Annotated in this window: 53 protein-coding genes and 1 tRNA gene (1 of these 54 running past the window's edge); 26 read left to right on the plus strand and 28 right to left on the minus strand. The window is 73.2% G+C overall.

Annotated features, from left to right (window positions below; translation table 11 throughout):
• Positions 1-12, minus strand: partial view of a TetR/AcrR family transcriptional regulator gene (locus ACGF1Z_RS32505; protein WP_393009661.1) — the start only. 651 nt of this gene lie to the left of the window's left edge; the window shows 12 of its 663 coding nt (coding positions 1-12); it begins with the start codon at positions 10-12; the stop codon falls past the left edge of the window.
• A 37-nt stretch (positions 13-49) separates the two neighbouring features.
• Between ACGF1Z_RS32505 and ACGF1Z_RS32510 the strand changes: the two genes are divergently transcribed.
• The 3 genes from ACGF1Z_RS32510 to ACGF1Z_RS32520 all read left to right on the plus strand — a co-directional run bounded on the left by ACGF1Z_RS32510 (position 50) and on the right by ACGF1Z_RS32520 (position 2,454).
• A complete protein-coding gene (locus ACGF1Z_RS32510; protein ID WP_393009663.1) occupies positions 50-1,225 on the plus strand; it encodes an acyl-CoA dehydrogenase family protein in 1,176 nt (391 codons plus the stop codon).
• Between the two features lie 70 nt (positions 1,226-1,295).
• Entirely contained in the window at positions 1,296-1,583 is a 288-nt protein-coding gene (locus tag ACGF1Z_RS32515; protein ID WP_393009665.1) for a YiaA/YiaB family inner membrane protein, read from the plus strand.
• Between the two features lie 244 nt (positions 1,584-1,827).
• On the plus strand, positions 1,828-2,454 hold the full coding sequence (locus tag ACGF1Z_RS32520; protein ID WP_393009667.1) for a TetR/AcrR family transcriptional regulator: 627 nt from the start codon (positions 1,828-1,830) through the stop codon (positions 2,452-2,454).
• Here the strand turns inward: ACGF1Z_RS32520 and ACGF1Z_RS32525 are convergent.
• Complete coding sequence (locus ACGF1Z_RS32525) at positions 2,445-2,906, minus strand: MaoC family dehydratase (RefSeq protein WP_393009785.1); 462 nt, start codon at positions 2,904-2,906, stop codon at positions 2,445-2,447. The two genes, ACGF1Z_RS32520 and ACGF1Z_RS32525, sit on opposite strands and share 10 nt — an antisense overlap.
• Positions 2,907-3,023: 117 nt before the next feature.
• Between ACGF1Z_RS32525 and soxR the strand changes: the two genes are divergently transcribed.
• Positions 3,024-3,488 (plus strand): redox-sensitive transcriptional activator SoxR, encoded by a 465-nt coding sequence (gene soxR, locus ACGF1Z_RS32530; RefSeq protein ID WP_393009669.1) that lies wholly within the window; start codon positions 3,024-3,026, stop codon positions 3,486-3,488.
• A gap of 113 nt (positions 3,489-3,601) precedes the next feature.
• Here the strand turns inward: soxR and ACGF1Z_RS32535 are convergent, their stop codons facing one another.
• Positions 3,602-4,675 (minus strand): RNA ligase (ATP), encoded by a 1,074-nt coding sequence (locus ACGF1Z_RS32535; RefSeq protein ID WP_393009671.1) that lies wholly within the window; start codon positions 4,673-4,675, stop codon positions 3,602-3,604.
• Between the two features lie 155 nt (positions 4,676-4,830).
• Between ACGF1Z_RS32535 and ACGF1Z_RS32540 the strand changes: the two genes are divergently transcribed.
• Positions 4,831-5,574, plus strand: a complete 744-nt coding sequence (locus ACGF1Z_RS32540; protein WP_393009673.1) for a hypothetical protein — start codon at positions 4,831-4,833, stop codon at positions 5,572-5,574.
• Here ACGF1Z_RS32540 and ACGF1Z_RS32545 read toward each other — a convergent pair.
• Both ACGF1Z_RS32545 and ACGF1Z_RS32550 read right to left on the minus strand, forming a co-directional pair.
• On the minus strand, positions 5,520-6,233 hold the full coding sequence (locus ACGF1Z_RS32545) for a 3-keto-5-aminohexanoate cleavage protein (RefSeq protein WP_393009674.1): 714 nt from the start codon (positions 6,231-6,233) through the stop codon (positions 5,520-5,522). The two genes, ACGF1Z_RS32540 and ACGF1Z_RS32545, sit on opposite strands and share 55 nt — an antisense overlap.
• The gene (locus ACGF1Z_RS32550; RefSeq protein ID WP_393009676.1) at positions 6,233-6,844 is read right to left on the minus strand and encodes a hypothetical protein; all 612 of its coding nucleotides are present in this window, start codon (positions 6,842-6,844) and stop codon (positions 6,233-6,235) included. The genes ACGF1Z_RS32545 and ACGF1Z_RS32550 overlap by 1 nt, the downstream gene beginning before the upstream one ends.
• Before the next feature lie 112 nt (positions 6,845-6,956).
• On the opposite strand from ACGF1Z_RS32550, the gene ACGF1Z_RS32555 reads away from it, so the two are divergent.
• Positions 6,957-7,598, plus strand: coding sequence for a hypothetical protein (locus ACGF1Z_RS32555; RefSeq protein WP_393009678.1), 642 nt, complete (start codon positions 6,957-6,959; stop codon positions 7,596-7,598).
• Positions 7,599-7,641: 43 nt separating this feature from the next.
• Here ACGF1Z_RS32555 and ACGF1Z_RS32560 read toward each other — a convergent pair whose 3' ends face one another.
• Together ACGF1Z_RS32560 and ACGF1Z_RS32565 are read right to left on the minus strand one after the other, a co-directional pair.
• Positions 7,642-8,856, minus strand: a complete 1,215-nt coding sequence (locus ACGF1Z_RS32560; RefSeq protein ID WP_393009679.1) for a serine-threonine protein kinase — start codon at positions 8,854-8,856, stop codon at positions 7,642-7,644.
• A 372-nt stretch (positions 8,857-9,228) separates the two neighbouring features.
• The gene (locus tag ACGF1Z_RS32565; protein WP_393009681.1) at positions 9,229-10,482 is read right to left on the minus strand and encodes an exo-beta-N-acetylmuramidase NamZ domain-containing protein; all 1,254 of its coding nucleotides are present in this window, start codon (positions 10,480-10,482) and stop codon (positions 9,229-9,231) included.
• A gap of 162 nt (positions 10,483-10,644) precedes the next feature.
• On the opposite strand from ACGF1Z_RS32565, the gene ACGF1Z_RS32570 reads away from it, so the two are divergent.
• The 3 genes from ACGF1Z_RS32570 to ACGF1Z_RS32580 are packed head-to-tail and all read left to right on the plus strand — an operon-like array spanning position 10,645 to position 13,849.
• On the plus strand, positions 10,645-11,409 hold the full coding sequence (locus tag ACGF1Z_RS32570; protein WP_393009683.1) for an SDR family oxidoreductase: 765 nt from the start codon (positions 10,645-10,647) through the stop codon (positions 11,407-11,409).
• Positions 11,406-13,223 carry a class I adenylate-forming enzyme family protein gene (locus ACGF1Z_RS32575; RefSeq protein ID WP_393009685.1) on the plus strand — a complete coding sequence of 606 codons (1,818 nt, stop codon included), beginning with the start codon at positions 11,406-11,408 and terminating at the stop codon, positions 13,221-13,223. Before ACGF1Z_RS32570 ends, ACGF1Z_RS32575 begins: the two co-directional genes overlap by 4 nt.
• A gap of 32 nt (positions 13,224-13,255) precedes the next feature.
• Positions 13,256-13,849: a TetR/AcrR family transcriptional regulator gene (locus ACGF1Z_RS32580; RefSeq protein ID WP_393009687.1), complete on the plus strand. Its 594-nt coding sequence runs from the start codon at positions 13,256-13,258 to the stop codon at positions 13,847-13,849.
• 262 nt (positions 13,850-14,111) lie between these two features.
• Here the strand turns inward: ACGF1Z_RS32580 and ACGF1Z_RS32585 are convergent, their stop codons facing one another.
• Positions 14,112-15,326, minus strand: a complete 1,215-nt coding sequence (locus tag ACGF1Z_RS32585; RefSeq protein WP_393009689.1) for an acyl-CoA dehydrogenase family protein — start codon at positions 15,324-15,326, stop codon at positions 14,112-14,114.
• Between the two features lie 6 nt (positions 15,327-15,332).
• Positions 15,333-16,370 (minus strand): phosphotransferase family protein, encoded by a 1,038-nt coding sequence (locus ACGF1Z_RS32590; RefSeq protein WP_393009691.1) that lies wholly within the window; start codon positions 16,368-16,370, stop codon positions 15,333-15,335.
• Positions 16,371-16,596: 226 nt separating this feature from the next.
• Between ACGF1Z_RS32590 and ACGF1Z_RS32595 the strand changes: the two genes are divergently transcribed.
• Positions 16,597-17,880, plus strand: a complete 1,284-nt coding sequence (locus ACGF1Z_RS32595) for an enolase C-terminal domain-like protein (protein ID WP_393009693.1) — start codon at positions 16,597-16,599, stop codon at positions 17,878-17,880.
• 45 nt (positions 17,881-17,925) lie between these two features.
• Here ACGF1Z_RS32595 and ACGF1Z_RS32600 read toward each other — a convergent pair whose 3' ends face one another.
• The 7 genes from ACGF1Z_RS32600 to ACGF1Z_RS32630 form a co-directional block, all read right to left on the minus strand.
• Positions 17,926-18,837 (minus strand): MBL fold metallo-hydrolase, encoded by a 912-nt coding sequence (locus tag ACGF1Z_RS32600; RefSeq protein WP_393009695.1) that lies wholly within the window; start codon positions 18,835-18,837, stop codon positions 17,926-17,928.
• 97 nt (positions 18,838-18,934) lie between these two features.
• Positions 18,935-19,231, minus strand: a complete 297-nt coding sequence (locus tag ACGF1Z_RS32605; RefSeq protein WP_393009697.1) for a hypothetical protein — start codon at positions 19,229-19,231, stop codon at positions 18,935-18,937.
• A 121-nt stretch (positions 19,232-19,352) separates the two neighbouring features.
• Complete coding sequence (locus ACGF1Z_RS32610; protein ID WP_393009699.1) at positions 19,353-19,670, minus strand: DUF202 domain-containing protein; 318 nt, start codon at positions 19,668-19,670, stop codon at positions 19,353-19,355.
• Positions 19,667-20,062, minus strand: a complete 396-nt coding sequence (locus tag ACGF1Z_RS32615; RefSeq protein ID WP_393009701.1) for a YidH family protein — start codon at positions 20,060-20,062, stop codon at positions 19,667-19,669. Before ACGF1Z_RS32615 ends, ACGF1Z_RS32610 begins: the two co-directional genes overlap by 4 nt.
• A 9-nt stretch (positions 20,063-20,071) precedes the next feature.
• Complete coding sequence (locus ACGF1Z_RS32620) at positions 20,072-20,587, minus strand: NUDIX hydrolase (RefSeq protein WP_393009703.1); 516 nt, start codon at positions 20,585-20,587, stop codon at positions 20,072-20,074.
• A gap of 163 nt (positions 20,588-20,750) precedes the next feature.
• The gene (locus ACGF1Z_RS32625) at positions 20,751-21,515 is read right to left on the minus strand and encodes a glucose 1-dehydrogenase (protein ID WP_393009704.1); all 765 of its coding nucleotides are present in this window, start codon (positions 21,513-21,515) and stop codon (positions 20,751-20,753) included.
• A gap of 29 nt (positions 21,516-21,544) precedes the next feature.
• Positions 21,545-22,174: a TetR/AcrR family transcriptional regulator gene (locus ACGF1Z_RS32630; RefSeq protein ID WP_393009706.1), complete on the minus strand. Its 630-nt coding sequence runs from the start codon at positions 22,172-22,174 to the stop codon at positions 21,545-21,547.
• Between the two features lie 85 nt (positions 22,175-22,259).
• Between ACGF1Z_RS32630 and ACGF1Z_RS32635 the strand changes: the two genes are divergently transcribed.
• Positions 22,260-23,936, plus strand: coding sequence for an FAD-binding dehydrogenase (locus ACGF1Z_RS32635; RefSeq protein WP_393009708.1), 1,677 nt, complete (start codon positions 22,260-22,262; stop codon positions 23,934-23,936).
• 67 nt (positions 23,937-24,003) lie between these two features.
• On the opposite strand, the gene ACGF1Z_RS32640 is transcribed toward ACGF1Z_RS32635, so the two are convergent.
• Positions 24,004-25,401 (minus strand): gluconate:H+ symporter, encoded by a 1,398-nt coding sequence (locus ACGF1Z_RS32640; RefSeq protein WP_393009710.1) that lies wholly within the window; start codon positions 25,399-25,401, stop codon positions 24,004-24,006.
• A 140-nt stretch (positions 25,402-25,541) separates the two neighbouring features.
• Positions 25,542-26,078, minus strand: a complete 537-nt coding sequence (locus ACGF1Z_RS32645; RefSeq protein WP_393009712.1) for a gluconokinase — start codon at positions 26,076-26,078, stop codon at positions 25,542-25,544.
• 147 nt (positions 26,079-26,225) lie between these two features.
• On the opposite strand from ACGF1Z_RS32645, the gene ACGF1Z_RS32650 reads away from it, so the two are divergent.
• The 4 genes from ACGF1Z_RS32650 to ACGF1Z_RS32665 all read left to right on the plus strand — a co-directional run bounded on the left by ACGF1Z_RS32650 (position 26,226) and on the right by ACGF1Z_RS32665 (position 30,684).
• Positions 26,226-26,927, plus strand: coding sequence for a FadR/GntR family transcriptional regulator (locus tag ACGF1Z_RS32650; protein WP_393009714.1), 702 nt, complete (start codon positions 26,226-26,228; stop codon positions 26,925-26,927).
• Between the two features lie 211 nt (positions 26,928-27,138).
• Positions 27,139-28,623, plus strand: coding sequence for an amino acid permease (locus ACGF1Z_RS32655; RefSeq protein ID WP_393009716.1), 1,485 nt, complete (start codon positions 27,139-27,141; stop codon positions 28,621-28,623).
• A 346-nt stretch (positions 28,624-28,969) separates the two neighbouring features.
• Complete coding sequence (locus tag ACGF1Z_RS32660) at positions 28,970-30,055, plus strand: S-(hydroxymethyl)mycothiol dehydrogenase (protein ID WP_393009718.1); 1,086 nt, start codon at positions 28,970-28,972, stop codon at positions 30,053-30,055.
• On the plus strand, positions 30,055-30,684 hold the full coding sequence (locus tag ACGF1Z_RS32665) for an MBL fold metallo-hydrolase (protein WP_393009720.1): 630 nt from the start codon (positions 30,055-30,057) through the stop codon (positions 30,682-30,684). The genes ACGF1Z_RS32660 and ACGF1Z_RS32665 overlap by 1 nt, the downstream gene beginning before the upstream one ends.
• Here the strand turns inward: ACGF1Z_RS32665 and ACGF1Z_RS32670 are convergent.
• Together ACGF1Z_RS32670 and ACGF1Z_RS32675 are read right to left on the minus strand one after the other, a co-directional pair.
• Positions 30,668-31,600: a pseudouridine synthase gene (locus ACGF1Z_RS32670; protein WP_393009722.1), complete on the minus strand. Its 933-nt coding sequence runs from the start codon at positions 31,598-31,600 to the stop codon at positions 30,668-30,670. The genes ACGF1Z_RS32665 and ACGF1Z_RS32670 overlap by 17 nt on opposite strands.
• A gap of 63 nt (positions 31,601-31,663) precedes the next feature.
• Positions 31,664-31,751, minus strand: a tRNA-Leu gene (locus ACGF1Z_RS32675).
• Positions 31,752-31,960: 209 nt separating this feature from the next.
• Between ACGF1Z_RS32675 and ACGF1Z_RS32680 the strand changes: the two genes are divergently transcribed.
• The 3 genes from ACGF1Z_RS32680 to ACGF1Z_RS32690 all read left to right on the plus strand — a co-directional run bounded on the left by ACGF1Z_RS32680 (position 31,961) and on the right by ACGF1Z_RS32690 (position 34,665).
• Positions 31,961-33,286, plus strand: a complete 1,326-nt coding sequence (locus ACGF1Z_RS32680) for a M20/M25/M40 family metallo-hydrolase (protein ID WP_393009724.1) — start codon at positions 31,961-31,963, stop codon at positions 33,284-33,286.
• 168 nt (positions 33,287-33,454) lie between these two features.
• On the plus strand, positions 33,455-33,688 hold the full coding sequence (chpH, locus tag ACGF1Z_RS32685) for a chaplin ChpH (RefSeq protein WP_123450641.1): 234 nt from the start codon (positions 33,455-33,457) through the stop codon (positions 33,686-33,688).
• A 119-nt stretch (positions 33,689-33,807) separates the two neighbouring features.
• Positions 33,808-34,665, plus strand: coding sequence for a chaplin (locus ACGF1Z_RS32690; RefSeq protein WP_393009726.1), 858 nt, complete (start codon positions 33,808-33,810; stop codon positions 34,663-34,665).
• Positions 34,666-34,720: 55 nt separating this feature from the next.
• Here ACGF1Z_RS32690 and ACGF1Z_RS32695 read toward each other — a convergent pair whose 3' ends face one another.
• Positions 34,721-34,909: a DUF5703 family protein gene (locus ACGF1Z_RS32695; protein ID WP_125749393.1), complete on the minus strand. Its 189-nt coding sequence runs from the start codon at positions 34,907-34,909 to the stop codon at positions 34,721-34,723.
• A 47-nt stretch (positions 34,910-34,956) separates the two neighbouring features.
• On the opposite strand from ACGF1Z_RS32695, the gene ACGF1Z_RS32700 reads away from it, so the two are divergent.
• Positions 34,957-35,592 (plus strand): hypothetical protein, encoded by a 636-nt coding sequence (locus tag ACGF1Z_RS32700; RefSeq protein WP_393009728.1) that lies wholly within the window; start codon positions 34,957-34,959, stop codon positions 35,590-35,592.
• A 105-nt stretch (positions 35,593-35,697) separates the two neighbouring features.
• Here ACGF1Z_RS32700 and ACGF1Z_RS32705 read toward each other — a convergent pair whose 3' ends face one another.
• Positions 35,698-37,920: a helix-hairpin-helix domain-containing protein gene (locus ACGF1Z_RS32705; protein WP_393009730.1), complete on the minus strand. Its 2,223-nt coding sequence runs from the start codon at positions 37,918-37,920 to the stop codon at positions 35,698-35,700.
• Complete coding sequence (locus tag ACGF1Z_RS32710) at positions 37,917-38,900, minus strand: aldo/keto reductase (protein ID WP_393009732.1); 984 nt, start codon at positions 38,898-38,900, stop codon at positions 37,917-37,919. Before ACGF1Z_RS32710 ends, ACGF1Z_RS32705 begins: the two co-directional genes overlap by 4 nt.
• 163 nt (positions 38,901-39,063) lie before the next feature.
• Between ACGF1Z_RS32710 and ACGF1Z_RS32715 the strand changes: the two genes are divergently transcribed.
• Together ACGF1Z_RS32715 and ACGF1Z_RS32720 are read left to right on the plus strand one after the other, a co-directional pair.
• A complete protein-coding gene (locus tag ACGF1Z_RS32715; RefSeq protein ID WP_393009734.1) occupies positions 39,064-40,113 on the plus strand; it encodes an LLM class F420-dependent oxidoreductase in 1,050 nt (349 codons plus the stop codon).
• Positions 40,114-40,331: 218 nt separating this feature from the next.
• A complete protein-coding gene (locus ACGF1Z_RS32720; RefSeq protein WP_393009736.1) occupies positions 40,332-41,117 on the plus strand; it encodes a ferritin-like domain-containing protein in 786 nt (261 codons plus the stop codon).
• Between the two features lie 30 nt (positions 41,118-41,147).
• On the opposite strand, the gene ACGF1Z_RS32725 is transcribed toward ACGF1Z_RS32720, so the two are convergent.
• Complete coding sequence (locus ACGF1Z_RS32725; protein ID WP_393009787.1) at positions 41,148-42,140, minus strand: magnesium and cobalt transport protein CorA; 993 nt, start codon at positions 42,138-42,140, stop codon at positions 41,148-41,150.
• A 142-nt stretch (positions 42,141-42,282) separates the two neighbouring features.
• Between ACGF1Z_RS32725 and ACGF1Z_RS32730 the strand changes: the two genes are divergently transcribed.
• The 5 genes from ACGF1Z_RS32730 to ACGF1Z_RS32750 all read left to right on the plus strand — a co-directional run bounded on the left by ACGF1Z_RS32730 (position 42,283) and on the right by ACGF1Z_RS32750 (position 49,024).
• On the plus strand, positions 42,283-42,972 hold the full coding sequence (locus ACGF1Z_RS32730; RefSeq protein WP_393009738.1) for a histidine phosphatase family protein: 690 nt from the start codon (positions 42,283-42,285) through the stop codon (positions 42,970-42,972).
• An 82-nt stretch (positions 42,973-43,054) separates the two neighbouring features.
• Complete coding sequence (locus tag ACGF1Z_RS32735; RefSeq protein WP_393009740.1) at positions 43,055-43,645, plus strand: DUF3090 domain-containing protein; 591 nt, start codon at positions 43,055-43,057, stop codon at positions 43,643-43,645.
• Entirely contained in the window at positions 43,609-44,457 is an 849-nt protein-coding gene (locus ACGF1Z_RS32740; protein WP_393009789.1) for an SCO1664 family protein, read from the plus strand. The genes ACGF1Z_RS32735 and ACGF1Z_RS32740 overlap by 37 nt, the downstream gene beginning before the upstream one ends.
• 179 nt (positions 44,458-44,636) lie before the next feature.
• Entirely contained in the window at positions 44,637-45,866 is a 1,230-nt protein-coding gene (gene mshC, locus ACGF1Z_RS32745) for a cysteine--1-D-myo-inosityl 2-amino-2-deoxy-alpha-D-glucopyranoside ligase (protein ID WP_393009742.1), read from the plus strand.
• A 101-nt stretch (positions 45,867-45,967) separates the two neighbouring features.
• Positions 45,968-49,024, plus strand: coding sequence for an NPCBM/NEW2 domain-containing protein (locus ACGF1Z_RS32750; RefSeq protein ID WP_393009744.1), 3,057 nt, complete (start codon positions 45,968-45,970; stop codon positions 49,022-49,024).
• Between the two features lie 83 nt (positions 49,025-49,107).
• On the opposite strand, the gene ACGF1Z_RS32755 is transcribed toward ACGF1Z_RS32750, so the two are convergent.
• The 4 genes from ACGF1Z_RS32755 to glpK all read right to left on the minus strand — a co-directional run bounded on the left by ACGF1Z_RS32755 (position 49,108) and on the right by glpK (position 54,859).
• Positions 49,108-50,316: a PAC2 family protein gene (locus tag ACGF1Z_RS32755; protein ID WP_393009746.1), complete on the minus strand. Its 1,209-nt coding sequence runs from the start codon at positions 50,314-50,316 to the stop codon at positions 49,108-49,110.
• 167 nt (positions 50,317-50,483) lie between these two features.
• On the minus strand, positions 50,484-51,545 hold the full coding sequence (locus ACGF1Z_RS32760; protein ID WP_393009749.1) for an LLM class flavin-dependent oxidoreductase: 1,062 nt from the start codon (positions 51,543-51,545) through the stop codon (positions 50,484-50,486).
• Positions 51,546-51,690: 145 nt separating this feature from the next.
• Positions 51,691-53,295, minus strand: coding sequence for an FAD-dependent oxidoreductase (locus tag ACGF1Z_RS32765; protein ID WP_393009751.1), 1,605 nt, complete (start codon positions 53,293-53,295; stop codon positions 51,691-51,693).
• Between the two features lie 16 nt (positions 53,296-53,311).
• Positions 53,312-54,859, minus strand: a complete 1,548-nt coding sequence (gene glpK, locus ACGF1Z_RS32770; RefSeq protein ID WP_393009753.1) for a glycerol kinase GlpK — start codon at positions 54,857-54,859, stop codon at positions 53,312-53,314.
• Positions 54,860-54,869: the final 10 nt, after the last annotated feature.

The following is a 54,869-nucleotide window of genomic DNA, read 5'->3' on the forward strand; positions in this document are numbered from 1 at the left end:
CATGGCGCACATAGTAGGCGTGGCCAGAAAAACTAGCAGTGGTAATTAAATGGGACCGGGACGAGGTGGCGCGGTGAATCTGGAGCTCAGCGAGGAGCAGCAGGCCGTACGGGAGCTCGCCGAGGACTTCGTCGCCCGCGAGGTCGCCCCGCATGTCGTCGAGTGGGACCGCGCCGAGGACGTCGACCGCGCGATCGTGAAGAAGCTCGGCGCCGTCGGCTTCCTCGGCCTGACGATCCCCGAGGAGTACGGCGGCTCCGGCGGCGACCACCTCTCCTACTGCCTCGTCACCGAGGAGCTGGGCCGCGGTGACTCCTCGGTCCGCGGCATCGTCTCCGTCTCGCTCGGCCTGGTCGCCAAGACCATCGCCTCCTGGGGGGACGAGGAGCAGAAGCGGACCTGGCTGCCCCGGCTCGCCTCCGGCGACGCCCTCGGCTGCTTCGGCCTCACCGAGCCGGGGACCGGCTCCGACGCCGGGAACCTGTCCACCCGCGCGGTCCGGGACGGCGACGCGTACGTGATCGACGGCAGCAAGATGTTCATCACCAACGGCACCTGGGCCGACGTGGTGCTGCTGTTCGCCCGCACCAACGACACCCCTGGCCACAGGGGCGTCTCCGCCTTCCTCGTCCCCACCGACACCCCCGGCCTCAGCCGTCGCGCCATCCACGGCAAGCTCGGTCTGCGCGGCCAGGCCACCGCCGAACTCGTCCTCCAGGACGTCCGCGTCCCGGCGAGCGCGATGCTCGGCCCGGAGGGCAAGGGCTTCTCCCTCGCCATGTCCGCCCTGGCCAAGGGGCGCATGTCGGTCGCGGCCGGCTGCGTCGGCATCGCCCAGGCCGCCCTCGACGCGGCGGTGCGCTACGCGGGGGAGCGCGAGCAGTTCGGCAAACCGATCGCCTCCTATCAGCTGGTCCAGGAGCTCATCAGCGACATCGCCGTCGACGTGGACGCGGCCCGGCTGCTGACCTGGCGGGTCGCCGACCTGATCGACCGCGGTGAGGAGTTCGCCACGGCCGCGTCGAAGGCCAAGCTGTACGCCTCCGAGGCCGCCGTCCGCTCGGCGAACAACGCCCTCCAGGTCTTCGGCGGCTACGGCTACATCGACGAGTACCCGGTCGGCAAGCTGCTCCGGGACGCCCGGGTGATGACCCTCTACGAGGGCACCAGCCAGATCCAGAAGCTCATCATCGGGCGGGCGCTGACGGGCGTCTCGGCCTTCTGAGTACCCGCCGCACGCCCCTGAGTACCCGGGCGGATGCGGCCGCTGCCGGCGCCGCCCGATGCTGTCCGTCATGAGCGACACACCGGTCAAGCAGCAGAACACAGCCGCCTACTACGCGCAGGCCGTCATCTCCTTCGGCCTCGCGCTCCTCGCCGTCGGCATCGGCGTGTACAAGCTGGACGCGAGCGCCTGGGTGCGCGCCTTCCTCGCCATCTCCGTCCTCTACCTCACCACGTCCGCCTTCACCCTCTCCAAGGTCGTCCGCGACCGGCAGGAGGCGGGGCAGATCGTCAGCCGGGTCGACCAGGCCCGCCTGGAGAAGCTGCTCGCCGAGCACGACCCGTTCCAGAACCACTGACCCCGGACGCCCGGACCCCGGACGCCCGGACCCACCGGCGCCCGGCGCCGGCGGCTCCCCACCCGGGGCCCGCGCCGGAAGCGGCGCCGCGGGCCCCGCGCCGGGGGTCCGGCACCGGAGGGCCGGCACCCGAGCCCCGACGGCGGAAGCCCGGTACCGGAATCCGTGCCGCCGCGAGACCCTAAGCGCTTGCTCAGCTTCGTTGTATGGTGTTCGTCCTGGGACGGCCGAGAAGGAGAGTGCGATGAGCGCGGCGGAGGAGACCCCCGGCGGCGAGGAGATGCCGTGGGGCGAGGTCACGCCCGAGGCCGCCCGGCGCCTGCTGGTCGCGGCGGTCGAGGCGTTCGCCGAGCGCGGCTACCACGCCACCACGACCCGGGACATCGCGGGACGGGCCGGCATGAGCCCGGCCGCGCTCTACATCCACTACAAGACCAAGGAAGAGCTGCTCCACCGGATCAGCCGGATCGGCCACGACAAGGCGCTGGAGATCCTGCGGGCGGCCGCCGACGGCGACGGTACGGCCGCCGAGCGGCTCGCCGACGCCGTACGGTCCTTCGTCCGCTGGCACGCCGAGCGGCACACCACCGCCCGGGTCGTGCAGTACGAACTCGACGCCCTCGGTCCCGAGCACCGTGACGAGATCGTGGCGCTGCGCCGCGAGTCCGACGCCACCGTGCGGCGGATCATCGAAGAGGGCGTGGAGTCAGGGGAGTTCGACGTCCCCGATGTGGCCGGCACGACGGTCGCGGTGCTGTCCCTCTGCATCGACGTCTCGCGCTGGTTCAACACCCAGGGCCGCCGGACGCCCGACGAGGTCGGCGCGCTGTACGCCGACCTCGTCCTGCGGATGGCGGGCGTTCAGAAGTAGTACCGGGAGACCGACTCGGCGACGCACACCGGCTTGTCGCCGCCCTCGCACTCCACGGTCACCGTCGCGGTGACCTGCACCCCGCCGCCGGCCTCCGTCACCTCGGTCAGGACGGCGGTGGCGCGCAGCCGCGAGCCGACCGGCACGGGGGCGGGGAAGCGGACCTTGTTGGTGCCGTAGTTGATGCCCATCTTCATGCCCTCGACGCGCAGGATCTGCGGGACGAAGGTCGGCAGCAGCGACAGCGTGAGGTAGCCGTGCGCGATGGTCTTCCCGAACGGGCCGGTCGCGGCGCGCTCCGGGTCGACGTGAATCCACTGGTGATCCCCCGTGGCCTCGGCGAACTGGTCGATCCGCTTCTGCTCGATCTCCAGCCACTCGCTGTGTCCCAGCTGCTCACCGACCCCGGCGCGCAGCTCCTCGGCGGAGGTGAAGATCCTCGGCTCGGCCATGTTCCTCGTCCCGTCTCTCGGCAGTCTCACAGGTGATGTCTAAGCGCTTGCTCAGGATGTGTGGGAAGGGCTCGCCTTGTCAACGGAACCGTACGGTCCTGACGTAGGGTCGACCGGGTGCCGCAGATTCCCGAGAAGATCCACGAGCTCACCGTCGGCCAGCTCTCCGCGCGCAGCGGGGCGGCCGTCTCGGCCCTCCACTTCTACGAGTCGAAGGGCCTGATCAGCAGCCGGCGCACCAGCGGCAACCAGCGCCGCTACGGCCGCGACATCCTGCGCCGGGTCGCCTTCATCCGCGCCGCCCAGCGGGTCGGCATCCCCCTCGCCACCGTCCGCGCCGCCCTCGCGCAGCTGCCCGAGGAGCGCACGCCCACGCACGAGGACTGGGCCCGGCTCTCGGCGACCTGGCGGACGGAACTCGACGAGCGGATCGAGCAGCTCGGCCGGCTGCGCGACCACCTGAGCGACTGCATCGGCTGCGGCTGCCTGTCGCTGGAGAACTGCGTCCTCTCCAACCCCGACGACGTCTTCGGCGAGCGCCTGACCGGCTCGCGCCTGCTGCCCGAGGGCAAGCAGGACTGAGGGGGCGGCGGGCCGCCGCGCTGCGTGCGGGAGCGTGCGGGCAGGGCCGGGGCAGCGGAACGGGGGCCCACCACCCCCGTGGGTGGGCCCCCGTCCGGTTCAGGGCACGGGCGTCACTCGTACTCGGTGCCGCCCTTGCGGGTCAGATAGGCCGGGCTGACCGCCTTCGCCATCGCGCGCCCGCCGACGACCGGGCTGTAGCGCTCGGTCACCGCACGCACCACGACGCCCTCGCGCAGATGCAGCTCACGTCCGGACACCGTCTCCCGGCCGCTCGCCAGCGCCAGGACGGTGTCCAGGTCGTACGGTCCGGTGTGCAGGCGCGGTACGAGCGGCAGCTCGCCCGGCGCGAGCACCTCGGCCGGGTCCAGCCAGCGGACCTGCCCGTCGATCTCGGCGGACACGTCGAACACCGCGAACCCGATTCCGTCCTCGGCGCGGGCGTTCGCCCCGTACGCCAGATCCTGCACGCCCGCCCCGTAGACCTCGCCGAACAGGCCGACCCGGGTCGCCCCCAGCCGCTCGGCGAGCCGGGCCGCGACGGCGGGCACGCCGTGGCCGTGGACGGCCCGCCAGTAGAGATTGCGCGGGTCCTCCTTCAGCGCGAGCCCCTTGGCGCCGAAGCCCTTGGAGGACACCAGGGTCCGGCCCTCCGCGGCGAGATGCGTCACGAGGCAGGCCGTGCCGTGCAGCTTCTCCGTGAGGACCACCGGCTCGCCCGGCTCGAAGACGTCCGGGAAACGGTGCAGGTTCTCGACCTCCACCCACGGCAGCAGCTCCGGCGCCGCCTCCACGTCCCCGCTCATGGCCGGCGGGATCGGCGGCGCCCACTTCGTGATCCCGAGCAGCTCCGCGAAGTCCGTCCCGTCCTTCGCCGCCCGCGCGAGATCCACTCCGTCGAGCGCCTTCGGCAGGCACACCAGCCCCTGCGACAACTCCCCGCGCAGCCGCACCGCCTTGACCCGGTCGCTCGCCTTCCCGGCGAGCCGCCCGGTGAGCCCCAGCTCGTCGACGAGCGCCGTCGGCAGCACCGCCTGCTCCGGGATGTAGAGCGCGATGTCCCCCGTCCGGTAGAGGCCCTTGGCGACGACGGCCCGGAACAGGCCGACCTGCGCGAGTTCCAGCGCGTCGGCGTTCGGATGGGCGTGGACGGTCAGGGTCTCGGCGGTGACGCGCAGCGTCGACATGTCAGAACTCCGGTCGTTCCAGGGGTTTCCCGTGTGTGGTCATCGCCGCCTACTCTGCCGACCCCGAATTCCCCTGGGCGAACGAATTGCCGGCTGATAGCGTCGATCTCTTCGCCGGGCGACGCCCCGCGCGGAGTCCCGTCAGGAACGCCTCCGTGACCGACAAGCGCGCTCCCCTGTCCCCGCCCCTCGCCGCCGCCCTGCGCCGCGTCGAACAGGTCTTCCGGGGAATGACCGCGAGCTCCCGGGGCTGCCTCCACTGCTTCGGGGCCGGGGAACTGGCACTCCTCGCGGCGCCCGGGACGCGTCTCGACGACGACCTGCTGATCAGGTTCTTCCACAAGGTCCCCGACCACTTCGAGGATCATCCGGCCGTGGTGCGACGCCTGTTGCCGCAGTTCCTCGCGTACGCGGCGAGCGGGGAATTCACCGGGGCGGGATTCGCGCCGACCGGCCTCGGCCGCACCGCCTGGCAGGAGTGGCCGCGCGAGCAGGCCGAGGCGATCGACGCCTTCCTCTCCGTCTGGTGGGCGGAGACGCTGGCCGTGCCCGGCCCCGTCCCCGGCGTGCAGGCGGTCTTCGAGCTCTGCCACGACATGCGCCGGTCCGTCACGCCCCTGCTCGACCACTGGGCGGGCCGAGACGCCGGAGGCGCGGCGGAACGGCATCTGGCCACGTGGGTGGGGCAGTGGAACGAGGACCTGCTCCGTGACGACGCGTCATCGCTCTCCTGGTGGGCTCCCGATCCGACGGAAGAGCTCCAGACCTGGCTCGTCCGGCACGCCGCCCACCTCGACCGGAGAGTCCCGCTGCTCGCGCTGCCGCCCGAGGCGCGGTGGGTCGCCTACGCCGAGATGGTCGCGGAGGGCGTGCCCTTCACGGCGGCCGACACCAGCTGAGCGTTCGAGCCCGCCGGGGTCCCGTCCGGGAGCACGGTCGTGTCCTCCAGGCCGGTGCGTGCGCCGAGGCCGAGCCGGCGGGCGAGCCGGAAGAGCGGCCAGGCCGCGGCGTCGCGGCCGTACAGCAGGACCGGGCGGGTGTGCGGCGAGCGGGCGAGGGTCGCGAGGAGGGCGAGGGCCGCCTCCTCCGACGCGGCCTCGGCGAGGACGCGCGGCACCCGCGGTGCCAGGGACGAGCGCAGGAAACGGGCCGGGCCGTCGGTGCCCTGGCGCAGGACCGCGTCGACGGCGACACCCCGGTCGATCAGGGCCCCCGCGAGGGCCTCGGCACCCGGTTCGTGCCAGGCGACCGTGGCGCGGTCCGGCGGCACCGTCCAGGAGCGCACCCGGGCGAGCCGGCGGACCGGGTCGGGCTCCGCCGACGCGCCGGTGGTCACACCGACGGGCACCGTCACCGCGGCACGGAGCGCGGCGAGCGTGTCGGCGAGCACCCGCGGCGAGAGCGTGTCGCCGCCACAGCGGGTCCGGGGGTGGACGTGCACCTCGTCCGCGCCCGCGGCCACCGCCGCCGCGGCCGCCTCGGCCATCGCGACCGGGGACATCGGCACCGACGCCGTACCGCCGGGCCCACGGCTCCCGTTGAGACACACCTGGAGCATCAGGCCACCGACGCCAGCCGCGGTGCGTCCTCACCGCGCGTCCGGGCGAGCGCCCGGGGCGTCAGCACGGCCCGGGGTATCAGCACCCCGCAGTCCGCGCACACCGGCCCGTACCACGGCTCGTTCCGCAGTCCGGCCCGCCATTCGATGTGCGGCCCCGAGCACACCGGGCACCGCTCGCCCGGGCCGCGCCGCAGCGCGTCCACGAGCCGGCCCACGACCTCCGGCAGCGGCGCCGACGGATGGTGGGCGGGGTCGTCGCACCGGGCCACCCCGTTGCCGCCCCATATCCTGCGGTGCCACTCGTCGAGCGCGCCCGGCCGGCGCAGACCCCCGTGTTTCTCGCGCCGCCGCCGCTCGGCGAACTCGCTCTCGTACGTGAGCCACACGGCCCGCGCCGCCTCCAGCTCGTCGAGCGCCGCCACGAGCCGTCTCGGGTCGGCTTCCCGGTCCTCGGGCCCGAAACCGTGCCTCCGGCACAGATGGTCCCAGGTCGCCCTGTGCCCGTACGGAGCGAACCGCTCCAGGCACTTGCGCAGCGAGTAGCGCCGCAGCGCCGTGTCGCTCCCAGGATCTCGGACCTGTCTCGCAAGACTCCGGAACCCGGCCATCGTCTGCCACCTCCGTCGCTAGCACCGGCGATATGAGATGGACGAACGAGCACGCCGTCCTGTTCCATCGAATTGGCGATGGCAGCCATCAGACGGGTCCGGGGGAGGCGCGGTGCGGGAGGCGAAGCGGGGACTCGCGGAGAATCCGGCCCTGCCGCCGTCCCTGTTCGAACGCCTCGTCGCGGACCGGGACGAGGAACTGCCGCACCGGCTCGCGGCCCGTGCGGATCTGACGCCCGCCCAGGTCACAAGCCTGCTGGACGCCGGTGACGACGAGGTCACCCGGTACCTCGTACGGAGCGGTCGGGTGGCCGCCGCCGACCTCGCGGACGCCCCCGCGGCGCTTCCGCTCGACGCCGTCATCGGCGGCGTCGCCCGGCCGGCCGTCTGGTGGGAGGCCGCCCTCGATCCCGATCCGGAGGTGCGGGGCGAGGTCGCCCACGAGCCGGAGGCGCCGGCCGACGTCATGGCCGCCCTCGCCCGCGACCCGGATCCGGCGGTCGTCGCGAGCGCCGCCGCGAACCCCCGGCTCCCGCCCGCCCTGCTCGCCGAGCTCGCCCGCCACCCCAGTACCGCCGTACGGGAGAACGTCGCCGCCCACACGAGTGCGCCGCCCGCGCTGCTCGCCGCCCTGCTCGCCGACGGCGGACGGCCGCTGCCGACCCGCTGCGGCTCCTGGAGGGGCTGCTCGGTGACGCCGATCCGGCGGTCGCGGAAGCCGCCGGGGCGAATCCGGCGCTGCCCGTGGCGCTGATGGAGCGGCTGGTGGCGCACGCCTGCCGTTGAGGCGGGCGGTCTCACCTCCCGAAGCGGCCCGCCCGTGCCACCACGCGGGCCAGCTCCTCGTGGCATATGTCGCTGTGTTCGGACACCACCGGGGCCGCGTCCACGCTGACGCATCCCGTGGCCGGGAGGCCGTCGCGCAGGGCCGCGGCCAGGGTGCGGGTGGTGGTGCCCGGGACGGCCTGGATGCCGTCGAAGCCGATCGCCCACCAGCGGCGGTCCTCCTCGCCGAGGACCGACCGGTCGTCGCGGGACAGGCGCGAGGCCAGCGGGTAGAAGACGCGCAGCGCCGTGTCGTGGTGCGAGTGGCAGGCCACCAGAGGCCCGTCGACGCGCGACTGGAGGTCCCGCAGGGAGCCGCCCCGGTCCTGTGCGTGCGGCAGGCGGGCGGCGAAGGCGTAGTGGGAGAAGGCGCCCTGGAGGAGCGTCACCGACTTCACGTTGCGCGCCCCGGCGGGCAGACCGCGCAGGGCGTGGGCGACGAGCCGGCCGCCGAAGCTGTGCCCGACGAGATGGACGCGCAACCCCGGCGCCACAGCGCCCAGTTCACCCAGCAGGGGGCCCAGGCCGCGCTCGCCGACCACACCGGCCCGGCGCTTCATCGTGTAGTACGTGGCCTGGCGCAGCGCCTCCCGCGCACCCTTCCACAGGTGCTTCGCCCGGTCGACGCCGAAGAGGGGTTCCCCCGCCGGCGCGTCGGAGGTGTCCCGCCCGCCCGCCGTGGCCTGCGGCGCGTCGGCGAACATCCCGTACACCGCCCGCGGATCACCGACCAGGAAGCCCGGCGCCCCGGTGGACACCAGGCCTTCCCGGTCGAGGTCCGTCAGCTCCCGCAGCAGTGCGGCGAACTCGGCGAACGCGGCCTCCTCCGGCGGCTCCTCCGCGACCAGCTCCGCGAGCCGTCCTATCGCGGCCGTCCGCTCCGGCAGGACCGCGGCCAGGGCGGGGAAGTCGGGGACCGGCTCGTCGGAGAACATCATCGAGGGCCACACCAGGCCCGCGTAGCCCAGGCGCACGCCCGGGTCGGTCACCCCGGGGAAGGGCCGGAAGAAGCGGTCGAAGAGGCCGGTCGCGACCGACGGCGAGTTGTTCCAGCCGTGCGTGAAGAGCAGCAGGTCCGTGCAGCCCCGCCGGGCCAGGGCCGCCAGCGCGCCCGCCTGGCCGGCCGGCCCGTCGCCGTCCTTGTCGAACGCCACCTCGTCGTACGGCTCGACACTCGTCACCGTCATGGCCCCGTCCCTCCGCGTCGAAGGCGCGCCGCCGCCCGGGCGTCACCCGACTTTCTTCCCGTGCGGAGGGACGGCCAGTCGTCGGCGCGGCAGTCGCGCCGCCGGGACGACCGGGAAGTGGACGACCGCGTCGCACGAGGTGCCGCGCCTCGGTCAACGGGCCCGTGGTGATGCCGAGTTCACGGGCGGGGGCGTCCCCGGCGCCTCGCCCGCGACCGCGGCGACCGCCGGAAGGCCCACGCACAGAAGGGCCGGCGGTGCGGCGAGGGGCGGCGGCGGGGTCGTAGGGAAGTGTTCACGGACTCGGCCGCCGTGCCCGGGGGCGGACGGGGACATCCCGCCCGCCCCCGGAAGCGCACGGGGGACAGCCCCTCAGTGGTAGATCAGGTACTCCCGGCGCACCGCCCGGAACGCCGCCAGGTCAGCTTCCCAGGCGCCCGCCACCTCGTCCGCCGGCGCACCCGCGTCGATCATCGTGCGCACCCGCGTCGAGCCGGTCAGCCGGTCGATCCACTGGTCCGCCCGCCACGCGAAGCCGCTCCAGGTGCGCCGGGCGGTGACCAGGAGCGCGATCCCGGTCCGTACCGGATCGAAGACCTCCCGGTCGTGCACCATCAGCTGCACCCCGCCGACCGTCCTGCCCTGGAACTTGGAGAAGGTCGGTGCGAAGTACGCCTCCCGGAAGCGGACGCCGGGCAGGCCGACCGCGTTCGCGGCCTCTGCCCACCGCCCGTCGATCCCCTCCGCGCCGAGCAGTTCGAAGGGGCGGGTGGTGCCGCGTCCCTCGGAGAGGTTGGTGCCCTCGAAGAGGCAGGTGCCGGAGTAGACGAGCGCGGTGTCGGCCGTCGGCATGTTGGGGCTGGGCGGCACCCACGGCAGCCCGGTCGCGTCGAAGAAGTCGCCCCGCCGCCAGCCGCTCACCGCCACCGTCTCCAGCGGTACCGGCCGCTCCAGGAACTCGCCGTTGAACAGCCGCGCGAGCTCCGCCACGGTCATCCCGTGCGCCTGCGCGATCGGCTCGCGGCCCACGAAGGTCGCGAACGCCCGGTCCAGGACCGGCCCCAGCGCGGCCCGTCCGGTCACCGGGTTCGGCCGGTCCAGGACGACGAACCGCTTGCCCGCGAGCGCGGCCGCCGCCATGCAGTCGTAGAGCGTCCAGATGTACGTGTAGAAGCGGGCGCCGACGTCCTGGATGTCGAAGACGACGGTGTCCACGCCCGAGGCCGTGAACACGTCCGCGAGCGGCTGACCGCTCTTCAGGTACGTGTCGTAGACGGGCAGTCCGGTCGCCGGGTCGTCGTAGCGGCCCTCCGAGCCGCCCGCCTGGGCGGTGCCGCGGAAGCCGTGCTCGGGGCCGAAGACGGCCACCAGGTCCACCCGGTCGTCGGCGTGCATGACGTCGACGACGTGCCGGGCCTCGGCCGTGATCCCCGTCGGGTTGGTGACCACGCCGACCCGCTGACCGGCGAGCGCGGCGTATCCGCCGGCGGCCAGCCGTTCGAAGCCCGTGCGCACGCGCCGGCCCCGGCCGGCCGGCGCGTCGGCGGCCGCGGGAGCGGCTCCCGCGGCCGACCCCGCCGCCAGTGCGCCGCCCGCGGCCAGCAGGCCCCGTCTGGACAGGCTCATGGAAACCTCCTTGATCGCCTTCCCTGACATGGCCACGCACGCTAGCGCCCACCACGGCCGCGCGGAACGAGGCGTGCGGGAGGAGCCTTGCCGCCGACCCCTTCCCCCGCTCCATACCGACTGGTTAGTCTGCTCGTAGATCCGCAACGGAAGGTGGGCCGCATGAGCACGGTGCAGGGCGCGGGAGTCGTCGTCACGGGAGCGGGAGGCGGCATCGGCGCCGCGCTCGCCCGCCGGTTCGCCGCCGAGGGGGCCCGCGTCGTCGTCAACGACCTCGACCCCGACCGCACCAAGGCCGTCGCCGAGGAGATCGGCGGCCTCGCCGTGCCCGGTGACGCCTCCGCGGTCGTCGAGGAGGCCCGTGCCGCGCTCGGCGGCACCGTGGACGTCTGGTGCGCCAACGCCGGACTCCCCTCGCCCGGTGACGCGTTCGCCCACGAGGAGGTCTGGGCCGCCGCCTGGGACGTCAACGTGATGGCCCACGTCCGGGCAGCCCGCGCCCTGCTGCCCGACTGGCTGGAACGCGGCAGCGGCCGCTTCGTCTCCACCGTCTCGGCCGCCGGACTGCTCACCATGGTCGGCGCGGCCCCGTACAGCGTCTCCAAGCACGGCGCCTACGCCTTCGCCGAATGGCTCTCGCTCACCTACCGCCACCGGGGCCTCAAGGTCCACGCCATCTGCCCGCAGGGCGTGCGCACCGACATGCTGACCGCCTCCGGATCGGCCGGCGAGCTCGTGCTCGCCCCCACCGCGATCGAGCCCGAGACCGTCGCGGACGCGCTCCTCGACGCCATCGACGCCGACCGCTTCCTCGTCCTGCCGCACCCCGAGGTCGCCGGCTACTACCGGGCGAGGGCCACCGATCCCGAGCGGTGGATCGGAAACATGAACCACATCCAGCAGAAGTGGGAAGGGGCGGGCGCATGACCCAGGACACGCAGGGAGCACGCGAGGGCCAGGCGGCGGCGCCCTCGGAGGCCTCGGCCCCGGCCCCGGCCCCGGCCTCGGGCCCGGCCCCGGCCGCCGGCGCCCCCGCCCCGGCCCCGGCCCCCGCTCCGGGAACGGCCTCGGCCCCGGCCGCCGGCGGCCCGGCCCGCACGGACTCGGTCTACGCCGCCAAGCCCTGGCTCGGCCTGCTCACCGACGCCCAGCGCGCCCCCGTCACCCCGCCGCCCACCGCCCTGCACGCCTTCCGGGCCGCCGTCGCCCGCACCCCCGACCACCCGGCGCTCGTCTACTTCGACGGGCGGCTGTCCTACCGCGAGACCGACGCCCTCTCCGACTCCGTCGCCGGACACCTCGCCGCCCGCGGCGTGGAGCGCGGCGACCGGGTCGCGGTCATGCTCCAGAACAGCCCGCACTTCGTCCTCGCCCTGCTCGGCGCCTGGAAGGCGGGCGCGACCGTCGTCCCGCTCAACCCCATGTACAAGGCCGGCGAGGTCGCCCACGCGCTGCGCGACTCCGGCGCCCGCGCCGTGATCTGTTCCGACCGCGCCTGGGACGGCTACGTCCGCGACACCGCCGCCGAGACCGGGGTGGACGTCGCCCTCACCGCCGACGAGCGCCAGCTGCAGACCCGGGACGACGCCCGCGTCCTCGGCTTCGCTCCGGTCCCCACCGAGGTCGACGACCTCCTCGCGGCCGCCCGCGCCGGGCACCCGGCCCCCGAAGGGCGCGAGCTCGGCACCGACGACGTCGCGCTGATCAGCTACACGTCGGGCACCAGCGGCACCCCCAAGGGCGCGCTCAATCTGCACCGGGGCATCGTGCACAACGCCGAACGCCAGCGCGTCGGCCACCCGATCCCCCCGGGCGGCGTCTACTTCGTGCTCGCGCCGCTCTTCCACATCACCGGACTCGTCTGCGAACTCGCCACCTCCTTCGCCAACGGCGGCACCCTCGCCCTCGCCTACCGCTTCGAGCCGGGGGTCGTCCTCGACGCCTTCCTGGAGCACCGGCCCGCCTACACCGTGGGCCCCTCCACCGCCTTCATGGCGCTCGCCGCGCACCCGGCCGCCACCCCGGACCACTTCTCGTCCTTCCTCGTGATCTCCTCCGGCGGCGCCCCGGTGCCCCCCGCCCTGGTCGAGAAGTTCCGCGCGGGCTTCGGCCCGTACCTGCACAACGGCTACGGCCTCACCGAGTGCACCGCTCCCTGCGCCGCCGTACCGCCCCAGCGCGAGGCGCCCGTCGACCCCGCCTCCGGCACCCTCTCGGTCGGCGTCCCCGGCCCCGACGGCCTCGTCCGCATCGTCGACGAGGACGGCGCCGACGTCCCCTTCGGCACCCACGGCGAGATCGCCGTCAGCGGCCCCCAGGTCGTGCCCGGCTACTGGCGGCTGCCCGAGGCCACCGCCGCCGCCTTCCCCGGCGGCGAGCTGCGCACCGGAGACATCGGATTCATGGACGAGGACGGCTGGCTCTACGTCGTCGACCGCAAGAAGGACATGATCAACGCATCCGGCTTCAAGGTCTGGCCGCGCGAGGTCGAGGACGTCCTCTACACCCACCCGGCCGTGCGCGAGGCCGCCGTCGTCGGCATCCCCGACGCCTACCGCGGCGAGACCGTCAAGGCGTACGTGAGCCTCCGTCCCGGTGCCGAGGCGGACGGGGCCGAACTCTCCGCCTACTGCGAGCAGCGGCTCGCCGCGTACAAGTATCCGCGCGAGGTCGAGATCCTGCCGGAGCTCCCCAAGACGACAAGTGGGAAGATCCTCAGGCGGGACCTCCGTTCCCGGTAGTGAGCACGAGATCAAGGAAAGGCGGCGCAGCAATGGCCAGGACGACCGACGGGAACGGCGCCCCCGTCCCCCAGAGACTCCTCGCCGCCGCCACCCGGCTCTTCGCGGAGCAGGGCTACGACCGGACCTCCGTTCAGGAGATCGTCGAGGCGGCGGGCGTCACCAAGGGCGCGCTCTATCACTACTTCGGCTCCAAGGAGGACCTGCTCCAGGAGGTCTACGCCCGGGTGCTGCGGCTCCAGCAGGAGCGGCTGGACGCCTTCGCCGGCTCCGGGGCGCCCATCCAGGAGCGCCTGCGGGGCGCCGCCGCCGACGTGGTCGTCACCACCATCGAGAACCTCGACGACGCGTCGATCTTCTTCCGCTCGATGCACCACCTCAGCCCGGAGAAGAACAAGCAGGTACGGGTCGAGCGCAGGCGTTACCACGAGCGCTTCCGCGCCCTGATCGAGGAGGGGCAGCAGGCGGGGGTCTTCTCGACCGCGACCCCCGCCGACCTGGTCGTCGACTACCACTTCGGCTCGGTCCACCACCTGTCCACCTGGTACCGCCCCGACGGCCCGCTGACCCCCCAGCAGGTCGCCGACCACCTGGCCGACCTGCTGCTGCGTGCCCTGCGCCCGTGACCGCGCGGCCGCGACGGTGCACGCGGGCATGAGCGGTCAGGCGGCCGCATGACCGTGACCACGCGGCCGTGACCGGCGCGGTCACGGTGGTCACGCGACCGTGACCACGCGGCCACGGGCCGGGTGGGGCGGCGGAGCCGGACCGCGGGCTCGTGGCGGTCGGCGTGGCCGCCCGCGACCACGCCGCCGAACCGGCCCCCGCGTCCGGGGAGTCACACGGCACCGCACCGCCCCGACGCCCCCGTCACCGGTCCGGGGCCGGCTACAGGTACTTCTTGAACTCCCGCCGGGCCAGCGACCGCTGGTGCACCTCGTCCGGACCGTCCGCCAGCTTCAGCGTGCGGGCCGCGGCCCACAGTTCGGCGAGGGGGAAGTCCTGCGAGACGCCGCCCGCGCCGTGCACCTGGACGGCCTTGTCGATGATGTCGACGACCGCGCGCGGAGTGGCGATCTTGATGGCCTGGATCTCGGTGTGGGCGCCCCGGTTGCCGACGGTGTCCATCAGCCAGGCCGTCTTCAGGACGAGCAGCCGCAGCTGTTCGATCGTCACCCGGGCGTCCGCGACCCAGTTCTGCACGACACCCTGCTGGGCGAGGGCCTTGCCGAAGGCGGTACGGGACACCGCGCGCCGGCACATCAGCTCCACGGCCCGCTCGGCCATGCCGATCAGGCGCATGCAGTGGTGGATGCGGCCCGGGCCGAGGCGGGCCTGGGCGATGGCGAAGCCGCCGCCCTCCTCGCCGATCAGATGGCCGGCCGGCACCCGGACGCCGTCGAAGACCACCTCGGCGTGGCCGCCGTGGGAGTGGTCCTCGAAGCCGTACACCCGCATCGCGCGTCGCACCTCGAGACCGGGGGTGTCGCGGGGGACCAGGATCATCGACTGCTGGCGGCGCGGGTCGGCGCCGTCGGGGTCGGTCTTGCCCATGACGATGAAGATCCCGCAGTCGGGGTTCATCGCCCCGGAGATGTACCACTTGCGCCCGTCGATGACGTACGAGTCGCCGTCCCGCCGGATCCGGGTCTCGATGTTCGTCGCGTCGGACGAGGCGACCTCGGGCTCGGTCATCGCGAAGGCCGAGCGCATCTCGCCCGCGAGCAGCGGCTCCAGCCACTGCTTCTTCTGCGCCTCGTCGCCGAACTGCGCGAGCATCTCCATGTTCCCGGTGTCGGGAGCCGCGCAGTTGAGGGCCGTGGGCGCCAGGTGCGGGCTGCGGCCGGTGATCTCGGCGAGCGGCGCGTACTGGAGGTTGGTGAGCCCGGCCCCGTACTCCTCGTCCGGCAGGAAGAGGTTCCACAGGCCCTGGCGGCGGGCTTCGGCCTTGAGCTCCTCGACCACCGGCGGGGTGTCCCACGGGGAGGCGAGCCCGGCCCGCTGCTCCTCGGCGACGGCCTCGGCCGGGTACACGTGCTCGTCCATGAAGGCGAGGAGCCTCGCCCGGAGTTCCTCGGTGCGGGCGTCGTACGCGAAGTGCATGGCGGATCAGCCTTCCTGGAGGGTCGTGAGGCCGTGGTCGATGAACACCGGGACGAGTGCCCCGATCCGGTCGAAGCCGGCGCCGACCGTCTGGCCGAGGGTGTAGCGGTAGTGGATGCCCTCGAGGATCACGGCGAGCTTGAACCAGGCGAAGGCCGTGTACCAGGCGAGGGCGCCGGTGTCACGGCCGGAGCGGGCGGCGTAGCGCTCGATCAGCTCCGCGCTGCTCGGGTGTCCGGCGGCCGTGGCGGTCGTGGAGACGGGGGAGTCCGGCAGGTCGAGCGGCGTGCTGTACATCACGAGCAGGCCGAGGTCGGTGAGCGGGTCGCCGAGGGTCGACATCTCCCAGTCGAGTACCGCCATGATGCGGTCGTCCGTGCCGATCAGGACGTTGTCGAGGCGGTAGTCGCCGTGCACGACGGTGGCCGCGGGGGAGCCCGGCAGGCTGCGGCCGAGGGCGGCGTGCAACTCGTCGATGCCGGGGAGTTCGCGGCCCCGGGAGGCGGCGAGCTGCTTGCCCCAGCGGCGCAGCTGCCGGTCGAGGAAGCCCTCGGGCCGTCCGAAGTCGGCGAGCCCGACGGCGGCCGGATCCACGGAATGCAGGTCGACGAGGGTGTCGACCAGCCCGAGGACGGCCGCGCGGGTGCGCTCCGGGCCGAGCGGGGCGAGCTCGGCGGCGGACCGGTACGGGGTGCCCTCGACGAACTCCATGACGTAGAACGGCGCTCCGAGCACCGACTCGTCCTCGCACAGCGTGACCACCCCGGGCACGGGCACGGGGGTGGCGTGCAGGGCGCTGATCACCCGGTGCTCCCGCTTCATGTCGTGTGCGGTGGCGAGGACGTGGCCGAGCGGCGGACGGCGGACGACCCACCGGCGGGTGCCGTCGGTCACGGCGTACGTGAGGTTCGAGCGGCCGCCTTCGATCAGCCGCGCCTCCAGCGGGCCGGTGACCAGACCGGGGCGCTCCCGGTCCAGGTGACCGCGCAGCCGTTCGAGGTCGAGGCCGGGGGGCGGGGGAGCGGGCTGCGAGGGCGAACTCATGCGGGCATACCTCCGGGGTCGGCGTCGTGCTCATCATGACCGACCAGTCGGTATGTCGTCCAGAGGTGCCGCTGTGAAGCCGGCCGGGCACGTACGGGACCCGCGCCCGGGCCGCGCGCCGACTCCCGGGAAGCGCGGATCCGCGGCCGGCCCCGCCGCTCCGGGGCGCGGGGCGCCCCATGCGCGCCTCCGGGGCTCCGTCCTGCGTCCTGAATAGGGTTCACATGTGGATTCAGCGCTGTGCATCGACCATGTCCGGCTGACCCCCGTCCTCGTCGCCGACCCGCCCCTCCTCAACACCCAGGGCGTCCACCAGCCCTTCACTCCCCGTCTCGTCCTGGAGGTGGTCACCGCAGGTGGGGTCACCGGACTCGGCGAGACCTACGGCGACACGGCCTATCTGGACCTGGCCCGCCCGCTGGCGGAGGCGCTGCCCGGCCGATCGGTCACGGATGTGAACGGCCTGTTCGCGCTGGCCGCCGAGGTCTGTCCCCCGGCCGGCCCGGGGGACGTGGACGGGCGGGTGGAGGCCGGCGGACTGCGCGGCGTCCGGACGGCCGGGAAACTGCGGCTCTCCGTCGTCTCCGCCGTCGAGACCGCCTGCCTGGACGCCCTCGGCAAGACCCTCGGCCTGCCCGTGCACGCCCTGCTCGGCGGCAGGGTGCGCGCCGAGGTCGAGTACGGCGCCTACCTCTTCCACAAGTGGGCCGCCCACCCCGGCGGCGCCCCCGACGCGTGGGGCGAGGCCCTCGATCCGGCCGGAGTCGTCGAGCAGGCCCGCCGCTTCGACCGCGGCTACGGCTTCCCCTCCTTCAAGCTCAAGGGCGGGGTCTTCGCGCCCGAGCAGGAGACCGCGACGGTCCGCGCCCTCGCCCAGGAGTTCCCCGGCCGCCCGCTGCGCCTCGACCCCAACGGCGCCTGGTCCGTGGAGACCGCCCTCGAGGTCGCCCGCGAGCTCGGCGACGTGCTCGAGTACCTGGAGGACCCGGTGACCGGCACGGCGGCGATGGCCGAGACGGCCGCCCGGACGGACGTGCCGCTCGCCACCAACATGTGCGTCACGACCTTCGAGGAGGTCCCCGGGGCCTTCGCGCGCGGGGCCGTACGGATCGTGCTCGGCGACCACCACTACTGGGGCGGCCTGCACCGCACCCGCGAGCTCGCCGCGCTCTGCCGCACGTACGGTGTCGGGCTGTCCCTGCACTCCAACACGCACCTGGGCATCAGCCTCGCCGCCATGACCCAGGTCGCCGCCACCCTGCCCCGCCTCGACCACGCCTGCGACACCCACTACCCGTGGCTCACCGAGGACGTCGTCACCACCCGCCCGCACTTCCGGGCCGGCCGCCTCGCCGTCTCCGACGCGCCCGGTCTCGGGATCGCACTCGACCACGACCGTCTCGCGGACCTGCACCGCCGCTGGCTGGACGACGACGGCACGCTGCGCGACCGCGACGACGCGGCGGCGATGCGTGCGGCGTCCCCGCAATGGCGTCCCGCCCGCTGGTAGCACGCCACCCCGTCGTCCGGCCGCCGCCGCGCCGCGGCGCGAGCGCTACGCGTGGCAGGCCACCGGCACACCGCCGTTCATCGCCGCCATGTCCCCGAACACGGCCGCCGGGTCCAGCGGATGCCCCTCCGGCAGGCCGTCCAGCTCCGCGTACGCGCGGTGCAGGTTGGCGACCAGGCGCTCGCTCTCCCGCCACGCGGCGAACTCGCCGAGATCGGCGGTGCGCGCGGTCTCCAGCGGCGTCGCGCCCTTCGCGTGGCCCTCGGCCGCCAGCTCCTCCACCCAGCGCAGGTAGCGCTCGGTCGTGTCGTACGCGGAGGGGTCGGTGACCCGGCCGTGGCCCGGCACCACGGTCGGCGCGTCCAGCGAGCGCAGCAGGTCGAGCGCGCGCAGGGAGCCGGCCAGCGAGCCCACCGGCAGGAACGGCGTGCCGCCGTGGAAGACCAGGTCGCCGGTGAACACCACGCCCTGTTCCGGGAGATGCACGACGGAGTCGCCGGTGGTGTGCGCCGGGCCCGGGTGGATCACCCGCACCTCGATGTCGCCCACGTGCAGCGTCAGCCGGTCCTGGTAGGTGAGTTGGGGCGGCAGGATGTCGACCCGCCCGAAGTCGGTCCGGGGCCAGAGCAGATGGAGCTGGTGCCCGGCGGCGAGCTGCTCGGTGCGGCAGTTCTCGTGCCCGACGATCCGCGCCTCGGGCAGGAACACCCCGTTGCCGTAGGTGTGGTCGCCGTGGTGGTGCGTGGAGACGATCGTGCGGGGCGCGGCCAGGCCGGCGTCGCGAACGGCGTCGCGCAGCCGCAGGGCCCGGCGTTCGGTGGCGGCGGTGTCGACGAGCAGCGTCTCGCCCGCGTCGCCGACGAAGCCGGCGTTGTTCAGGCACCAGCCGCCGTCGGGCTGGACGAAGGCGTGGACGTGGGGCGCGAGCGCGACCACGTAGGGATCGGTGGCAGGCAAAGGGAATCCCCCGGTTGAGAGCCCGACTGGACAGGGGAAGAGTGCCAGTCGGCCCGGGTCCGGGGGAAGCCGGCGCGGGCGGCGAGCCGGACCGGGGTCAGTGGTCGTCCCAGTGGTCGCCGTGCTCCGCGTGCCGGTGCCCGTCGTGCACGTAGTCCACGTGGTCGCCGTGTGCGACCGCGGGGTGCCCGCAGTCCGGCCCGTGGGCGTGGTCGGGGTGGGCGTGCGCGACGTGCGAGGACGGCTCGCACTCGTCCCAGTGCCCGGCGTGCTCGCGGTGCAGGTGCCCGTCGTGGGCGTAGTCGACGTGGTCCTGGTGGGTGACGGCGGTGTGCCCGCACGTCGGGCCGTGGGTGTGCGCGTGGGTGGCGTGCTCGTGGTGGACAGCGGTCATGGCTCCGCCTCTGCGAGGGGGTGGGGTGACGCCCTCAGGCTAGACCGGAATGCACTTTCCGGCAGGTTTCGTACGGTGGTGTCGCGGCCGCGTGGCCCGTGCCGCGGCATGCGCGGGGCGCTCAGAGCACCACGGCGACCGCGAAGCCGGCGAACGCCACCGTGCACAGGGCGGCGAGCAGCGCGCCCCGGTGGGACAGTGGCCCCGGCCGGGGTGTGTCGAGGGCCTGGATCCTGCGGTGGGCGACGGCCAGGAAGCCGATCCACACCAGGGCCGAGAGACAGGCGGCGACCAGCGCGGTGGCCGTCACCCCGTCGTGGATCGCCTGCTTCGCCGCGAGTACCGCGGCGACCGTGCACGACAGCGTCGTACGCCGCCACGCGAGCCTGGTCCGCTCGGGCTGCAGGCCCGGGTCCCGTACGGCCGCCGACGGGCTCACCGCCCGGCCCAGCCGAAGACCACGACCACCACCATCGCCACCGCGACCACCGCGACCGCCAGGCTCAGCACGGTCGGGAAGCGGGAGACGGGCAGGTCCTCCCCGCGCCGCATGGCCCGCTCGCAGCGCACCCAGTGGTTGACGGCGCGCAGCGCGCACAGCACCCCGGCCGCGATCAGGGTGAGGGCGAGCCCGACCCGGACGCCCCAGCGCAGGTCCGGCAGGAACTGGTCCACGGCGAACCCGCCGCCGATCAGGGCGAGCGCGGTCCGGATCCAGGCGAGGAAGGTCCGCTCGTTGGCCAGCGAGAAGCGGTAGTCGGGGGTCTCACCCTCCTCCCGGAGGCGCTGCGGCGCGAACCACAGCCGCAGGCTCTGTACGAAGTCGCTCACGCACGCACCCTAACGGCCCCGGTGCGCGAGCAGCCGCTCGTACGCGGCGCGGCCGTCCGGCACCCACTCCCACTCGGCGAGCCGGGCCGTCAGCTCCTCCTCCGGCAGGAAGGCGTGCCAGGCCACCTCCTCGGCCTGCGGCCGCACGGGCAGTTCGCAGCGCACCTCGTAGACCGCCGACCACCACTTGCCGGCGACGCCCCCGGAGTCGTACAGGAAGCGGAAGAGCGGGACGGGCCGGGACAGCCCGGACACCCCCAGCTCCTCCTCGGCCTCGCGCAGCGCGGCGTCGTCGTAGGACTCGCCGGCGCCGACGACGCCGCCGACGAACATGTCGTAGAGGGAGGGGTAGACCAGCTTCGTCGGGGTGCGGCGGTGCACGAAGACCCGGCCCTGGCCGTCCCGTACGTGGATGAAGGTGCAGCGGTGGATCAGGCCGCGCGCGTACACCTCGCCGCGCGGGGCCCGGCCCACGACCCGGTCGTGCTCGTCGACGACGTCGAGTACTTCGTCAGAGGCGCTCATGCGCCCATGAAATCACTGAAGCCCCGGCGGTCATCGAAGCCCGGCGGTCATCGAAGCGCGGCGGGCGCCGAAGCCGGGCGGTCGTCGGAGCCCGGCCGTCGCCGGTGCCCGGACCGTCACCGCCGCCCGGACCGCCACCGCCGCCCGGTGGTCGGTGCCGCCGTCACCGGCCCATGACGTACTCGACCGTCGGTCCGGTGGTCCAGCCGCCGTCGACCGCCAGCTCGGCGCCCGTCACGTACGAGGCGGCGTCCGAGAGCAGGAAGACGACCGCCCCCGCGATCTCGTCCGCCTCGCCGACCCGGCCCATCGGGGTGTTCGGGTACTTGCCCTCGCCCCTCTCGATGCCCACGGAGGCCGTCATCGGGGTGTACGTCATGCCCGGGTGGACCGAGTTGACCCGGATCCCCGCGGTGCCGAGCTCCACGGCGCCGATCTTCGTCAGACCGCGGACGCCCCACTTGGAGGCCCCGTATCCGGCGGTCAGGGCCAGCCCCATGAGGCCCGCGGCGGAGGAGATGTTCACGATCGAGCCGCCGCCGCCCTCCCGCATGACCGGAACGGCGGCCTTCATGCCGATGAAGACGCCGGTCAGGTTGATGTCGAGCACCCTGCGGAAGTGCTCGACGGACTCGGTCTCCAGGAGGGCGCCGGTCGATATGCCGGCGTTGTTCACCAGGCCGTGCAGCCCGCCGAACTCCTCGACGGCGTAGGCGACGGCAGCGGCCCACTCCTCCTCGGAGGTCACGTCGTGGTGGCGGAAGCGGGCCCGCTCGCCGAGCTCGGCCGCGGTCGCCCGGCCGTCCTCGTCGAGGACGTCGGTGACCACGACGTTCGCGCCGGCGGCCACGGCCTGGCGCGCCGCCTCGGCGCCCAGGCCGCGGGCGCCGCCGGTGATGAGCACGGTCTTTCCGGTGAGGTCGTTCACGGGGGTCCCTTCGGGATCGTCTCGGGGGGTCAGACGCTCCGGGGCTGCGCGGCCCGGAGGAGTGCGGTGGCGGTCTCGACGAGGTCGGCGAGGAAGAGCGGCTCGCTCGTCAGCGGCTCGGTGCCGTCGAGGTACTGCCGGGCCCGGTCCGCCATGGCCGCGCCCACGACGGTCAGCGCCAGGTCGAGGCGCTCCAGGCGCAGCGGCCCGGGCAGCCCGTTCGCGGCGAGGCAGGCCTCCAGCCGCTCGATGAGGCGCCAGTAGCAGGTGCCGGCGAGTGTGGGGTGCGGGGTGCGGGTGCGCACCCCGCTCTCGTGGCTGAGCTGTGCGGAGATCCGCAGACAGCGCCGGCCCCGGTCGGTGCGCAGCTCGGTGGCCTCGGCCGTCACGAGCGCGGCGACGAGGTCGTGGGTGTCGTCGGCGGCGGCGTCCAGGAGGGGCGCGAGCACCTGCTCGGTGCGCTGCTGCCGGCCCGCCATGACGGCGTCGAGCAGTCCGCCGCGGGACCCGAAGTGGTACTGCACGGCGGAGGGGTTGCTCTGTCCGGCGAGGCTCACGACGTCCCGCAGCTGGGCGCCGTCGACGCCCTTCGCCGCGAAGACCTCCTCGGCCGCGCGGATCAGTCTCTCCCGGGTCTCGGGCCCTGACGTCCTTGCCATGACCACCATATTAATGCCCGACATTAGAAAACGGGAGCGTCCGGAGGCAGCCGGACCGTTGACTGGATACATTCATGTATCCAAGATGCGGTCCATGTCATCCCATGAGTCGTACGACGCCGACGTCATCGTCATCGGGGCCGGTCTCGCCGGCCTCGCCGCCACCGCCGAACTGGTCGACGCCGGCCGTTCGGTGATCCTGCTCGACCAGGAACCCGAGCAGTCCATCGGCGGCCAGGCGCACTGGTCCTTCGGCGGGCTCTTCCTCGTCGACTCGCCCGAGCAGCGCCGGATGCGCATCCGCGACAGCCACGCCCTCGCGCTCCAGGACTGGCTCGGCACCGCGGGGTTCGACCGGCCCGAGGACGCCTGGCCGCGCAAGTGGGCCGAGGCGTACGTCGACTTCGCGGCCGGCGAGAAGCGGGCCTGGCTGCACGGTCTCGGGGTGCGCTTCTTCCCGGTCGTCGGCTGGGCCGAGCGCGGCGGCTACGACGCCAACGGCCACGGCAACTCCGTGCCCCGCTTCCACATCACCTGGGGTACCGGACCCGGCCTCGTCGCCCCCTTCGAGCGCCGCGTGCGCGAGGGCGTCGCCCGTGGACTGGTCCGTTTCCGGTTCCGCCACCGGGTCACCGGACTCGGCCGCACGGCCGGCGCCGTCGACACCGTCACCGGCGAGGTCCTGGCCCCCTCCGACGCCCCGCGCGGCACCGCCAGCAGCCGCGAGAGCACCGGCGAGTTCTCGTACCGGGCCCAGGCGGTGATCGTCACCTCCGGCGGCATCGGCGGCAATCACGACCTCGTCCGCAAGCAGTGGCCCGAGCGGCTCGGCACCCCGCCCGCGCGGCTGCTCTCCGGCGTCCCCGCCCACGTCGACGGCCTGATGCTCGGCATCGCCGAGGACGCCGGCGCGCACCACGTCAACCGCGACCGCATGTGGCACTACACCGAGGGCATCGAGAACTGGAACCCGATCTGGGCCCGCCACGGCATCCGGATCCTGCCCGGCCCGTCCTCGCTCTGGCTCGACGCGACCGGCAAGCGGCTGCCGGTGCCGCTGTTCCCCGGCTTCGACACCCTCGGCACCCTCGAACACATCATGCGGACCGGTCACGACCACACGTGGTTCGTGCTCGACCAGAGGATCATCGGCAAGGAGTTCGCGCTCTCCGGCTCCGAGCAGAACCCCGACCTCACCGGCAAATCGGTCCGCGACGTCCTCGGCCGGGCCCGCGCCGACGTCCCCGGCCCGGTGAAGGCCTTCATGGACAAGGGCGCCGACTTCGTCGTCGAGCGCGACCTCGGCGCCCTCGTACGCGGGATGAACCGCGTCACGGGCGAGGACCTCGTCGACGAGGCCGCCCTGCGCCGCGAGATCACCGCCCGCGACCGCGAGATCGCCAACCCCTTCACCAAGGACCTCCAGGTCACGGCGATCCGCGGAGCCCGCCGCTACCTGGGCGACAAGCTGATCCGCACGGCCGCCCCGCACCGCATCCTCGACCCCAAGGCCGGTCCGCTGATAGCCGTCCGCCTCAACATCCTCACCCGCAAGTCCCTCGGCGGCCTCCAGACCGACCTCTCCTCGCGCGTCCTCACCGCCTCCGGCGAACCGCTCCCCGGCGTGTACGCGGCGGGCGAGGCGGCCGGCTTCGGGGGCGGCGGCGTCCACGGATACCGCTCCCTCGAAGGCACCTTCCTCGGCGGCTGCCTCTTCTCGGGGCGCGCGGCCGGCCGGGCGGCGGCCGCGGCCGTGGCCTGACACGACGACGCGGGCCGGTCGTCGGAGGGGACGGCCGGCCCGCGGGCTCGTGGGGGGTGCCGGTGGGCTACAACACCAGCGACAGCAGCAGCACGAAGGCGATGCCGAACACCGAGATGATCGTCTCCATCACCGACCAGGTCTTGACCGTCTGGCCGACGCTCATCCCGAAGTACTCCTTCACCAGCCAGAACCCGGCGTCGTTGACGTGGCTGAAGAAGAGCGAACCGGCACCGATCGCGAGGACCAGCAGCGAGACCTCGGTCGTCGACATGCCCTCGGCGAGGGGGGCCACCAGGCCGGCCGCCGAGATGGTGGCCACCGTGGCCGATCCGGTCGCGAGCCGGATCGCGACCGCGATCAGCCAGGCGAGCAGCAGGGCCGGGATCGACCAGTTCTCCGAGAGGTCGAGGACCATCTGGCCGACGCCGATGTCGATCAGGGTCTGCTTGAAGCCGCCGCCCGCGCCGACGATCAGCAGCACGCCCGCGATCGGGGCGAGCGACTTCTCGACGGTGGAGGACAGGCGCTCCTTGGTGAAGCCGGCCGCCCGGCCCAGCGTGAACATCGCGACTATGACGGCCGTGAGCAGGGCGATCAGCGGCGAGCCGACGACGTCGGCGGCCTTCTGCACGCCGTTGTCGGGGTCATCGACGACGATGTCGACGAGCGCCTTCACGAGCATCAGGACGACGGGCAGCAGCACGGTCGCCACGGTGACGCCGAAGCCGGGGCGCTTCTCCAGATCCTCCGACGGACGCGTCGGGATCATCTTCTCCGGGGCCGGGATGTCCACCCACCGGGCGGCGAACCGGGAGAAGACCGGACCGGCGATGATCACGGTCGGGATCGCGACGAGCAGGCCGAGGGCGAGGGTGACGCCCAGGTTGGCGCCGACCGCGTCGATGGCGACGAGCGGGCCGGGGTGCGGCGGGATCAGGCCGTGCATGACGGACAGACCGGCGAGTGCGGGGATGCCGATCCGCATCAGGGAGTAGTTGCCGCGCTTGGCGACGAGCAGCACCACGGGGATCAGCAGCACGATGCCGACCTCGAAGAACAGCGGCAGACCGATCACCGAGGCGATCAGGACCATCGCCCACGGCATGGACCGCCCGCCGGCCTTGGCGAGGATCGTGTCGACGATCTGGTCGGCGCCGCCGGAGTCGGCGAGCAGCTTGCCGAGGATCGCGCCGAGCGCGATGAGCACGCCCACGCCGGCCACGGTCGTGCCGAGCCCGGCGGTGAAGGACTTGATGGTGTCCGCGAGCGGGGCACCCGCGAACGCGCCGAGCGCCAGCGACCCGATGGTCAGGGCGAGGAACGCGTGCAGCTTGAACCGGGTGATGAGCAGGACGATGACGGCGATGCCGGCGAGTACGGCGATGCCGAGCTGGGCGTTGCCCGCCGAGGTGATCGGTTCGGCGGCGTCCGCTGCCAGGATCTCGACACTGAGACTGGTCACGGTGGTCCCTTGGGAGTCGGAGGGATGGGGACGGGGGTGCGGAGGGGGGTGCCTGTGGTGCTGCGGTGATGGCGTTCACTGCGGTGACCGCGCCGGCTGTGGTGCCTGTGGTGCCTGTGGGGTCTGTGTCGGGAGCGGCGTCAGCGGGCGAGTCCGCCCAGGGCGGTGACGGCCCGGGCGGTGATGTCCTCGGGGGTGCCCGAGACGTCGACGGCGACGCCTGCCTCGTCCTCCTGCAGGGGCTGGAGGGTGGCGAACTGCGAGTCGAGGAGCGCGGTGGGCATGAAGTGGCCCCTGCGCGCGGCCATGCGCCCCTCGATGAGCTCCCGGTCGCCGGTCAGATGGAGGAAGACCACGCCGGGAGCGGCCGCGCGCAGCCGGTCCCGGTAGCTCCGCTTCAGCGCCGAGCTGCTCACCACGCCGCCGAGTCCGGCCCGGCCGTGCGCCCACGCCCCGATGGCGTCGAGCCACGGCCCGCGGTCCGTGTCGTCGAGCGGGACACCGGCGGACATCTTGGCGACGTTGGCCGCCGGGTGGAAGTCGTCGCCCTCCGCGTACGGGAGGCCGAGTGCCCGGGCCACCATCGGGCCGATCGTGGTCTTGCCGGTCCCGGCGACGCCCATCACGACGACGACCGGGGGCCGGTCCGCCGTGCCGGGCTGGGGGGTGGTGCTCATGGGTGGTGCCTCGCTGTCTTCTTCGACATCGATCCGTCGCGCTCATGAAACCGATTGAGTACGACGTATTCAAGAGGGTGTGACATAAACGTCGTACTTTTTGTTCCCTGCTGTGGTCCCGTCACTGATCGCGCATAGGCTGACCACATGACGACACCGGCCCAGGGGCTCCACCCGCACGTCCTGAGCACCCTGGGTCTCGCGATCACCGCGGGGGAGTACCCGCCCGGCAGCGTGCTGCGCACCGACGAACTCGCCGAGCGCTTCGACGTCTCCCGGACCGTGGTGCGCGAGGTCGTCCGCGTCCTCGAGTCCATGCACCTCGTCGAGTCCCGGCGCCGGGTCGGCGTCATCGTGCTGGCGACCGAGCGCTGGAACGTCTACGACCCGCAGGTCATCCGCTGGCGCCTGGCCGGCACCGACCGCCCCCGCCAGCTCCGCTCGCTCACCGTGCTGCGCTCCGCGATCGAGCCCGTCGCGGCCGGGCTCGCCGCCCTGAACGCCACGCCGGAGCAGTGCCGCGAGCTCACCGAGCAGGCCCTCGGCATGGTCGCCACCTCGCGCGGCCGCCGGCTGGAGGCCTATCTGGTGCACGACATCGCCTTCCACCGGGTCGTCCTCAACGCCTCCGGCAACGAGATGTTCGCGCGGCTCGGCGACGTCGTCGCCGAGGTGCTCACCGGCCGCACCCACCACCAGGTGATGTTCGAGGACCCCGACCCGGCCGCGGTCACCCTCCACGTCCAGGTCGCCGAGGCTGTACGGGAGAAGGACGCGGCCCGTGCCGAGGAGCTGACCCGGCAGATCGCGGTCGGCGCCCTCAGGGAACTGGACGTCCTCGCACCGTAGCTCCCGCGAGGGGCCGCCGTTCGCCGCGCCCCGGTGTGCAGTACACCCGCGCGTAACCTCTGAACTAGCTCAAATAAGGGCGTTCAGTGACATCCGCCACAGTCAGTCGGCCGCTGTTGCCGTGAGGATGTGCGCTGGCCGTGCCGGAAGCCCCACAAGGGCACGGCCGGGTACCGCACAGACCCTCCCCCTCACGAAGGCGAACAACTCCATGAGTGACCGCATCACTGCGGCCGACCCGCTGTCCGCCGACCCGGCGACCCCCACGGCAGCCCCGCCGGCCTCCTCGACGTCCGCCCACGTGGACGCCGGAGACGCCGGATACCGCAAGGACCTCAAGTCCCGGCACATCAACATGATCGCCATCGGCGGCGCCATCGGAACGGGCCTCTTCCTCGGCGCCGGCGGACGGATGTCGAACGCCGGCCCCTCGCTCTTCATCGCGTACGCGGTGTGCGGCCTCTTCGCCTTCTTCGTGGTCCGGGCCCTCGGCGAGCTCGTGCTCTACCGCCCCTCCTCCGGCGCCTTCGTCTCCTACGCCCGTGAGTTCATGGGCGAGAAGGGCGCCTACACGGCCGGCTGGCTGTACTTCCTCAACTGGTCGACCACCGCCGTCGCCGACATCACCGCCGCGGCCACCTACGCGCACTTCTGGTCGATGTTCAGCGACGTCCCCCAGTGGGTGCTGGCCCTGATCGCCCTCGCGATCGTCCTCGCGGCCAACCTCATCTCCGTGAAGTACTTCGGTGAGATGGAGTTCTGGTTCGCCATCGTCAAGGTCGCCGCCCTGGTGGTCTTCATGCTCGTCGGCATCTTCCTCGTGGCCACCTCCCACGACGTCGGCGGCCACACCCCGGGTCTCGCCAACATCACCGAGAACGGCGGCATCTTCCCGAACGGCGTCATGCCGATGCTGCTGCTGATCCAGGGCGTCGTCTTCGCCTACGCCTCCGTCGAGCTGTGCGGCGTCGCCGCCGGCGAGACCGAGAACCCCGAGAAGATCATGCCGAAGGCGATCAACTCGATCATGTGGCGCGTGGGTCTCTTCTACGTCGGCTCGGTCGTCCTGCTCGCGCTGATCCTCCCGTACACCGCCTACTCCGGCGACCAGAGCCCCTTCGTCACCGTCTTCGACAAGCTCGGCATCCCGGGCGCCGCCGGCGTGATGAACCTCGTGGTCCTCACCGCCGCGCTCTCCAGCCTGAACTCCGGTCTCTACTCCACCGGCCGCATCCTGCGCTCGATGTCGCTGGCCGGCTCCGCGCCGAAGTTCACGGGCGTCATGAACAGGGGCGGTGTCCCCTACGGCGGCATCCTGCTCACCGCGGGCTTCGGTGTCGCCGGTGTCGTCCTCAACGCCAAGATGCCCGACGACGCCTTCGAGCTGGTGCTGAACTTCGCCTCCATCGGCATCATCGGCACCTGGGCGATGATCATGGTCTGTTCGCTGCTCTTCGTCCGCCGCGCCAAGGAGGGCAGGCTCGTCCGCCCGTCCTACCAGCTGCCCTGGGCTCCGTACACGCAGATCGTGACGCTCGGCTTCCTCGCCGCGGTCCTGGTCCTCATGTGGATGGACGGCGGCATCGGCCGCACCACCGTCAACTGCCTGCCGCTGGTCGCCGCGGCGCTGGTCGGCGGCTGGTTCCTGGTCCGCGGCCGGGTCCGCGCGACCGCCGCCGACCACCAGGAGGGCTGACCTCCCCTTCCCGCCCCAACGGGAAGGCCCCCGCTTCCCCCCACGGGAAGAACGTGACCCCCGCGAGCAGCCCTCCCCGCTCGCGGGGGTCACGCGCGTCGGTGGCCCGCCCTCCGGTACCTGCCGACCGGCCCCGCAGCCCCGGGGGACGGCCGGAGCGTGGCCCGGCCGGTCAACGCGGCCACGAAAGGCCGGAGTTCGCCGCCCCCCTGTTCCGCTGAGGGCGCGTCATGCCGGTACGGGCGAAGACCCCGCATGATCGCGCGAACGTCGCGGGCTGCGCGTAGCCTGGCCGATATCGTCACATCCGTCACGCGGATCACCGTTTCGGAGGAAGGAAGTCACGATGGCGCAGCAGGTCCAGGGGGTCATCGCCCCCGGCAGGAACGAACCGGTCCGGGTCGAGACGATCGTCGTCCCCGACCCCGGCCCGGGCGAGGCCGTCGTGAAGATCCAGGCGTGCGGCGTCTGCCACACCGACCTCCACTACAAGCAGGGCGGGATCAACGACGAGTTCCCGTTCCTCCTGGGCCACGAGGCCGCCGGAATCGTCGAGTCCGTCGGCGCGGGGGTCACCGACGTCGCCCCGGGCGACTTCGTCGTCCTCAACTGGCGTGCCGTCTGCGGCCAGTGCCGGGCCTGTCTGCGCGGGCGCCCCTGGTACTGCTTCGCCACCCACAACGCCGGACAGAAGATGACGCTGCTGGACGGCACCGAGCTCTCCCCGGCGCTCGGCATCGGCGCCTTCGCGGAGAAGACCCTCGTCGCCGCCGGCCAGTGCACCAAGGTCGACCCGGCCGTGGCCCCCGAGGTCGCGGGCCTCCTCGGCTGCGGCGTGATGGCCGGCATCGGCGCCGCGATCAACACCGGCAACGTCGGCCGCGGCGACTCCGTCGCCGTCATCGGCTGCGGCGGCGTCGGCGACGCGGCCGTCGTCGGCTCCCGCCTCGCCGGGGCCGCGAAGATCATCGCCGTCGACATCGACGACCGGAAGCTGGCCAAGGCCACGGAGATGGGCGCCACGCACACGGTCAACTCCCGTACCACGGACCCCGTCGAGGCGATCCGCGAGCTCACCGGCGGCTTCGGCGCCGACGTCGTCATCGAGGCCGTCGGCCGCCCCGAGACCTACCAGCAGGCCTTCTACGCCCGCGACCTGGCCGGCACCGTCGTCCTGGTCGGCGTGCCGACCCCCGAGATGAAGCTCGAGCTCCCGCTCCTCGACGTCTTCGGCCGCGGCGGCGCGCTCAAGTCCTCCTGGTACGGCGACTGCCTGCCGTCCCGCGACTTCCCGATGCTCATCGACCTGCACCAGCAGGGCCGGATCGACCTCGGCGCCTTCGTCACCGAGACCATCGGCCTCGGCGACGTCGAGAAGGCCTTCGCGCGCATGCACGAGGGCGACGTCCTGCGCTCGGTGGTGGTCCTCTGATGGCGGCCCGCATCGACCACCTGGTCACCTCCGGCACCTTCAGCCTCGACGGCGGCACCTGGGACGTCGACAACAACGTCTGGATCGTCGGCGACGACACCGAGGCCATCGTCGTCGACGCCGCCCACGACGCCGCAGCGATCCTCGCCGCCCTCGACGGACGCACCCTGCGCGCCATCGTCTGCACCCACGCGCACGACGACCACATCGACGCGGCCCCGGCCCTGGCCGCCGCCACCGGCGCCCGGATCCTGCTCCACCCCGCCGACCAGCCGCTGTGGAAGCTGACCCACCCCGACCACAGCCCCGACGGGGACCTCGCGGACGGTCAGGTCCTCACGATCGCCGGGACCGACCTCCACGTCCTGCACACCCCCGGCCACGCCCCCGGCGCGGTCTGCCTGTACGCCCCCGACCTCGGCACCGTCTTCACCGGGGACACCCTGTTCCAGGGCGGTCCGGGCGCGACGGGCCGGTCCTTCTCGGACTTCCCGACGATCATCGACTCGATCCGCGGGAAACTGCTGGCCCTGCCGTCCGAGACGACGGTCCGCACCGGCCACGGGGCGACGACCACGATCGGCACGGAGGCCCCGCACCTGGAGGAATGGCTCAGGCGCGGCCACTGAGCCGCAGCCGGCTCTCGAACCGCCGGAGCTCCCCGCTGAACGGGTCGACGAATTCGAGGCGTCGCGCGAGCAGTTGCAGCGGCCGCCCGAAGTCCTCGGCCCCGTCCTCCCGGACGACGGGGAACAGGGGATCGTGCAGGATCGGCAGCCCGAGCGCGTCCATGTGCACCCGCAGCTGATGGGTCCGCCCGGTCGCCGGCACCAGCCGGTACCGGGCGAGCCCGCCCTCCAGCCGCCCGGCCCGCTCGATCCGGCTCTCGCTGTTGGGCTCGCCGGGCACCTCACGCGCGGCCAGTTCGCCGCGCTCCTTCTCGATCCGGCTGCGCCGCGTCACCGGCAGCCCGACGCCGGGGTCGTCGGCGGCCACGGCCTCGTACTCCTTGCGCACCGCCCGGTCCCGGAACAGCGACTGGTACGCCCCCCGGTCCTCCGGCCGTACGACGAAGAGCACGAGCCCCGCCGTCAGCCGGTCCAGCCGGTGCGCCGGCTGCAACGCGGGCACCCCCAGCTCCCGCCGCAGCCGCGCGACCGCCGTCTCCGTCACATGCCGACCCCGGGGCATCGTCGCCAGGAAGTGCGGCTTGTCCGCCACGACGATCCGCTCGTCCCGGTGGACCACCCCGACCTCGGACGGCACCCGCTGTTCCACCGGAAAGTCCCGGTGGAACCAGAGATGCCGCCCGGCGGCGTACGGCTCGTCCCCGGCCACGGCCCGCCCGTCGGCCCCGACGAACCGCCCCTCCCGCGCCATCTCCGCGACCCGAGTCGCTCCGACGGCCCCGCCGTAGCGGGCCACGAGATGCTCGAGCACGGTCCCCCAGAGCCCCTCGGGGTCCTCGGGCAGCCGCACCCGCACGGCGTCGACGCCGTCCCGCTGGGGGAGGGGGGAGGAAGGGGCCTTGGATCTGCGTCTCACCGGACCACCCTAAACGCCCCCCGACATGCGAAAAGGCCCCACATGACGTGGGGCCTCTCCGGCTGGTGTCCGAGGGGGGACTTGAACCCCCACGCCCGATAAAGGGCACTAGCACCTCAAGCTAGCGCGTCTGCCATTCCGCCACCCGGACCGGGTGTGTGTCTTCTTGGGCCGTTCGGCCCTTCCGACGAGGAAAACCATAGCAAACATTCGAGGTGGCCGATCACCATCCCCGGCCCGGTCCCGGCATGTGACGGCCGCGTGTCGGTCGGTGGACGCCCTTGGGTCCCGGGCGGGGCTCGCGGGAGGATGGGGAGATCAGCAGCAGTCCATGTGGGGCACGTAGTGGGAGGAAGCAGCGTGAGCGAGTCGAACACCGGCCGGGGCGTCACGGGCGAGGACGAGGTCGTCGACCTCTGTCGTGACCTCATCCGCATCGACACCAGCAACTACGGCGACCACTCCGGCCCGGGCGAGCGGGCGGCGGCCGAGTACGTCGCGGAGAAGCTCGCGGAGGTCGGTCTCGAGCCGAAGATCATCGAGTCGCACAAGGGGCGGGCCTCCACCGTCGCCCGGATCGAGGGCGAGGACCCGTCGCGGCCCGCCCTGCTCATCCACGGGCACACCGACGTCGTCCCGGCGAACGCCGAGGACTGGACCCACCACCCCTTCTCCGGCGAGATCGCCGACGGCTGCGTCTGGGGCCGGGGCGCCGTCGACATGAAGGACATGGACGCGATGACCCTGGCGGTCGTCCGCGACCGCCTGCGCAGCGGCCGCAAGCCGCCGCGCGACATCGTGCTCGCCTTCCTCGCCGACGAGGAGGCCGGCGGCACGTACGGCGCCCGCCACCTGGTCGACAAGCACCGCGACCTCTTCGACGGTGTCACCGAGGCGATCGGCGAGGTCGGCGGCTTCTCCTTCACGGTCAACGAGAACCTGCGGCTCTATCTCGTCGAGACGGCCCAGAAGGGCATGCACTGGATGCGGCTGACCGTCGAGGGCACCGCCGGCCACGGCTCGATGACCAACGACGACAACGCCCTCACCGAGCTCTGCGAGGCCGTCGGCCGGCTCGGCCGCCACACCTGGCCGGTCCGGGTCACCAAGACCGTACGGTCCTTCCTGGACGAGCTCTCCGACGCGCTCGGCACCCCCCTCGACCCCGAGGACATGGACGCGACGCTCGCCAAGCTCGGCGGCATCGCCAAGATGGTCGGCGCCACCCTGCGCAACTCCGCCGCCCCGACCATGCTCGGCGCCGGCTACAAGGTGAACGTCATCCCCGGCCAGGCCACCGCGCACGTCGACGGGCGTTTCCTGCCCGGCTACGAGGAGGAGTTCCTGGCCGACCTCGACCGCATCCTCGGCCCCCGCGTGAAGCGCGAGGACGTGCACGGCGACAAGGCCCTGGAGACCAGCTTCGACGGCAGCCTGGTCGACGCGATGCAGCTCGCCCTGCGCGCGGAGGATCCGATCGCCCGGGCCGTGCCGTACATGCTCTCCGGCGGCACGGACGCCAAGTCCTTCGACGACCTCGGCATCCGCTGCTTCGGCTTCGCGCCGCTCCAGCTGCCGCCCGAGCTCGACTTCGCCGGCATGTTCCACGGCGTGGACGAGCGGGTCCCGGTGGACGGCCTGAAGTTCGGCGTCCGGGTCCTCGACCGCTTCATCGACGCGTCCTGACCTCCGCCGGCGCCTCCTGCCCGCTGCCGGGACGGGCGGAAATCGACCGCACGTGCGTGGACCACCGGAAAGAGTGAATGCCCGAGGGGGCTCGTAGCCCCCTCGGTTCCCCCTCGTTACAGGTGGTGCGGTCCGCGGCTGGGACCGCATTGCCAACAAGGAGGAATAATGATCAAGAAGGTCGTCGCTGCTGCGGCTGCCACCGGCGGTCTCGTTCTCGCGGGTGCGGGCATGGCCGTTGCCGACGCGGGTGCCCAGGGTGCCGCCATCGGTTCCCCCGGCGTGCTCTCGGGCAACGTCGTCCAGGTGCCGGTTCACATCCCCGTGAACGTGTGCGGCAACACGGTCTCCGTGATCGGGCTGCTGAACCCCGCCTTCGGCAACACCTGCGTCAACGCCTGACGTTGTGCCTCGACCCCTGAGGGTCTGAGCCAAGGCCGGCCCCGGAGTGCGTGCCATGCACTCCGGGGCCGGTGGTCATTTCTCGCGAGCCGAGCAGGCACGGAAGCAGGTCATCAGCAATGCGACAGGTCACACGCATCACCCGCAAGAGCATCTTCACCGTCGCCGCGGCGGGCGGCGTCATCGCCCTCGGCGGCGGCTACGCGAACGCCGACGCGGGCGCCGCCGGCGCGGCGTCCCACTCGCCGGGCGTCGCCTCCGGCAACAGCGTCCAGGTCCCGGTCCACGCCCCGGTCAACGTCTGCGGCAACACCGTCAACGGCATCGGCCTCCTGAACCCGGCGTACGGGAACTCCTGCGCCCACACGAGCCGTCCGGGCGGCGGCTACGGCGACGAGCACGCCCACGGCTCCTCCGCCGGCGGCCACGCGTCGAACTCGCCGGGCGTCGCCTCCGGCAACCAGGTCCAGGTGCCGATCGACGCCCCCGTCAACGTCTGCGGCAACAGCGTCTCGGCCGTCGGCCTGGGCAACGCCGCGTACGGCAACGACTGCGGCTACGGGGACGAGCCGACGCACCCGGGGAATCCGGGCAACCCGGGGAATCCGGGCAACCCTGGGAACCCCGGGAACCCTGGCAATCCAGGTAACCCCGGCAATCCGGGTAACCCCGGTAACCCGGGGACGCCGGGCAACCCGGGCACGCCCGGCAACCCCGGTACCCCCGGTAACCCGGGCACGCCCGGCAACCCTGGTACCCCTGGCAACCCGGGCACGCCCGGCAACCCTGGTACCCCTGGCAACCCTGGTACCCCCGGTACGCCCGGTACCCCCGGCGGGCACCACCCCGGCGGACCGAACACCCCCGAGGAGCTGGCCCACACCGGTGCCGGGTCGCTCGGGGTGGCCGTCCCCGTCGGCGCGGGCATGCTGCTCGCCGGCTCCGTGATCTACCGACGGGCGCGCCGCAGCGCCTAGTCCGTGGCTGTGCCGGAAACCGGAAGGGCCCCGCTCTGCGGGGCCCTCTCCCATGTCACCAGGTGGCGCGGATCTGACGGATGATGCGCCGGCGCAGCCGCACTCTGCGACTGCCGTCCCGGTGGAGGCTCAGGCGGTCCAACTCCCAGTGTCCGTACTCGGCATGGTCGGTCAGAAGCCGCGTCGCCTCCTTGCGGGAGACGCCTCGCGGCACGTACACGTCGACAAATTCGTATTCCGGCATCGCATCTATTGTGCGGCCAAGGGGTCGGTACGGATAGCGTCTCTCCTATGTCTGATGCTGCGCAGCCCACCGCTGCCGAGGTACGTGCCGCCGCCGAGGCGGTCAAAGCCGCAGTGGACCGTCACCTCGCGGCGGTCGAACGCCGCACCGGGGACGACGACCCGGCGGTCTACGAGGCCTTCAACGCGCTCGCCGCGGCCGCGGAGGCGTACGACGAGGCCCTGTACGACCGGTACGACGAGGTCACACCCTTCGAGATCCCCGGCGCCGACGACTCCCTGCCGCCCTACGCGGGACCGGAGGAGCCGCACGCCGTGAGCGTGCTGATCCGCCGAGACTACGCCGTGGTGGAGCCCCAGCGGCTCATCGCGCAGGCCCGGCGCGTCACGGACCTCGGCCGGGACGAGGAGCCGGGGACGACCCACGCCGCCCTCGGCGCCCTGTTCGGCGAGTACGAACCTGACGAAATCGCGTCCCGGCACAAGGATTTCGGCCTGGAGGAGGGGGACTCCACCCTCTGGGTCGAGGCGGCCGAGGACCTTCCGGAACCGGGCGAGTGGCTGCACGCCCCCTTCGACCACGCCGATCCCGAACGCATCATCTGCCGCTTCGACATCAGTGCCGTCTTCGACGACGAGGACGAGACGGACGAGGAGCGGGCGGAGCGGGTCCACCGGGCCTGAGGGAACGCGGTGCGCGACGGCCCCGGACCATGACGGCCGGGGCCCCGGACCATGGGTGCCCTCCCCGCGCGCGAGCGGGGAGGGCGCCCATGGTTCTCCGGCCCGTCAGACCTCGTCCTCGTCCTGGAGGAGCGCCTCCAGGAGCGGCCGGAGGCGGGTCGTGCGCTCCGGGGGCAGGCCCTCGGCCACCGCGCGGGGCAGTGCCTGGTCCACGCCGTGGACGACGGACAGATGCCGCTCCGCCCGCCCGAACGCCGTGTACACCCAGTCCCGGCTGAGCCCGCCGGCCGCGTCGCCCGGCAGCACCACGACCGCGGCCGGCCAGCGCGCGCCCGCCGCCTGGTGCGCGGTCAGCGCCCAGCCGTGCCGGAGCACCGACTCGACGCGCTCCTTGGGGACGACGACCTCCTCGCCGCCACAGTCCAGGTGCAGGCCCGCCGCGTCGGCCGAGACGACCGTGCCCGTGACCGTACGGCCCGGGGCGGGGGAGTGGGCCACCCGGTCGCCCGGGTCGTAGCCGCCGAAGCGGCCGGGGCCGGGGTTGAGCCGCTGCTTGAGCGCCGTGTTCAGGGCGCGGGTGCCGGCGGAGCCGCCGTGGCCGACCGTGATCACCTGGGTCTGCTCGGCGGGCACGCCGATGGCCCGCGGGATGGAGTCGGCGACCAGCTGGACCGTGCGGTGCACCGCCTCGCCGGCGTCCCGCACAGGGACGATCACGACCTCCTTGCCGGGCGCCTCGACCTGGCTCAGCTCACCGATGCCGATCCCCGAGACCAGCTCGCCGAGCGGGCCCGGGTCGGGGGTGCGCGAGGCGATCTGCGGGGCGACCCGGGCGGCCAGCAGGTCCGCGAAGACCCGGCCGGGTCCGGGCGCTCCGAGGACGTACGGGTCGCCGGACAGCACCAGACGGCAGCCGTCGGGCAGCGCCTCGACCAGCGCGGCGGCGCTCTCGACGTCGAGCTGCGGTGCGTCCAGGACGCAGAGCAGGTCCAGGGCGAGCGCGCCCTCCGCGTCCCGGCCCGTCCCGGCCCCGCCGGAGAGCAGCCGGGCCAGGGGCACGGCGCCGTCGCGTGCGGTGTGGGCCGCCAGCGCGACCCGCAGGCCCCGTGCCCGGGCGGCCTCGGCCAGCGCGGCCGGTTCGGCGCGGGCGGCCTCGCCGCCCGTGTGCAGCACCAGACCGTGCGCCCCGGCGGCGCGGGCCAGCTCGGGGCCGTCCCACTCCGCCGCCTCGACCGTACGGATCAGGCGGGCGAGCCCGTCGGCGAGGCTCTCCTCGGCGAGGGCGTAGCGCTCGAGCCCGAGCAGCACGGGAGCCTGCGGGCCCTGCTCCGCAGCACCCGCCGCCTCCGGGACGTCCTCCTCCGTCTCCTCGCCGGCCTCGTCCTCGTGCTCCTCCTCCTGGAAGACCAGCACCGCGGCCTCGGAGACGGCGAGCTCCACCGCCTTGTCGGGATCGGGCACCGACAGCCCGGCCAGCCCGTCCCGTACGGCACCGATCTCCAGGGCCGTGTGTCCCTTGAGCGCCGCCTGCTCCAGGAGCCACGCGGCCAGGGCCACGGCCCGGCGCGGGTCGCCGGGGCCGCACTGCGCGCCGAGCAGCGCACGCCCGAAGCCGTCCGCCTGCTCGGGCCGCACCCCCGGAACGGCGAGCAGCTGCCACGGGTCGTCCTCCAGGGCCCGCGCGGCCCCCTCGCCCAGCACCGCGGCCACCTGGCCGGCCAGCGCCTCCGGGGCGCCGCCCCGGGCGAGGACCTGCCGCACGGCCGCGGTCGTCTCCTCCGTCACCAGGGGAGCCCGGGGGGCCGGCGGGCGCACGGTCGTCTCCGGCGCGGCGGCCGGGGCCGGACGCGAGGGCGCGGGCGCCTCGACGCGCGGGACCGCGGCCGGCCTGGCGCCGCTCTCCACGGCCCGGACGGCCGCGAGCAGATCGGCGGCCGTCCCGCTCAGCTTCCCGCCGGCCTCGACGGGCTCGCTCCGCCCGGCCTTGCGCTGCTCGATCCTCGCCCGCAGCTCCCGCTGCGCGGCGAGCTCCGCCTGTGCCTCGGACACTCCGGGAGCCTCCGCTCCCGCCGCGTCCCCCTCGGCCGCCGCGGTCGCACCGGAGTCCGCTTCCGCTCCGCCGTCGCCGTCGCCGTCGCCGTCGCCGTCCGCCGGGCCCTCGGCCCCGGCCGCCTCTTCCGCGGCCGGCCCGACCGCGTCGGGGTCCGGGGCGGCCGTCGCGTCGGGCGACTCCGTGGCCTCCGCCGGATCGGCGGCCGTGGGCTCGGCGGGCTCGCCCGGCGGGGTGGGGGCGGCCTCGGGCGTGGTGTCGCCGGAAGGCTCGGTCACAAGGTGCTCCAGTCGTGATCCGGATAACGGTGCACGGGCGCCGACACGTCGTCGAGGGCCCGGCAGATCTCCTCAGGAAGACTAAGGCTCTCCACTGACAACGCGGCCATGAGCTGCTGCGCGTTGCGCGCGCCGATGACCGGGGCGGTCACTCCGGGACGGTCGCGGACCCAGGCGAGCGCGACCTGGAGCGGGGTCGTGGCGAGGCCGTCCGCCGCGGTGCTGACCGCGTCCACGATCCGGCTCGCCGTGTCGTCCAGATACGGCTCCACGAAAGGGGCGAGGGCCTCCGAGCCGCCGCGCGAGTCCGCCGGCGTGCCGTGCCGGTACTTGCCGGTGAGCACCCCGCGGCCGAGCGGCGAGGAGGGCAGCAGCCCGATGCCGAGGTCGAGCGCGGCCGGCAGCACCTCGCGCTCGACACCGCGCTGGAGCAGCGAGTACTCCATCTGCGTCCCGGCGAGCCGGGTGCGTTCCCCGGACAGCTGCCAGGTGCCGGCCTTGGCGAGCTGCCAGCCGCAGAAGTCGGAGACGCCGACGTACCGGGCCCGGCCGGTGCTGACGGCGATGTCGAGGGCCTGGAGGGACTCCTCCAGGGGCGTGTACGGATCGAAGGCGTGCAGCTGCCAGAGGTCCACGTAGTCCGTGCCGAGCCGGGCCAGCGAGGCGTCCAGGGCCGCCAGCAGGTGCCCGCGGGAGCCGTCGGTGCGGCGGTCGGGGTCGGGGACGCTGCCGGCCTTGGTCGAGAGCACCAGCTCCCGGCGCGGCACCAGGGCCTTGTCGCCGACCAGCCGCCCGAGCAGATACTCCGCCTCGCCGCCCCCGTACACGTCCGCGGTGTCCACGAGTGTGCCGCCCGCGTCCCAGAACGCCTTCAACTGCTGCGCCGCGTCGTGCTCGTCGGTGTCACGGCCCCACGTGAGGGTGCCGAGCCCGAGCCGGGACACGCGCAGGCCGGTACGTCCGAGATGCCTCTGCTCCATGGCCGCGAGAGTACTGGCCGGGGCACCACGCGAAGAGAGCCTGTGGACAACCCGTCCACAGGCCCGCGCCCGCACCGGCCCGCATCGCCTCCTGACGGATGACGGGGCCGCGCGCTAGAGTCCCGGCAACAGAGACGTTACCGATGGGTAAGGGGTACGTGGCATGCGGCTCGGCATCAACCTCGGCTACTGGGGCGCGGGCATGGACGGCGACAACCTCGCCGTGGCCCAGGAGGCGGACCGCCTCGGCTACGACGTCTGCTGGGCGGCGGAGGCCTACGGCTCCGACGCCCCGACCGTGCTGTCCTGGGTCGCCGCCAAGACCGAGCGGATCGACGTCGGCTCGGCGATCATGCAGATCCCGGCCCGGCAGCCCGCGATGACGGCGATGACCGCCGCGACGCTGGACTCGCTCTCCGGCGGCCGCTTCCGCCTCGGCCTCGGCGTCTCCGGCCCGCAGGTCTCCGAGGGCTGGTACGGCGTCAAGTTCGACAAGCCGCTGGCCCGCACCCGTGAGTACGTCGAGATCGTCCGCAGGGCGATGTCCCGCGAGCGCCTCAGCTACGAGGGCGAGCACTGGACGCTGCCGCTGCCGGACGGCCCGGGCAAGCCGATCAAGCTGACGGTCCACCCGACCCGCCCGCACATCCCGCTCTACATCGCCGCCATCGGTCCGAAGAACCTGGAACAGACCGGCGAGATCGCCGACGGCGCCCTGCTGATCTTCCCGGCCGCGGAGCACCTGGAGGACACCGCGCTGCGCCACCTCCGTGCGGGGCGCGAGAAGGCCGGGCTCACCATGGAGGGCTTCGACGTCCACCCGACCCTGCCGCTCGCCCTCGGCGACGACATCGACGCCCTGGCCGACATCTTCCGCCCGTACACCGCCCTCTACGTGGGCGGCATGGGCAGCCGCAAGCAGAACTTCTACAACCAGCTCGCCCAGCGCATGGGCTACGAGAAGGCCGCGGCCGAGATCCAGGACAAGTACCTGGCCGGCGACAAGGACGGCGCCGCGGCGGCCGTGCCGCGTCAGCTCATCGACCAGACCACCCTGCTCGGCACCGTCGACCGGATCGCCGACCGCATGAAGGCCTACGCGGCGGCCGGGGTCACCACCCTGACCCTCGCCCCGGCCGGCTTCACCCTGGACGAGCGCCTCGCGGCGCTCCGGGCCGGCGTCGAGGCGCTGGAGCGGGCCGGACTCGCCTGACGCGCGTCCCTCCGGAAGTCCGCGGCCGTGGTGGGGGCTCGGGGGTCTTCCCCGCCACGGCCGTCACGCAGCACAACGCGTGAGCGGCCCCGGAGTTACGCGCCGCGACGCACCTCTCCCGCCCGCCTCCCGTACGCCGTTCGGCCCAGCCTCGGGGCCCTCGTGTTGCCCACCCGCGCGTGGCGCACTTGACTCGTACTCCACGGGAGGTGGCAGTGATGCTCACGGCCAAGAGCCTGTTCCAGGAAATCATCGACAACGACGAGTCGTTCCAGCTCTTCTGCTCCATCGCCGCCAGCGGCGAGGCACAGGGCGGCTGGGAGAACGGGCGGATCGCCGCGCTCGTCGCCCCCGGCATGAGGGACCTCGCCCCCAAGATCACGCGGCACGGCGCCGACGAGGACAAGCACGGCCGGATCTTCAACGCCCTCATGAGGAAACGCGGGCTCGAGCCCGTCCCGGTGCCGCCCGAGACCGACTACACCATGCTGCTCGAACGGCGCGGGATCGGCCTCGCCCACGACAAGCTGCGCCGCGAGGAGCCGCTGACCGAGCGGGACGTCATCGTCTACCTCAGCCACAGCCGGGTCACCGAACAGCGGGCGGCCGACCAGATGCGGCTGCTGGTCCGGTACTTCGGGGACCACCCCGAGCTCGGCAAGGCCATCCACATGATCGACGACGACGAGGTCAACCACCTCTCGTACTGCCACGAGGAACTGCTCCGTCTCAACGACGAGGGCCACGGGCGCCTCATCCAGCGCGTCCTGCGCGAGTCCGCCCTCGCCGAGATCCAGGTCTACCGGGACGTCAGCCTCGCCGTGATGAGCCACATGGGCCGCATCCTGCGCTGGCCCCGGGCCAAGGCCGCCGTCCTCGCCGCCGGGATCCACGGGATGTACGCGTACGAGCGGGCGGCCGGCTGGCACAAGATGGTCGACCTCAGGATGCCCGAGCGCCGCGACGCCCTCGGCGGACCCGCGACCCCGGCCCCGGCCTTCTGAGGCCGCCCCTCCCGCGGAGGACCGGCACCGTCACATCCAGCCGCGCCGCTTGAACAGCCGGTACAGGAGCGTGACGGTGCCCGCCATGAGCAGGATGACCGTCGGGTAGGACCCCACCCAGCGCAGCTCCGGCATGTGGTCGAAGTTCATGCCGTAGATCCCCGCGACCATCGTGGGGACCGCGGCCATCGCCGCCCACGCCGAGATCTTCCGCATGTCGTCGTTCTGCCGCACGCCCATCTGCGCCAGATGGGCCGACAGCACGTCGGACAGCAGCCGGTCCAGCCCCTCCACCTGCTCGTTGGCGCGCAGCAGATGGTCCTGCACGTCGCGGAAGAACGGCATGGCCTTGTCGTGCACGAAGGGCACCGTCCCCGTCGCGAGCCGGGCCATCGGCGCGGACAGCGGGCTCGCCGCCCGGCGGAACTCCAGGACCTGCCGCTTGGCCGTGTAGATCCGCTCCGCGGTCCTCGCCGGGCTGCCGCCGGACGGCGCGAAGACGTCGGCCTCCAGCTCCTCCAGGTCGATCTGGAGCTCCCCGGCGACGTCGATGTAGTGGTCCACGACGGAGTCGCAGATCGCGTAGAGGACCGCGGTCGGTCCGTGCCGGAGCACGTCCGGCGCGGCCTCCATGCGCTTGCGCACGGCGGCCAGCGGGCTGCCGGACCCGTGCCTCACGGTCACCACGAAGGAATCGCCGACGAAGACCATCACCTCGTCCGAGCTGACCCGGTCGCTCCGGGGCTCGTACACCACCGGCTTGAGCACGACGAACAGACAGTCGTCGTAGACCTCCAGCTTGGGCCGCTGATGCGCCTTCAGGGCGTCCTCCACGGCCAGCGGGTGCAGGGCGCACTCCGTGGAGACATGGCCGAACTCCTCCGCGGTCGGCTCGTAGAGCCCCACCCACAGGAACGCGTCCCCGGTCGCCCGCGCCTCCGCCAGGGCGTCCGACAGGTCGGCCGGGCCCCCCGTCCGCTGTCCGCGCCGATAGATGGCTGAGTCCACGATCACGCGCCGTATTCTCCCCCGACCCGGGCCGGTCCGCATCCGCAGGGGGCCGGCGCAGGCCCGTCCGGGGCCGCCGCCCGCCGCCACGCGCCGGGGGCGCGTCTTCCGGATCGTGCCCGGCACGATCCGGAGGACACCGCCTAGGCTGGCCGGCATGGCCACGCTGATCCTCGTACGGCACGGACGTTCCACCGCCAACACCTCCGGGGTGCTCGCCGGGCGCACGCCCGGGGTCGCCCTCGACGAGCGCGGCGCCGAGCAGGCCGCCGCGCTGCCCGAGCGGCTCGCCGGGGTGCCGCTCGCCGCCGTCGTCACCAGCCCGCTGCAGCGCTGCCGCGAGACCGTGCGGCCGCTGCTCGACGCCCGCCCCGGTCTCCCGCTGCACGTCGAGGACCGCATCAACGAGTGCGACTACGGCGACTGGTCGGGCCGCAAACTCGCCGAACTCATGGACGAGCCGCTGATGGGGGTCGTCCAGGCGCACGCCTCGGCGGCCGGCTTCCCCGGCGGCGAGTCGATGCGCGCGATGCAGGCCAGGGCCGTGGACGCGGTGCGCGACTGGAACGCCCGGATCGAGGCCGAGCACGGCGAGGACGCCGTCTACGCCATGTGTTCGCACGGCGACATCGTCAAGGCGATCGTCGCCGACGCCCTCGGCCTCCACCTCGACCTCTTCCAGCGCATCCAGGTGGACCCCTGCTCGGTCACCGTGATCCGCTACACCCGGCTGCGCCCCTTCCTCGTCCGCCTCGGCGACACCGGTGACTTCGCCGCCCTCCTCCCGCGCGAGACCCCCGCCGACCAGGGTGCGGCGGAGGTCGGAGGCGGTGCGGGCGCCCCGTGATCCATCCGCGCAGTAGGGTGGACGCGCCGCGGGAGAAAACCAGTCCGCGGCACGACAGTCGAGACCCAAGGGAGTCGGGAACGTGTCCCGTCAGGTGTTCCTCTACGACCCACCGGAGCGTTTCGTGGCCGGCACGGTCGGGCTGCCTGGACGCCGTACGTTCTTCCTCCAGGCGTCCGCGGCCGGCCGGGTCACCAGCGTCGCCCTGGAGAAGACCCAGGTAGCGGCTCTCGCGGAGCGGATCGACGAGCTCCTGGACGAGGTCGTGCGCCGCACCGGCGGCAACGCGCCGGTGCCCGCGGTCGCACCCCCCGACACGACGGACACCGCCCCCCTCGACACCCCCGTCGAGGAGGAGTTCCGGGTCGGCACCATGGCCCTGGCCTGGGACGGCGAGGAGCAGTGCATGATCGTCGAGGCGCAGGCGCTCGTCGAACTCGACGCGGACACCGAGGAGGACCTCGCCGCGGCCGAGGAGCGGATGCTCCAGGACGAGGAGAACGGCCCGCCGATGCTGCGGGTCCGGCTCAGCGGCTCGCAGGCCCGCGCCTTCGCCAAGCGGGCCCTCGACGTGGTCAACGCCGGCCGCCCGCCGTGCCCGCTGTGCAGCCTGCCGCTCGACCCCGAGGGGCACGTCTGCCCCCGCCAGAACGGATACCGTCGCGGCGCATGAGCGGTGACGGAACACACGAACGGACGCGCACCGCGCTCGACCTGCTCGCCAAGGGCGAGCTGACCGTCCGCGGGCAGGTCCGTGAGGCGTCCAACGCGGTGCTGTACTGCTCCGTCACACACGGGGGCGAGCAGGCGGCCTGCGTCTACAAGCCGGTCGCGGGCGAGAGCCCGCTGTGGGACTTCCCCGACGGCACCCTCGCCCAGCGCGAGGTCGCGGCCTTCGAGGTGTCCGAGGCGACCGGCTGGGGCCTCGTCCCGCCCACCGTGCTGCGGGACGGGCCGTACGGCGAGGGCATGGTCCAGCTGTGGGTCGAGGCCGATCCGGAGGCCGCCCTGCTCGCCCTCGTCGAGGAGGAGGCGGCGGGAGAGGGCTGGAAGGCCGTGGGGCCCGCCCAGGTCGCCGAGGACCGCACGGCGCTGCTCGTGCACGCCGACACCCCGCAGCTGCGCCGGCTCGCCGTGCTGGACGCCGTGATCAACAACGGCGACCGCAAGGGCGGGCATCTGCTGCCCGCGCCGGACGGGCACCTCTACGGCATCGACCACGGGGTGAGCTTCCACGTGGACGACAAGCTGCGCACCCTCCTGTGGGGCTGGGCGGGGGAGGAGCTGACCGACGAGGCCGTCGGCGTCCTCGACGCGCTGGACGGGCGACTGGCGCCCGGCACTCCACTGGCGGAACGCCTCGCCGGCCTGCTGACCGGGGCCGAGGTGACCGCCCTGCGGGAGCGGGTCGCCGTGCTGCGCAGGACCGGACGGCATCCCGTTCCGTCCGGTCAGTGGCCGCCCATTCCCTGGCCGCCGGTGTAGGAACGGGGCCCCCGGCCGGCCCGTCGGGGGTCCCGACCGATGCCTTTCGGCCAATCTCACCCGGCCGCAGACACCCCCCGGGGGTATGCACGCACGGCGTCTGCCCGCAAGACCGCCTAATCGGCCGAGATCGCCGATGCGGTTCGTATCCGGAACAGGTGTCCGGTTACGCTCAGGACATGCATGCCTGGCCCGCTTCTGAGGTCCCCGCCCTGCCCGGCAAGGGCCGCGACCTCCGGATTCACGACACCGCGACCGGCGGGCGAGTGACCCTCGCCCCCGGCCCCGTCGCCCGCATCTACGTCTGCGGCATCACGCCGTACGACGCGACCCACATGGGACACGCGGCGACCTACAACGCGTTCGACCTCGTTCAGCGCGTGTGGCTCGACACCAAGCGGCAGGTTCACTACGTCCAGAACGTGACCGACGTCGACGACCCGCTCCTGGAGCGCGCGATCCGCGACGGCATCGACTGGGTGGGCCTCGCCGAGCGCGAGACCGCCCTCTTCCGCGAGGACATGACCGCCCTGCGCATGCTGCCCCCGCAGCACTACGTCGGCGCGGTCGAGGCGATACCGGGCATCGTCCCGCTCGTCGAGCGCCTGCGGGACTCCGGCGCCGCCTACGAGCTCGACGGCGACATCTACTTCTCCGTCGAGGCCGACCCGCACTTCGGCGGGGTCTCGCACTACACCACCGAGCTGATGCGCCACCTCTCCGCGGAGCGCGGCGGCGACCCGGACCGCCCGGGCAAGAAGAACCCGCTCGACCCGATGCTGTGGATGGCCGCCCGCGAGGGCGAGCCGAGCTGGGACGGCGGCAGCCTCGGCGCCGGCCGCCCCGGCTGGCACATCGAGTGCGTCGCCATCGCCCTCGACCACCTCGGCATGGGCTTCGACGTGCAGGGCGGCGGATCGGACCTGATCTTCCCGCACCACGAGATGGGCGCCTCCCACGCGCAGGCACTCACCGGCGAGTTCCCCATGGCCAAGGCGTACGTGCACGCCGGCATGGTCGCCCTGGACGGCGAGAAGATGTCCAAGTCCAAGGGCAACCTGGTCTTCGTCTCCACGCTCCGCAAGGACGGCGTCGACCCGGCCGCCATCAGGCTCGCCCTGCTGTCGCACCACTACCGGGCCGACTGGGAGTGGACCGACAAGGTCCTCCAAGACGCCGTCGAGCGCCTCGGCCGCTGGCGCGCCGCCGTCTCGCGCCCCGACGGCCCGTCCGCCGACGCCCTGGTCGAGGAGCTCCGCGAGGCGCTCGCCGACGACCTGGACGCCCCCGCCGCACTCGTCGCGGTCGACCGCTGGGCCGAGCGCCAGGCCGCCGAGGGCGGCACCGACGAGTCCGCCCCCGGCCTGGTCTCCCGCGCCGTCGACGCCCTGCTCGGCGTCGCGCTGTAGGCCAGGGCCCCGCCGCGCCGGCCGCTCCCGGAACCCATAAGTCCAGGAGCGGCCCGCGCAAGTCCATGGCCCGGTCCGTCGCGGCGCGCTAGACAGGCCGCATGAGATCACCAACGCGACTGAGAACAGCGGCGGTTGGCGCACTCCTCGGCCTGCTCGCCGTCTTCGCCGGACCCGGCGGCAACGCGGCGGCGGCCCCTTCCGACACCACCGTCGGCGAGGTCACCGGCTTCGCCGCCGACGGAGCGGTCTACCGGCTGACCGCCGGCCACGCCGAGGCCCGGGTCAGCTTCGTGTCCGACGAGACCTTCCGCATCGAACTCGCCCCCGACGGCAGGTTCACCGACCCCACCGGACGCGACGTCGTCCTGCCGCAGGGCCCGCCGCCCGCCACCCGCTGGGCCGACCGCGGCGACCGCTACGAGCTGAGCACCGCCCGCGTCACCCTGCGCGCCTACAAGTCCCCGCTGCGCTTCGCCGCGGTCCGCGCCGACGGCACCCCGCTCTGGTCCGAGACCCAGGGCCTCACCTGGAACCAGGACCGCACCACACAGACCCTGGCCCGCGGCGCCGACGAGCAGTTCTACGGCGCCGGGATGCAGAACGGCCGCGGCAACACCTCCCACCGCGGCAAGACCGTCGAGGTCGGCGTCGACTACAACTGGAACGACGGCGGCCACCCCAACTCCGTTCCGTTCTACCTCTCCTCCGCCGGCTACGGCGTCTACCGCAACACCTACGCCCCGAACACCTACGCCTTCGGCGAGCCCGTCACCACCACCGCCCGCGAACAGCGCTTCGACGCCTACTACTTCGCCGGCGACGGCAAGGACGCGCTGAAGGACGTCATCGGGCAGTACACCCGGCTCACCGGCAAGCCCTTCCTGCCGCCCGTCTACGGCCTGGAGATCGGCGACGCCGACTGCTACCTCCACAACGCCAACCGCGGCGAACGGCACACCCTCGACGCCCTGAAGGTCGCCGACGGCTACGTCGCCCACGACATGCCCAACGGCTGGATGCTCGTCAACGACGGCTACGGCTGCGGCTACGAGAACCTCGCCGAGGCCGCCCAGGGCCTCCAGGCCCGCGGCATGCAGCTCGGACTGTGGACCGAGGACGGCATCGACCGGCTCGGCGAGCAGGTGAAGGCCGGTCAGCGGGTCGCCAAGCTCGACGTGGCCTGGGTCGGGGACGGCTACAAGTTCGCCCTCGACGGCTGCAAGGACGCCTACGCCGGCATCGAGGCCAACAGCAGCGCCCGCGGCTTCACCTGGGCCCCCGAGAGCTGGTCCGGCGCCCAGCGCTGCGGCGTCCAGTGGTCCGGCGACCAGTCCGGCAGCTGGGAGTACATCCGCTGGCAGATCCCCACCTACGCGGGCGCCGCCATGTCCGGCCTCGCCTACACCACCGGCGACGTCGACGGCATCTTCGGCGGCAGCCCCCGGACGTACACCCGCGACCTGCAGTGGAAGATGTTCCTGCCCGTCACCATGACCATGGACGGCTGGGCCCCCCACGACAAGCAGCCCTTCCGCTACGGCGAGCCCTACACCTCCGTCAACCGGGCCTCCCTCAAACTCCACGAGGCCCTGCTCCCCTACATATACTCCCACGCCCACCAGGCCACCAGGACCGGCCTCGGCCTCGCCCGGCCCCTCGCCGTCGAGTACCCCGACGATCCCGTGGCCGCCTCGGACGCGGCGAAGTACGAGTTCCTCAGCGGCGAGGACTTCCTCGTCGCCCCCGTCTACCAGGACGCCGTGGAACGCGACGGCATCTACCTGCCGAAGGGCACCTGGATCGACTTCGCGAACGGGCGCACCTACGAGGGCCCTGTCACCCTGGACCACTACAGCGCCCCGCTCGACACCCTGCCCCTCTTCGTACGGGCCGGGGCCACCGTCCCCCTGTGGCCCGGCGGCATCCGCTCGTACACCGACCGCAAGCCCGGAGACCCGCTCGCCTGGGACGTCTACCCGCAGGGGCGGTCCTCCTTCGACCTCTACGAGGACGACGGCGTCACGCGCGAGCACCGCATGGGGCGCTCGGCCGTCCAGCGCGCCGAGGTGCTCGCGCCGGAGCGCGGCGCCGGAGACGTGACCGTTCGCATCGGGCCCAGCACCGGCGAGTACACCGGCAAGGCGGCCGCCCGGCCGTACCGCTTCACCGTCCACACCGGCGACGCCCCCGCCGGCGTCACCCTCGGCGGACGGGCACTTCCCCGGCTCACCTCGAAGGCCGCCTTCGAGGCCGCCGCTCAGGGCTGGTGGTACGACGGCGCGGACCGCGGGGGAGTCGTGCAGGTCAAGACGGCCTCCCAGCGCACCGACCGCGGCTTCACGCTCGTGCTCACCGACACCAGCGCCGTCGGCGGAGCCGTGCCCGGCGCCCCGGCGACCGTCGCCGTCCCCACCGGTCAGGAGCTCGGTGCGGGGGTGCCGGGCACCGTCGCCGTCGATGTCACCGCCGGCACCAGGGACGCCACCGGCGTCGAGGTGACGCTGAACGCGCCGGCCGGCTGGCAGGTCACCCCGGCCGCGCCGGTCGCCCGGGTCCCGGCCGGCACCACCCGGCGGGTCGAGGTCGCCGTGACCCCCGCCCGGGACGCCGTGCCGGGAGAGACCACGCTCACCGCGACCGTCCGTCACCGGGCGGCGGGGGTGGACCGCACGGCGACCCAGCGGTTCGCCGTCGGGGTGATGCCCGAGCCGCCCACCGCCCCCGCCTGGGCGAGCGACCTGACGTGGCTCACCAGCACGAACGGCTGGGGACCGCCCGAACGTGACCGCTCCAACGGCGAGTCGGGCGCGGCGGACGGCCATCCGCTCACCCTCGCGGGGAAGACCTACGACAAGGGCATCGGTGCCCACGCCGACTCCGCCGTGGAGGTCTATCTCGGCGGGCGCTGCACGGCGTTCACCGCCGACGTGGGCATCGACGACGAGATCGACGGCTACGGCGACGTCGCCTTCTCCGTCGAGGCGGACGGCAAGGTGCTGTGGACCTCGGCGCGGGTGACCGGCGCCTCGGCCCCGGTCCCGGTGAACGTCGACGTGACCGGCGCACGCCATGTGCGTCTGAAGGTCACCGACACCAACGGCACCAAGAGCGGGGACCACGGGGACTGGGCGGCCGCCCGGTTCGCGTGCACGTGACGCGGAAGACCCCGGTCATGCGAACGGGAGGGGCGGCCGTGCCACCCCTCCCGTTCGGCCTTCCGACGCCGGCAGGGCGTCGGTCAGTCGTCGGAGCCCCCGGAACTCCCGGGACCCGCCGGGCCCCCCGGGCCGCCGGAGCTCTCGGGGCCATCGGAGACCTCGGGGCCACCGGAGGTCCCACCGGCCCCGGACGCACCGGGGGAATCGGGGGATTCGGAGGGGCCGGCGGGGTCGGCGGACGGGGCGTCGGAAGCCCCTGAGGCGGCGTCGGAGGGCGGTCCGTCCGGGGACTGATCGCCGGCGGGCCGGTCCGTCTCGGCGCCCGGCACCGCCTCCGGGCCCGGCTGCTGCGGCTTCGGCGGCCGGGTGCGGTCGCCGGGGCTGTCGCGCAGGTACGAGGTGTCGCCGCCCTCCGTCGCCATCCCGGGGCCGGGCCCCGGACCCGAACCCGGCTCACGGCGCCGCAGGTAGCGCTCGAACTCGCGGGCGATGGCCTCGCCGGAGGCCTCCGGCAGCTCCGCCGTGTCCCGTGCCTCCTCCAGGGTCTGCACGTACTCCGCGACCTCGCTGTCCTCGGCCGCCAGCTGGTCGACGCCCAGCTGCCAGGCCCGCGCGTCCTCGGGCAGTTCGCCCAGCGGGATGTGCAGGCCGATCAGGTCCTCCAGGCGGTTGAGCAGGGCGAGCGTCGCCTTCGGGTTCGGCGGCTGCGACACGTAGTGCGGGACGGCCGCCCACAGGCTCACGGCCGGCACCCCCGCGTGCGTGCACGCCTCCTGGAGAATGCCCACGATGCCCGTCGGGCCCTCGTAGCGGGTCTCCTCCAGGTCCATGGTCCGGGCCAGATCGGGGTCGGAGGTGACCCCGCTGACCGGCACGGGGCGCGTGTGCGGGGTGTCGCCGAGCAGCGCGCCCAGGATCACCACCATCTCCACGCCCAGCTCGTGGGCGAAGCCGAGGATCTCGTTGCAGAACGAACGCCAGCGCATCGACGGTTCGATCCCGCGCACCAGGACCAGGTCCCGGGGCTTGTCCCCGCCGATCCGGACCACGGAGAGCCGGGTCGTCGGCCAGGTGATCTTCCGGACGCCGCCGTCCAGCCACACCGTCGGCCGGTTGACCTGGAAGTCGTAGTAGTCCTCGGCGTCGAGCGCCGCGAACACCTCGCCCTTCCACTCCCGGTCCAGGTGGGCGACCGCGGCGGAGGCGGCGTCACCGGCGTCGTTCCAGCCCTCGAACGCGGCCACCATGACCGGGTCGATCAGCTCGGGAACCCCCTCGAGCTCGATCACCCAGCGCCTCCTTCGTCGAAGTTCCTGTCGTACGGACCAACCTTATGCCTTTCCGGCGGCCCGCCCGCAGCCCTCGGACCCGCCCGAGAGCCGTCGCGGCCTTGATCGACTACCCAGGAACTCCCGTCGGCACACGGCGTCCACGCCGGCCGTCCGGACTTCGTCGCTCAGTCCTCCCAGAGCGTGCTCGGGGCCTCCTTCCGCACCACCGGGGCGATCTCCTCCGCGAACCGCTGCAGGGTCTCGATCTGCTCCGCCGTGGACTGCCCGAAGGCGTCGACCGTGATCGACTGCAGGTCGTGCCGGTACACCTCGTGGAAGCCGAGGATCTTGTCGATGATCTGCTGCGGGGACCCGATCAGCTGCGGGCCGCCCGCGACGGCGTCCTCGATCGTGCGGAACGGGGTGTTGTACCCGGCCCTGCCCTCCAGGTGCGGCTGGAAGGTCTGGCGCACCTTCGCCTCGTAGAGGTCCCGATAGCGCTCCACGGCCTGCTCGGGGGTGTCGGCGATGAGCAGCCCGCCGGAACCGGCCGCCACGCGCGCGTGGCGCGGGTCGTGCCCGTACTCCTCGAACTTCTCGCGGTAGTGGGCGATGAGCCGCGCGTACGCCTCGCGGGGCTGGATGGCGTTGGCGGTGAACAGCGGGTCGCCGTGCCGGGCGGCGAGTTCGGGGGAGTTGAGGCTGGTGGCGGAGCCGTGCCAGATCCGCGGCGGACCCGCGTACGGGCGGGGGACCGTGGTGACGTTCTTCAGGGCGGGACGGAACTCGCCCTGCCAGTCCACGCCTTCCTCCGTCCAGAGCCGCCGCAGGAGCTCGTACTTCTCCTGCTGCAGATCCCACTGGCGGCCCTCGTCCAGGCCGAAGAGGTCGAAGTGGCCGGCCTCGGCGCCCTTGCCGACGACGAGTTCGATCCGGCCGCGGGAGATCTGGTCCAGGGTGGCGTAGTCCTCGGCGATCCGCACCGGGTCGAGGATCGCGACGACCGTGACGCCGGTCAGGAGGCGGATCCGGGAGGTGCGGGCCGCCAGGGCGCCGAGCACCACCGAGGGACTGGAGGAGAGGAAGGGGCCGGCGTGCCGCTCGCCGATGGAGTACGCGTCGAAGCCGAGCCGCTCGGCGGCCTCGCCGACCGTCAGGACCTGCTCCAGCCGGTCCGCGGCGGGTTCCAGGGCTCCGGTCAGGGGGTGCGGGGCATGGCCGATGAGAGAGAGCACTTGAAACTTCATGCATCAACTCTGCGCGCCCAGTGTTTCGGAGGTGTATCGGCGGCATGGCACCCCGGCCGGGCGCGCCGGTGGGCGGCCCTCACGGAGCCGCCCACTGGCCGTACTGTCCACTCCTCGGGGCGCCGCCCCGCGCGGCGGCACACCCCTACTTGCGCAGCATGTCCTCGACCTTGCCGCGGATCTCGTCCGTGGCAAGGCCCCGGATGGTCAGCGTGGTGCGGCGGCGCAGCACGTCGTCCGCGGTCTCCGCCCACTCGTGGTCGCGGGCATAGGCGACCTGGGCCCAGATCTCCGGTGCGTCGGGGTGGATCCGCTCGGAGAGCTCGGGGTTCTCGTTCGCCATGCGGGCGATGTCGAAGGACAGCGAGCCGTAGTGCGTGGCCAGGTGCCTGGCGGTGTCGGCGGACATGCGCGGGCCGGGCGCCGGACCGTCCACGAGCAGCCGGTGGGCGACCGCGTTCGGGTTGGCGATGCCGGGCAGCGGCAGCCGCTTGGGCAGCGTGGCGACCGACTCGTAGTCGTCGCCGAGGGGGTGGCCCGGCAGCGACTCCAGCTTCTTCATGATGGTGCGGCCGATGTGGCGGAAGGTGGTCCACTTGCCGCCGGCGACCGACAGCATGCCGCCGCGGCCCTCGGTGACGACGGTCTCGCGCTTGGCCTTGGAGGTGTCGCCGGGACCGCCCGGCAGCACCCGCAGGCCGGCGAAGGCGTAGGTGATCAGCGAGCGGTCGAGCTGCTGGTCGCGGATGGAGAAGGCGGCCTCGTCCAGGATCTGGGCGATGTCCTTGTCGTTGACCGCGACCTCGCCCGGATCGCCCTCGTACTCCTCGTCGGTGGTGCCGAGCAGGAGCATGTCCTCCCAGGGGAGGGCGAAGGTGATCCGGTACTTGTCTATCGGGGTGGCCAGCGCGGCCTTCCACGGGGAGGTGCGCTTGAGGACCAGGTGGGCGCCCTTGGAGAGCCGGATGGAGGGGGCCGCGTTCGGGTCCTCCATCTTGCGCAGGTGGTCGACCCACGGGCCGGTGGCGTTGAGCACCAGGCGGGCGTCGACACCGAACTCGTCGCCGGACATGCGGTCGCGGAGTTCGGCTCCGGTGACCCGGCCCCGGGTGAAGCGCAGGCCGGTGACCTCGGCGTGGTTGAGGACGACCGCGCCGGCGTCGACCGCGGCGCGGACCGTCATCAGGGCCATGCGGGAGTCGTTCATCTGGTCGTCGCCGTAGACGGCGACGGCCTTCAGGTTGTCCGTGCGCAGCTCCGGCACGTCCTGGGCGGCCTTGGCGGGGCTCAGCAGGTGGCCGACGCCGTCGCCGAAGGCGGACAGGGCGCTGTAGGCGAACACGCCGGCCCCGAGCTTGGCCGCGCCGTGCGGGCCGCCCTTGTAGACGGGCAGGTAGAAGGTGAGCGGGTTCGACAGGTGGGGGGCCACCTGGCGGGAGACCGCGCGCCGCTCGAAGTGGTTCTCCGCGACCAGCTTGACCGCGCCGGTCTGCAGGTAGCGCAGACCGCCGTGGAGGAGCTTGGAGGAGGCGGAGGAGGTGGCGCCGGCGAAGTCGCCGGCGTCCACCAGGGCCACCCGCAGTCCGGACTGCGCGGCGTGCCAGGCGGTGGAGATGCCCAGGATGCCGCCGCCGATCACCAGGAGGTCGTACGTTGCCTTGGACAGCTGATCCCGGGTCGCGGCGCGGGTCGGAAGGGAACCGGCAGCCGGGTGCATCCCCAGGGAGGGGAGGCTCTGCAGGGTGGTCATCGCAACTTACTCCTCGTCAGTTCTCTTCTTCTTCGAGCCAGCCCATGGAGCGCTCTACGGCCTTGAGCCAGTTCTTGTACTCGCTGTCGCGCTTGCCGGCGTCCATGCGAGGGGTCCACTCGGCGGCCCGGCGCCAGTTGGCGCGCAGGGCGTCGGTGTCGGGCCAGAAGCCGACGGCCAGGCCGGCGGCGTAGGCGGCGCCGAGGCAGGTGGTCTCGGCGACCATCGGGCGCACGACGGGGGCGTCCAGGAAGTCCGAGAGCGTCTGCATCAGCAGGTTGTTGGAGGTCATGCCGCCGTCGACCTTGAGGGCGGTCAGCTCGACGCCCGAGTCCTTGGTCATCGCGTCGGTGATCTCACGGGTCTGCCAGGCGGTGGCCTCGAGCACGGCGCGGGCGATGTGCGCCTTGGTGACGTACCGGGTGAGGCCGGCGATGACACCGCGGGCGTCGGAGCGCCAGTACGGGGCGAAGAGGCCGGAGAAGGCGGGGACGAAGTAGGCGCCGCCGTTGTCCTCGACGGAGGAGGCCAGCGTCTCGATCTCGGCGGCGGACTTGATGAGGCCCATCTGGTCGCGCATCCACTGGACGAGCGAGCCGGTGACGGCGATCGAGCCCTCCAGGGCGTAGACCGGCTTCTCCTCGCCGATCTGGTAGCCGACGGTGGTCAGCAGGCCGCTGTAGGAGTTGATGATCTTGTCGCCGGTGTTCATCAGCATGAACGTTCCGGTGCCGTACGTGGACTTGGCCTCGCCCTCGGCGAAACACGTCTGGCCGAACAGGGCGGCCTGCTGGTCGCCGAGCGCGGACGCGACCGGGACGCCGTCGAGGACGCCGCCCTTGACCGTGCCGTACACCTCGGCGGAGGAGCGGATCTCCGGCAGCACCGCGGCCGGGATCTCCATGGACTGCAGGATCTTCTCGTCCCAGGCCATGGTGTGCAGGTTCATCAGCATGGTGCGGGAGGCGTTGGTGACGTCGGTGACGTGGTGGCCGCCGTCGACGCCACCGGTGAGGTTCCAGATGACCCAGGAGTCCATGGTGCCGAAGAGGATCTCGCCGCGGTCGGCGCGCTCGCGCAGGCCCTCCACGTTGTCGAGCAGCCAGCGGACCTTGGGGCCGGAGAAGTACGAGGCGAGCGGCAGGCCGGTCTCGCGGCGGAAGCGGTCCTGGCCGACGTTGCGGCCGAGCTCCTTGCACAGGCCGTCGGTGCGGGTGTCCTGCCAGACGAGGGCGTTGTGGACGGGCTCGCCGGTGTTCCTGTCCCACAGCAGCGTGGTCTCGCGCTGGTTGGTGATGCCGATCGCCTTGACGTCGGCCGCGGTGATCCCGGCCTTGGCGATGGCGCCGGCGACGACCTCCTGGACGTTGGTCCAGATCTCGGTGGCGTCGTGCTCGACCCAGCCCGGCTTCGGGAAGATCTGCTCGTGCTCCTTCTGGTCGACGGAGACGATCCGGCCGTCCTTGTCGAAGACGATGCAGCGGGACGAGGTGGTGCCCTGGTCGATGGCGGCGATGAACGGCCCCGCGCCGTGCGAGGCGGCGGCGGTGTGGGCGTCGGTCACGGTGTACTCC

It is taken from the genome of Streptomyces sp. NPDC048018 (genome assembly GCF_043202995.1).
GTDB lineage: Bacteria > Actinomycetota > Actinomycetes > Streptomycetales > Streptomycetaceae > Streptomyces.

What these genes read in the sequence shown, in the direction of transcription:
- ACGF1Z_RS32510 (WP_393009663.1), top strand. Translation starts at nt 50, where the DNA reads ATGGGACCGGGACGAGGTGGCGCGGTGAATCTGGAGCTCAGCGAGGAG.
- ACGF1Z_RS32515 (WP_393009665.1), top strand. Translation starts at nt 1,296, where the DNA reads ATGAGCGACACACCGGTCAAGCAGCAGAACACAGCCGCCTACTACGCG.
- ACGF1Z_RS32520 (WP_393009667.1), top strand. Translation starts at nt 1,828, where the DNA reads ATGAGCGCGGCGGAGGAGACCCCCGGCGGCGAGGAGATGCCGTGGGGC.
- ACGF1Z_RS32525 (WP_393009785.1), bottom strand. Translation starts at nt 2,906, where the DNA reads ATGGCCGAGCCGAGGATCTTCACCTCCGCCGAGGAGCTGCGCGCCGGG.
- ACGF1Z_RS32535 (WP_393009671.1), bottom strand. Translation starts at nt 4,675, where the DNA reads ATGTCGACGCTGCGCGTCACCGCCGAGACCCTGACCGTCCACGCCCAT.
- ACGF1Z_RS32545 (WP_393009674.1), bottom strand. Translation starts at nt 6,233, where the DNA reads ATGCTCCAGGTGTGTCTCAACGGGAGCCGTGGGCCCGGCGGTACGGCG.
- ACGF1Z_RS32550 (WP_393009676.1), bottom strand. Translation starts at nt 6,844, where the DNA reads ATGGCCGGGTTCCGGAGTCTTGCGAGACAGGTCCGAGATCCTGGGAGC.
- ACGF1Z_RS32560 (WP_393009679.1), bottom strand. Translation starts at nt 8,856, where the DNA reads ATGACGGTGACGAGTGTCGAGCCGTACGACGAGGTGGCGTTCGACAAG.
- ACGF1Z_RS32565 (WP_393009681.1), bottom strand. Translation starts at nt 10,482, where the DNA reads ATGAGCCTGTCCAGACGGGGCCTGCTGGCCGCGGGCGGCGCACTGGCG.
- ACGF1Z_RS32570 (WP_393009683.1), top strand. Translation starts at nt 10,645, where the DNA reads ATGAGCACGGTGCAGGGCGCGGGAGTCGTCGTCACGGGAGCGGGAGGC.
- ACGF1Z_RS32575 (WP_393009685.1), top strand. Translation starts at nt 11,406, where the DNA reads ATGACCCAGGACACGCAGGGAGCACGCGAGGGCCAGGCGGCGGCGCCC.
- ACGF1Z_RS32580 (WP_393009687.1), top strand. Translation starts at nt 13,256, where the DNA reads ATGGCCAGGACGACCGACGGGAACGGCGCCCCCGTCCCCCAGAGACTC.
- ACGF1Z_RS32585 (WP_393009689.1), bottom strand. Translation starts at nt 15,326, where the DNA reads ATGCACTTCGCGTACGACGCCCGCACCGAGGAACTCCGGGCGAGGCTC.
- ACGF1Z_RS32590 (WP_393009691.1), bottom strand. Translation starts at nt 16,370, where the DNA reads ATGAGTTCGCCCTCGCAGCCCGCTCCCCCGCCCCCCGGCCTCGACCTC.
- ACGF1Z_RS32605 (WP_393009697.1), bottom strand. Translation starts at nt 19,231, where the DNA reads ATGACCGCTGTCCACCACGAGCACGCCACCCACGCGCACACCCACGGC.
- ACGF1Z_RS32620 (WP_393009703.1), bottom strand. Translation starts at nt 20,587, where the DNA reads ATGAGCGCCTCTGACGAAGTACTCGACGTCGTCGACGAGCACGACCGG.
- ACGF1Z_RS32630 (WP_393009706.1), bottom strand. Translation starts at nt 22,174, where the DNA reads ATGGCAAGGACGTCAGGGCCCGAGACCCGGGAGAGACTGATCCGCGCG.
- ACGF1Z_RS32635 (WP_393009708.1), top strand. Translation starts at nt 22,260, where the DNA reads ATGCGGTCCATGTCATCCCATGAGTCGTACGACGCCGACGTCATCGTC.
- ACGF1Z_RS32645 (WP_393009712.1), bottom strand. Translation starts at nt 26,078, where the DNA reads ATGAGCACCACCCCCCAGCCCGGCACGGCGGACCGGCCCCCGGTCGTC.
- ACGF1Z_RS32650 (WP_393009714.1), top strand. Translation starts at nt 26,226, where the DNA reads ATGACGACACCGGCCCAGGGGCTCCACCCGCACGTCCTGAGCACCCTG.
- ACGF1Z_RS32655 (WP_393009716.1), top strand. Translation starts at nt 27,139, where the DNA reads ATGAGTGACCGCATCACTGCGGCCGACCCGCTGTCCGCCGACCCGGCG.
- ACGF1Z_RS32660 (WP_393009718.1), top strand. Translation starts at nt 28,970, where the DNA reads ATGGCGCAGCAGGTCCAGGGGGTCATCGCCCCCGGCAGGAACGAACCG.
- ACGF1Z_RS32665 (WP_393009720.1), top strand. Translation starts at nt 30,055, where the DNA reads ATGGCGGCCCGCATCGACCACCTGGTCACCTCCGGCACCTTCAGCCTC.
- chpH (WP_123450641.1), top strand. Translation starts at nt 33,455, where the DNA reads ATGATCAAGAAGGTCGTCGCTGCTGCGGCTGCCACCGGCGGTCTCGTT.
- ACGF1Z_RS32690 (WP_393009726.1), top strand. Translation starts at nt 33,808, where the DNA reads ATGCGACAGGTCACACGCATCACCCGCAAGAGCATCTTCACCGTCGCC.
- ACGF1Z_RS32695 (WP_125749393.1), bottom strand. Translation starts at nt 34,909, where the DNA reads ATGCCGGAATACGAATTTGTCGACGTGTACGTGCCGCGAGGCGTCTCC.
- ACGF1Z_RS32700 (WP_393009728.1), top strand. Translation starts at nt 34,957, where the DNA reads ATGTCTGATGCTGCGCAGCCCACCGCTGCCGAGGTACGTGCCGCCGCC.
- ACGF1Z_RS32710 (WP_393009732.1), bottom strand. Translation starts at nt 38,900, where the DNA reads ATGGAGCAGAGGCATCTCGGACGTACCGGCCTGCGCGTGTCCCGGCTC.
- ACGF1Z_RS32715 (WP_393009734.1), top strand. Translation starts at nt 39,064, where the DNA reads ATGCGGCTCGGCATCAACCTCGGCTACTGGGGCGCGGGCATGGACGGC.
- ACGF1Z_RS32720 (WP_393009736.1), top strand. Translation starts at nt 40,332, where the DNA reads ATGCTCACGGCCAAGAGCCTGTTCCAGGAAATCATCGACAACGACGAG.
- ACGF1Z_RS32730 (WP_393009738.1), top strand. Translation starts at nt 42,283, where the DNA reads ATGGCCACGCTGATCCTCGTACGGCACGGACGTTCCACCGCCAACACC.
- mshC (WP_393009742.1), top strand. Translation starts at nt 44,637, where the DNA reads ATGCATGCCTGGCCCGCTTCTGAGGTCCCCGCCCTGCCCGGCAAGGGC.
- ACGF1Z_RS32750 (WP_393009744.1), top strand. Translation starts at nt 45,968, where the DNA reads ATGAGATCACCAACGCGACTGAGAACAGCGGCGGTTGGCGCACTCCTC.
- ACGF1Z_RS32760 (WP_393009749.1), bottom strand. Translation starts at nt 51,545, where the DNA reads ATGAAGTTTCAAGTGCTCTCTCTCATCGGCCATGCCCCGCACCCCCTG.
- ACGF1Z_RS32765 (WP_393009751.1), bottom strand. Translation starts at nt 53,295, where the DNA reads ATGACCACCCTGCAGAGCCTCCCCTCCCTGGGGATGCACCCGGCTGCC.